The following is a 57,671-nucleotide window of genomic DNA, read 5'->3' on the forward strand; positions in this document are numbered from 1 at the left end:
TAAGTTACCAGGATTTCTATCTGTATTAAATATAACATGGTCAAATAAAAGAATCTTTACAAAATCCTCTTTGTTTTTCATCTTATTAATAATAGTAGGAAGTAGTTTTGTAACCTTTGGCATATATTCTGAAAAAAAAGCTTTTCCATAGTTATGTGATGTTGCAAGTTCTTTGTCTTGTATTTCTGACGAACTATCTAAAATACAAACACCGGATCTTGGCATTGGAATATCCAGTAGAATAGCTAAACGATAACACAAATACTCATTAAAGAGCACTAGATTACCTTCCGGTCCATTATATAATTTTGCAACAACCTGTGTCCCGTCTTCCAAAATTGCAAATTTGGGGTCTGTCGAACCAAGGTTCATATTGTAACACAATTGACTAATTTTTGGCTCGTTAATGAATATCACCTCCAATAACTATATATATTTATTTTATCAGAAACTATCTAAATTTACGAGCAAATTTTCACTTTAAATATACTTTATATCATCAGAAATAAAGGCTTCACTTGTTTGAACTGGGAAAGGGCAAGTGGACACCCTATTTTCAAAAAAGTTGAAAAAATTTTTTGCGCCAAAAAGCCGCCTGCTACGATTAAGGCACAAACAACGATAGAAAACTCCATTTCTATGTGGTATAATCTTATCCATCAGAATGACAAAATTGAATTTATGCGGTTGTCAGAGGTTTTTGGAACTTTCCTATAAAGGAAGCAAAAGGATCGGTAAATACAACACTCACTTACCAATCCCACATATTGTAATAAAAACATTTTACATTAATACACGTATTCTCTATAATCTGCTCCCTCTGTTTTTCAAAGAGAAGTATTATTTTATATTTACCTTACAGAAACAAAAATACGAATCTCTCACAGAATATTAGGTATTAAAAACACTAATTTCTATGAGAGATTCGTATTTTATTGAATAAAATTAATTACATTTCTTTTTTCTGTAAAAATAGGTGGTAGAAACACTTCCCATGGATACAAATAATAAACCAAACCACAATACCAAATTTGCAGAATCTCCGGTTTGTGGGCTTCCGATTTCTTGATTCGGCTCTTTGCTCTCCGATTTTTCTGGTTCAGTCGTATTTCCCGGTTTTTGTGGTGCAGGTGTTATATTTTTTTCAATTTTTATCTGTGTCTCCACATATCCTTTCTCTCCATAAATGGTGAGCATATGGTTTCCTTCTTTTAATTCTTCCAAAACATTTGGTTGCAGAACCACTGTTCCATCATTCACCACATAGTCTGTTCCTTCTACTAAAGGTTTCCCATTCAGAGTAACATCCGTAACTTTACCAATTTCTTCCGGTGTCTGGACAGAAAGTCCATTGTCATCTCCCTTGTTCCAACTGCTACCACTTCCGCCTCCAACTTCATGTTCTTGATAGTTTGGATCTTTCCATTCACATACTGTACATACTCCATGAACGTATTTGTGACCTGTTGCAGGGATTGCCATGCTGTCTTTGATTGCATCACAGTTTTTACAATGGATGGATTTGCTTCCTTCTTCTGTACAAGTTGCCTCTTTGTCTATCGTGTACTCTTCTTCCCAATTATGTCCAAGAGCTCCAATGTCTGTCACATCTTTTGTATCTGTATATACATTTCCTTCAAAGGTAAGTTTTGCCGTATAGGTAGTTGTACCTTCTTGGATACATGTTGCAGGCTCTTTTACTGTACTTGTTACATCTGCAGTTTTTGTCTCCACGTGACTATTGTCATTTTGACAGATAAACGTTCCTGTCGCAGTCTTTCCGTCTTCGCTCCAATTCCACCTTGGTTCTTCATATGCATGACCTGTTGCAGGGATGTTTGTACTGTCTTTGACTGCATCACAGTTTTTACAATGAATAGACTTACTTCCTTCTTCTGTACAAGTTGCTTCTTGATCTACTGTAAAATCTTCCTCCCAATCATGACCATTGGCATCTAAGTCCTTTGTTTCTGTAACGGAACATCTTTTACATGTTCTTTTTTCAGAACCCTTGTTTTCACAATCCGGCGAGGTTACCGTCTCCCATTCTCCCCAATCATGTCCAAGGGCAGACCCTTCATCTGCTACTGTCTTCGTTTGTGTACAGCCCTCATGATCACATTCTGCTGTTTTTGTACCGTCTGTAAGACATCCTGCATTGGAATCTGACGTATAGGTTGTAAAGCTATGCTCCTGTGCTTCTTTTACAACTGCACCACATACTGTACAGGTAACCGGTGTTGTACAATCACTATCATCCGCATTCGGTGTGTGTTCCGCATTGACTGTAACTGCAAGAACCGTCTCATTTCCCGCTTGATCCACTACTGTAATCTGATGTTTTCCGGCAGTAAGTGTATAAACATTTTTTTCATTTGGAGTCAATTCCTTTTCATTTGCTTTCACAACATCTAGATTTGTTTCTTCTACTGTAAATGTAATTTCTATACAATATACTTTGTCTTTCTCAAGACCATGTACTTCCGGTTTTGTCTTATCTAACTGATAGTTCTCTGTTATTCTGGTGGAAATAGCCCCTGTTTGCTCATTTTTCACATAGAATTCAATGCTGTTCGCACCTTCTTCACTGCCAGCCAATTCCTTACTCCAGTTTGTACTTCTTGAACCGTCCGCTTTATTACCAAGAGCAAGAAGATATCCTTCTTTTGCCTGTATCTTGAAGTCTTCCTTCACCCATCCATTGGCATTTGGCTGGGATGTTGTATATTCCACATCTTTCGTCGGAATCCATGCATTTGTAATGTTTGCAGTCACTCCTGTTGGCTGAATGAGTGTATAGTTATTCAGCACATCTTCTTCCGCATCTAACGTAAATTCCGTGAAATGGATTGCGATATTCTTTCCAGCATCTACACTGGCAAATGTAGGGGTTCCATTGATTAAAGTAATCTGATCACCTTCTGCAACTCCTACCAATGTTACAGTCTCGATTTCAGCAGTATTTAATCCATCATACTGTTTGTCTTTTACTTTAACCTCTACAGATAATTCTGCTTTTGTGATTTCAAAGTCATGCTTAACAGAAGAACCATTGTAATATGCATCCTCTGGAATCGATACGTTCAACTGATACTTACCAACTTTTGAAGGCGCTTTATCAAGAACTGTTCCATCTTCTGAATTCCAGTTCAAGGTAACTTCCGGTGCATTTTCTGTTTTATGGATATCTTTCTCCACATCTACTGTTACTGATTTTCCATTATACACTCTGCTCAGATTAAATGCTGTATCTTTAAAGGATACTGTCGTATCTTTCTTATGAAGCATGATTGAAATATCTTTTGCAGTATTGTTTAAGTTTTCGCTGCCGTTATATTTTACTGTGATTGTCAGCGCCTGGTCAGAAGGTTTCAATACCTTTCTTACGTTCTCATCTTTTGTATCAATTGTAAATTTCGCTTGGTTGTTTTTATCCAATTTTACTGAAGATGAAATTGCCGTACCACCGATATATGCAGTTACTGTGTTATCTTTCGCAAATAACCGTTCAAAGAAGAACTGTTTCTTTGCTAAATTTACCGATACATCCAATGTGATTTGATCTTCATACACATAGGTAGTCTTATCAGACGTAATTGTGATATCACTATCTGAGGAAGTAATTTTAAATTCTTTTGTTTCTTCACCTGCGGAATAATGATTCGTTGCTGGTGATGTGAGAATCACCTGATAAGCCCCTACATTCACAATCGGCGTCTGAATATCTTCATATTTATCGCCAATAAGTTGCTGATAGGTAACCTGAACTTCACTTTCCTTATGATTGATATCATAAGCCAATTCTGAAATCTCTTTACCATCATAGGTTTTGGACAAATCATTGATATTCGTAATTTCTGTAGCTTTCTTACAAATAGGTACTGTAATATCTTTACTTGAAACATCTAAGTTATGATTACCTTCATACTTAATTGTGAATGTGAAAGCCTTATCTAATTCACCCAATTTATCTGTCTTTGTTGTATCAAATGTAATAACTGCTTTCTTATCTTCGAGCTTTACATCATTAGATAATTTCTGCTCACCTAAGTATAAGGCAACTGTATCTTGCTGTAATAATTTTGTACTAAGATTGGACTCAGATTTCAAATCCACATCAATCTTGAATGTCAAAGTATCACCATATATATATTCCGATTTATCTAATGTCACTTGGATGTCTGAATCACTTTTTGTAATAACAAATTCTTTTTCAATACTTGCTTCATTGTAGTTCGTATCTTCTTCCACACTGGCAACGACTTTATATGTACCTACATTCACCGGTGCACTATCAAGTGGTTTCCAATCCGTTCCGTCGTAACTATACCATGTAAATACTACATCTTTACTACTTCCTGTTTTGTTACATTTGGTTCAGAGATTGCATGCTTATCATAAGTCTTATCAATGTTGTCTTTCTCAAATGTAAGTGTTGTATTAGCTTTTGTGATTTCAAATGGTACAGGATTTGATTCCAATCCCGTATAATCATTTGTTTCTTCTACTGTTGCTTTTACATAATGTGTTCCGACATTTGTAGGTACACCACTTGCATAAACACCATTTTCTTCACTGCTGTATGTATATGTAACTGTTCCAAACTTCGCTTTTGCACTTGGATGATTTGCATTTTCTCCATATTTCCAACCTTGAATAGTTAGTTCTTCTGTCCAACTATTTACTTGTTTAGCAGTTCCATCTTCTCCAATTCTAATAGTAAATTCATACGTTTTACCATCAAAATCTTCATGTGTCAGTTTATGTTCTCCCACCGGTAAATACACCCAAATCTTATCTGTTCCCAGTTGAGCAGGGAATGCGTAATCTTTTCCATCTACTTTTAGAGATTTCACATTACTATTTTCTAATGTTATGTTTGCTTTATAAACTGTATCGCCAGCAGAATTTTTAATTTCCGTATCATTAACTTTTCCTTGAACAAAACCACCATCAATCACAATTTCTCCAATAAGTTCATTTCTGATATTTCCGCCTTTGATAATTACACTACTATTTGAAACATTGCTTCCAATTTTACTTCCTGTAATCGTACCTCCATTGATGGTAATTTCACTAGGCTGTGTCGTAGAATAACTGCCAATTCCAATACCATTATCACTGGAAACGTCAATAATTCCACCGTTAATATAAATATTTTTAGTATATGCGGAGTTATATCCCGGTGAACCAATTCCCGGACCATTACGACCATGAAGTTTCAATTCTCCTTCCGGTTCCTCACTATCAATCACCAAACATCCACTATCTGTCACATTCATAAATTGAATAGCTGCTGCATCACCCGAATGTACACCCAACACATTTGTACCTCTTATCATAATCGTCAAATCAGCGCTACCCGCAACGTCAATACACGGAACATCATTTAAATTAATAGTTATATTATCTAACGTAAGCATCCCTTTAAAGTTTTCCGGTATTACAATTCGGTCACTTGTTTCAGTTATTCCTTCCGGATGTTTTACAACATATTTACCATTTGTATTGAAAGTTAAAATACCATTTCTATATGTATAATCTGTACCTTTTACCCCACCTTCCACAACAAAATGTTCTTTTCTTGCCGCCGGAAGTGTAACATTCACATTACTTGTTGGTGTACCAGAGATAGTAAACCCACCATCTGTTTCACTCACTTTCAATCCGTTCAACCGACTTTGAAGATTGCTGATATAAGCCTCTGGAAGATAATATCCGTCAACAACTTCTACGGTAATATCTGTAATTGCTGTATTGGGAGCAACTTCCTGCTTTGCATTATTTGAAGCGATACTTAGTCCTGTACCTGCAGTAATATTTACAATAGTTTCTTTTTCTTCTGTCGCCAATGTTGCGTATGTCATTCTGTTTGTTGTATTCGTTGTTTCCAACCATACTTTACAATTAACAAAAGTATCTAGCCCCATATCACTTGCAGAAACTTCTTTTTCATTTGTAATATGTTTTGCCTTTGCTCCATCACTATTTTGCACTATTAAATATGTACCATTTGGAACACCTGTTAATATAACTTTTCTCTTATCATAAGACACTAATACAGAGCCTAAATCTTTTCCACTATATCTCAATGTAAATGCGCCATTCGTTGTTAATGCTCCATCAGAGGATGCTGCTGACGCAGCAGATGCAAAGAGGACAGATGACAGATTGAGTTCAAAGGCAGGTACCAATGCGATTTGACTGTTAACAAATTGATAGTATACAATTATTTTATTATACATTGTTGGTTTTGTCTGTGCAATTCTCGCATATCTATGAGGATCACTTAAGTGCGGTGCACGGAGCCATAAATCACCTTTTCCCCAATAATTATTATCAATCCGAAGACCGTTATTCAAATCTTTGGAACTATTCTCCCCAACCGTAATATACTCATCCCATACGCTTTTATCCTCATAACCATAGGCAAGATATAATTTATTGGTTGTAGAATATACACTACTATTTTTTAAATCATCGGTATAAATAGTTGTTTCATTCATCAAGTTTTGTTCTGCACTTGTAAAATAAGAAATCTCCAAATCTTTTAATGTATTTCTTAATGGACTTGCTCCATAGTGGTTTGGACCAACTTCTATTGGCGATTCATTTAAATAAGTACAATCCTTCCACAAATCTTGATTTGTTTTATCATTTTCCCAAGTAGATTCAAACATTTGATTTATCGCAAGTGGACTTGCCGCAAATAAAGCCAGATTTCCATCTTGACTTCCAGCAATCCACCACTGCTGATCATTATTACCGAAATAGACCTTTGCAGGATTTTTTTCTCCATCATTGTCATTTGTGTTAAAAGTCTTTAGTTCATCAACAGTCGCAAACTTGGTACTGTCCGGTAATTCCGCCGCATGGACTTCTTTGACAAATTGCGGCACCGCTGTTACAACCATCACAGCCGAAAGTAGTGCTGCCATCCCCTTCTCAAAAAAAACGTCTCATATCCTCTTCTCCTTTTCTCTATATGCTATCTTCCCTATATATACGGAATGAATTTTTCATTACATTTCATTATAGCAAATTTTCCTCTACCCTCCCCCCTGCATTTCACACCCGAATACATACACTTTACGAATTAAATTCTCTTTTCCTCTCATTTCTGATATAATAATACATATTTTTACAAAGGAGTTTTCATTATGAAACTTAACATTGCAATCTGCGATGATGATAGAGATGATTGTCAAAAGCTGCACGATTTTCTTCAGACATACGCTCTCCATCATGATCTTCTGTTCCAGCTTACAGACTTTTCCAATGGCGAAGACTTTTTATCGACTCACACTCAACAGCCTTTTGACATTGTATTTATGGATATTTATCTAACGGGAATGAATGGAACAGACGTAATTGCCTCCTGCAATTCCAAATCTCTGCAAACAGTTTTTACGACTACAAGCCGGGAGTTTGCCATTGAAGCTTTCAACCTAAATGCTTCGCATTATCTCTTAAAACCAATCACTTACGAAGCCATTGACGAGGCGATGAAACGTTGTCTTGCCACAAAGGATGTACAGCATTTCCGGTGTCTGGAGATTAAGACAAACCAAGGGCTCATATCTCTTCCGGTTCATCAAATCATCTACATTGAAGTCTTCAATAAACTTTGTTCGATACACACAGAGAAAAATACATTCCACACCTATTCTTCTTTGGATTCCCTGTTTGAGCTTTTAGACAGCCACACATTTATGCGGGCTCAGAGAAGTTATATTGTAAATATGAATGATATTGAATCGTTCTACTTTGACCATATTGTGTTATCAAATGGCAAAGAGATTATGCTTTCAAGAAATACAAGATCGGAATTGAAAAAACAGTATCAGCAATTTCTATTCCGTCTGGCAAGGAGGAAACCCCATTGATATTCTTACGACTTTGTTTCGGTTATCTTTTGCAAACTGTTCCATTTGCACTTTTGTGCTTTTTGCCGTTTGTGAATCATTTTCGTTTTTCCAAAAGAAAAACTATTGTTTTGACTTCCTGTATCGTTCTGGGATGTTCTCTCGTGTTTTCTATATTCGGAACGTTTCTCGCCACCATTCTGCCGGGAAACCATTCCCTATTTCGGGCTGTCAATCTAGTTTTTATGTTTTGCCTCCTGCCATGCCTTTTTTGGTATATTTATGCGATTAAAACCATCTGGCAGAAAAAACTGTTTATTTTTTCCTTCACCCTCACCTATGCCCTGATCATTACTTCCATTGGAAACATGATCAGCACATGCATTTATTACGATGCCCCAACAGACGGACTTCCTTACAAAGGATATACAACGATCATCCTGCTTTTCGTTTCCGCACTTTTTCTTCCTGTCTGGAACTTTCTTTTAAAGAAATATTTTGTTCCGCTTGAAGAAGCCTTGGGGAAGAAAGAAAGCGGTCATCTGGCTGTATTATCCCTTCTGTTGTTTGCCGTACTTTCCAGTTGGCTTTCCTTCTTTCACTATGACAGTCTATTTCGTGAGCCGATGCTATTTTTCCTATATTTTGCATTACTTACCTCTGCCTATGTTATTTATCTTCTGTATTTTAAAATGTTTTCCTCTCTTCAGGAAAAACATGTTGCAGAAAAACGATATTTAGAAATGGAATACGGCATGCAGCTTCTTGACAAGCAATATACGCAACTCCAGGAGAATATTGAAAATAGCCGTCGCTTAAAGCATGATTTAAAACACCATATGCTTGCGATTCGTGAATATTTGAGTCAAAATGAAACAGAAAAAGCAACCGTTTATATTGAGAATTATCTTCACTCACTCCAGGAATTTGAACTCCTAAAGTTTTGTGATCACCAGCTTATCAATATGATCGTCAGCCATTATTATGCCCTTGCAAAAGAACATGATATTGATTTTCAAGTGCATATCACGCTTCCTAAAGAACTTCCAATCGCAAATTCGGATCTGACTGTCCTTTTGGGAAATCTTTTGGAAAATGCAGTAGATGCCGCTTCCAAGTCCGAGCCAACGACTCGTAACATTCAACTAAACATCATTCTGCATCGGAAAATGTTAGCCATTACTGTGGACAATAGCTTTGATGGAAAAATCAAATGTACTTCCACCGGAGAATACCTTTCAACCAAAGAAAATCATAACGGAATGGGATTAAAAAGTATTGCGGACATTTCCGATAAATATAACGGCGGGGTAGAATTCAATCATGATGACAGAGAATTCCATTCCTGCGTCATGGTAGGGCTTGATTCCAACTACACAGAACAGCCTTAATATAGGGTTAAAAACTAACTTTTATATCTAAATAGTATTCTTCTTATACGGCAAAGGGATTGGTAAATACAACACTCACTTACCAATCCCACATATTGTAATAAAAACATTTTACATTAATACACGTATTCTCTATAATCTGCTCCCTCTGGTTCAAGTTTTACTATACTTTTTATAGATTCAAACAGTATTCGCCCAAACTACTTTCTACCAAAATATTTAAAAATTCAACTGTCATGTAGTTTTCTCTGTTTTAAAGTCAGCACTTCTTAAATTTATATTTTCCTTTTCCGTGACCGGATACTGGTTCAATAATATCTGCCTGCGCCAGATTAGAAAGAAGTTTGGAAGCACCTGAACCTTTCAACGCAAGAAGTTCCATAACTGCACTTCTTCCAAATACTTCATCAAAACCAAACTTCTCTAAAAGTCTATGAATATGAGCTGTCGTTTTTACAGAGAAATCGCTGCCCTTTTCGGAAAGTACACTTTCAATATCCACTTTTTTATCTTGAATGTCCACTTTTCCATTCTCAATATCCACTTTTGTATCCCCAATGTCCACTTTTTTTATTCAAACATTCAAAAACCAATAATTAACTCTTCATCCGAAATTGCTTTTAATTCTCTTTTTTCTCTTTTCTGTAATGTATCAGCAAAGTAATATAAATCAAATCAAACACACAGCAAAATAATCCACAAATAAGCACAACTGGATTAAAAGTAATAATTCCCATCAAAATAGTCGGTGCAAGTGTCCCAATCCACTTAGCAAATGCCAAGATCAATGATGTTCCTTCCATACTGTTTCGCTTCAAAAACAAACCGATAAACAAAACAGACATTAAAAGATTTTGTAGAAACGCAGAATATTGGGCTGCCATTACAAAACCAAATTCCTGAATAAACACGAACTGCAATGCCATGCTACATACAAGGACAAGTAAACTATACGGAACAAAAAAGCAACTATTAACCTGTTTTGCCCATTCTTTTCTACCGTATTTAAAATATGTGTAAAGTATTACACAATCAAAAATAACCCAAAAAATATTGACAATCGTCTGTGCTAATAGCATTCCTCCCATTTCTCCGTGTGCACCAAGAAAAATATCCGAATAAGTATAAGTTATTTCCCAGGTTATGTTCAATGCTAAAGCCCAAAATGGCATAGCATAAGTTTTCTCTTTAAGTCCCAGACGAATACACTCTTCATATACAATAATCCATCCTATGCCAGACAATAACGTTAAAAATAGTTCCATGATAAGCGCCTCCTTGACACGTGTCAGTATTATAGGTATAGTAAAGAAAAACAGACTACTCGTCAATACTATTTCAATAAGACATACAGATATCCATTTCTGTCAGTCTTTTATGGAGACTTATTATATGTATCACGGAACGAACCCATCTGCACTGAGATCTAGGGCTTGTATCACAGAAGCGTTGCTCACACTCCTCAAAAAGGAAAAATATACAGATATAACAATAAAAAATATCTGCCGGGAAGCAGATTTGTCGAGGCAAACTTTTTATCAGATTTTCGAGTCGAAAGATGAAGTAATAAAATATCTGTTTAGCGATTTATTTTCAGAATTTGAGGAACAATGTAATTATTTTCTCGATATGACTCTCTCGAAATTATGTTGCTCCTTTTTTGAATTTTTTCAAGAACATGAAAATTTTATTTCGATTCTGATAGATAACAATATGGCTTATTTATTAGAACAGGAATTTGAACACTATTTACCCAAAATCGAATTATTTAAAAAAATCAATGACACTGAAGCATATCCTGACTACTCTGTATGCTATATGGCAGGTGCATTATCACAAATATTAATTCATTGGTATAAAAACGGTATGAATATTCCTGTTGAAGTCATAGGTAATATGACTGAAAATATGGCTTCTGGGAAAATATTTACACTTACAACAAGAGAGGAGGACTCTGACAATGTTTAATTATGAAACAGTTCAATCATTCAATGATTTAGAATTAATCGTTTATAAATACATATTAAGCCATAAAAATGAAGTCAAATACATGACAATTCGCGAATTAGCGGATGCTGTGCATGTATCTACTTCAACCATTGTTCGCTTTTGCAAAAAAAATGGCTGTGATGGATATTCAGAATTTAAGGCACAGCTTAAAATTTTTCTAAAAGAAGAAAAGGTTCATAGTAATGTAAAACTTAACGATGATGGCATTGATGAAATCATGCGTTTTTTCCATATGGTGACTTCCACCGAGTATGAACAGCTCATTCAAAAAACCGCTGAAGCAATTGCCAACGCAAAGCAGTTAATATTCATTGGAATCGGTACTTCCGGAATATTAGGCAAATATGGTGCCCGCTATTTTTCTAATCTCGGAAAATTCAGTCAATATATCGAAGACCCTTATTATCCGATTGGACATGACATGGAGTCCGCACTTGTAATTGCTCTGTCAGAATCCGGTGAAACTGAACAGATTATTAAGCAAGCAGAGCGATTTCGTCATCATAATTGCAAACTACTGAGCATTACGAATAAAGAATCTTGTACATTAGCTAAAATGTCCGATTTTCATTTAACATACTATATCAGCAGACGGCTTGTACAAAATGAATATAATATCACGACCCAGGTACCTGTAATATATTTATTGGAAACGCTTGGAAGACGAATCTACTAAGATACACCCTGTTTCTCTCATGGAACAAATTTCTATCGTATGTACATATTCCAGAAAGCTCCAAATCTATGGCTTTTTTTTAGATATACGATATAATCAGAATCAGATAGCAACCGGTGCTAAAAAGCGAAAGGAGCAATTATTATGGCGATAGATTATCGAATTACCGCAAAAGAACTTGTAAAAGAATTAGGCGGCGACGCAAACATTACTAAAGTTACTCATTGTGCAACAAGACTACGTTTTATTTTAAAAGATGAATCAATAGTAGACTCTTCCAAAGTGACTAAAATTCCGGGGGTGATTACTACTGTGCAGGCCGGTGGACAATATCAGGTTGTCATCGGAAATCATGTGAAAGATGCCTTCAATTTTGTTATGGAACTGATTACTGTAGATGAAACAAAAGATGATACTCCACAGCCAAAAACAGGGCTATTTAATCGCATCATTGATATTATTTCCAGCATTTTTGCACCATTTTTATATACTCTTGCTGCATGTGGTATTTTGCAGGGTATTCTTGGTATTTTTGTGGCACTTAATATGATCGATACTACTGGTGGTACTTATCAGGTTTTAAACTTTATTTCATGGACTGCCTTTACCTTTTTACCGGTACTGATTTCCATTACGGCATCAAAAAAATTTAATGTAAATACATTTGTTGCCGTAGTAATCGCATGTGCCTTAGTGTGTCCCGATTACATGAATATGGTATCTGCCGGAGAGCCTGTTTATTTTTTAGGAATGCGAATCCAATTATTAAGTTATACCTCTTCTGTAATTCCAATTATTCTCGCAATTTGGATTGCTTCATACGTACAGAAATTTTTTGATAAATATCTTCCAATCGTAGTGAGAAATCTGTTCTCTCCTATGCTCACAATCACAATCATGGTGCCTCTGACACTTCTTGCATTTGGTCCTGTCGGAAATACCATTGGCGGTGCAATTGGTGACATATACAATTATTTATATAATCTGAGCCCTATTATCGCTGGTCTGATTGTTGGAGGACTTTGGGAAGTACTTGTGATCTTCGGTGTTCATTGGGGAATCACTCCGGTAACAGTAGGAAATTACGCTTCTCTCGGATATGATACTTTTACCGGGCTTCAGGCATCCGCTGTCTTTTCACAGGCTGGTGCAGCTCTCGGTGTATTCTTAAAAACAAAAGACAAAGATATGAAAGGTGTTTCCCTTTCTGCTGCCATTACCGGATTATTCGGCATCACGGAACCGGCCATTTACGGTGTCAACCTTCGTTTAAAGAAACCAATGATTTGCGGTTGTATTGCAGGTGCTATCGGTGGTGCTGTTGGCGGTGCTTTCCATGCAGTATCCTGGGGATATAATATGCCCGGAATCGCAACAATACCAGCTTACTTTAAAACAGGACATATGTCACAGTTATTGGTTTTCTTATTTCAATTGCTGTTTCTTTTGTACTTGGTATTCTTCTTACATGTTTGACTAAATTTGAAAATGCGGATACAAAAGAAGTAAAAAATGAATCAACTGAAAACCCTAAAGTAACAGAAGCATGTACACCTGATCTTAATCTCGAAATTGCATGTCCAGTAAAAGGAACTATTATTCCTGTAACAGAAGTAAAGGATGAAGCTTTCGCATCCCAGGGAATGGGTGATGGAATCGGAATCATCCCTCAGGATGGAAATATTTATGCCCCATTTGACGGAACTATTGAAGCTGTATTTCCTACTGGTCATGCCATAGGACTTTCCTCAAACGGTGTCTCTCTGCTAATTCATATCGGAATTGATACAGTCAAGCTAAATGGAGAAGGTTTCCATCTCATGGTAAATCAAGACGATTGTGTAAAAAAAGGAGATTTACTTGTTTCCTTCGATCAGAAATTACTTGAAGAAAAAGGCTATGATCCAACTGTCATCTGTATTGTTACAGAAATGGATGAACAAGCTCACTTGAATATTGAATCTCATTGTGAGAAAAATGCGATGGAACAGGTTATGGTTGTTAAAAACAGTCAGGAGGAATAATTATGGATTATCAATTACCAGATACATTTCTTTGGGGTGGAGCTGTAGCAGCTCATCAAGTAGAAGGCGGATGGAATGAAGGCGGAAAAGGAATCAGTATCGTAGATGTATTGACTGCAGGTTCTCATGGTGTAGACCGCATTATTACAGACGGAATTCAGGATGGATACTATTATCCAAATCATGATGCTGTTGATTTCTATCATACATATAAAGAAGACATCAAATTATTTGCAGAGATGGGCTTTAAATGTTTTCGTACCTCCATTGCCTGGACACGGATCTTTCCAAAAGGAGATGAGGAGACTCCGAATGAAGAAGGACTTCAATTTTACGATGACTTATTTGACGAGTTATTAAAATATGGAATCCAACCTGTTGTTACACTATCTCATTTTGAAATGCCTTATTATCTTGTCAAAAAGTACGGCGGCTGGAAAAATCGAAAACTCATTGATTTTTTTGTAAAATATGCACTCACAGTCATGGATCGTTACAAACATAAAGTCAAATACTGGATGACATTTAATGAAATCAATAACCAGAAAAATTATAAATATCCTTTATTTGGTTATACTTGTTCCGGCGTAATTTTTACAGAAGATGAAAATCCAGAGGAATGTATGTATCAGGTTGTTCATCATGAGCTGATTGCCAGTGCAATAATCGTAAAAGAAGGTCATAAAATAAATCCAGATTTCCAGATTGGCTGTATGATTGCTTGTGTACCTCTCTATCCTTATTCCTGTCATCCCGAAGATATGATGTATTCTGCATTAGCTATGCATGATCGTTATCTGTTTGGTGATGTACATGTAAGAGGCGAATATCCATCTTATATTTTGAAAGAGTGGGAACGCAAAGGCTTTTCCATTAAACAGGAAAAAGATGACGCAGAAATATTACGTCAGGGAAAAGTCGATTTTGTTGGATTAAGCTATTATATGACGAATGCAGTAAAAGCCAACAATGTCGTAGAAGGAAACGGATTAGACGGATTCCCGGGCAGCGTTAGCAACCCTTATGTGCAGAAAAGCGACTGGGGATGGCAGATTGATCCAATTGGTCTGAGATATGCACTGAATCTTCTCTATGAAAGATATCAAAAACCTCTTTTTATCGTAGAAAACGGTTTCGGAGCTATTGATCATATAGATTCTGATGGAAATATCAACGATGACTATAGAATTGCCTATCTAAAAGCCCATATCGAAGAAATGAAAAAAGCAGTTGTTTTAGATGGCGTTGATCTCATGGGTTATACACCGTGGGGATGTATTGATTGTGTTTCTTTTACAACTGGTGAGATGGAAAAAAGATATGGTATGATTTACGTTGATCGAGATAATCAAGGAAATGGAACTTTAGAAAGGAAACGAAAAAAATCATTTTATTGGTATAAAAAAGTCATTGCCAGCAATGGGGAAGAACTTTGATCTCCATATTGGAAAATAGAAATCTAAGCACGAAGGTTTGACCTTTTATCCTATTATTGCTTATTATTATATGAAAAAAGCACTGTAATCTCACTTCTAAGTGAATCAGTGCTTTTTTTCATATTGTCATTAAGCTAGTAATTTGTAATAAAAAATCAACTAACTACAAGTTCTTCTTTAATCTTATTCATAGCTTCCATGAGTAAGTGCCCTCAACAATCCATATTGTTGGAGTAGTTTTACTTTCTTAATACAGTTTTGCTCCTGCCGGAATCTTGTCATCCAGGATCAGAACATTCAGTCCTTCTCTTCCTTCTACAAGGTGTGTAGCGGAGATGATCATACCGCAGGAATCAATTCCCATCATCTTACGCGGTGGAAGGTTTGTGATTGCAAGTAATGTCTTTCCAACTAATTCTTCCGGCTCGTAGTAATCGTGAATACCGCTTAAAATCACACGGTCTGTGCCTGAACCATCGTCGAGAAGGAACTTCAGAAGTTTCTTACTCTTCGGAACTGCTTCACATTCTTTTACTTTTACAGCGCGGAAATCTGATTTGCTGAATGTATCGAAATCAACCATATCTTCAAATAATGGTTCTACTTCTACATTAGAGAAATCAATCTCTACGTTTGCCGGAGCTGCCTCTTCTGCAGCTGCTGCTTTTGTTTCTTCTGCCTTTACAGCTGTCTCTGCTGAAGCCTTCTGTGCAGCGTTGTTTGCTTCGTTCTTTGCAGCGCCCTGTGACTTCATTGTCGGGAAGAGTAATACATCTCTGATTGCTGCGCTGTCTGTCAGAAGCATACACATTCTATCAATACCGAATCCGATACCTCCTGTTGGCGGCATACCGATTTCAAGTGCGTTCATGAAATCTTCGTCCGTTGTATTTGCTTCATCGTCTCCCTGAGCCAGTAATTCTTCCTGTGCTTTGAAACGTGCTCTCTGATCAATCGGGTCATTTAACTCTGAATAAGCATTTGCCATTTCCCAACCATTCATAAAGAATTCGAAACGCTCTGTATATTCCGGATTCTCCGGTTTTTTCTTTGTAAGCGGAGAAATCTCAATCGGATGATCTGTTACAAATGTCGGCTGAATCAGATGTTCTTCTGCAAATTCTTCAAAGAACAGAGCAAGAATATCACCTTTTTTGTGACGCTCTTCATATTCAACATGATGTTCTTTTGCAAGTGCTCTTGCCTCTTTCAATGTGTGGACTTCATTCCAGTCAACACCTGCATATTTCTTAACCGCATCTACCATTGTGATTCTCTCAAATGGTTTGCCAAGATCCATCTCAATACCATTATATGTGATCTTTGTTGTACCAAGAACTTCCTGTGCTACATAGCGGTACAGATTTTCTGTCAGATCCATCATACCGTTATAATCTGTATATGCCTGGTATAATTCCATCAATGTAAATTCCGGATTATGTCTTGTATCAAGACCTTCATTACGGAATACACGTCCAATCTCGTAAACTCGTTCCATTCCACCAACGATCAGTCTCTTTAAATAAAGCTCAAGAGAAATGCGAAGCTCAGATCTTCATTCAATGCATTGAAATGTGTCTCAAACGGTCTTGCCGCAGCGCCGCCTGCGTTTGCTACAAGCATCGGTGTCTCAACTTCCATGAATCCCTGTCCGTCCAGATATTTTCTGATTGCGCTTAAAATCTTAGAACGTTTGATAAATGTCTCTTTTACATCCGGATTCATAATCAAATCCACATATCTCTGACGATAGCGAATATCTGTATTAGTCAGCCCGTGGAATTTCTCAGGAAGAATCTGAAGACTCTTAGATAATAAAGTCACCTCTGTAGCATGAATGGAAATCTCTCCCATCTTTGTGCGGAACACTTCGCCTTTGATACCGATAATATCTCCGATATCCATCTTCTTAAAGTCTTTATAAACCTCTTCTCCCACGTTATCTCTTGCAACATAAGACTGAATATTACCCTGTAAGTCCTGTACATTACAGAAAGAAGCTTTTCCCATAACACGTTTAGACATCATACGTCCTGCAATAGATACAACCTTACCTTCCATCTCATCAAAATGATCTTTGATCTCTGTACTGTGGTTTGTCACATCGTATTTTGTAATTACAAATGGATCTTTGCCGTTGTTCTGCAATTCTGTAAGTTTCTCACGGCGCACCTTTCTTAACTGGTTTAAATCAGTTTCCTGTACGTTCTTCTGTTCTCCCACGTTTTTCACTCCTTCGCTTGCTTTACGCTGTTCTTTCAATTCTTAACACTTTGTATTCCATTACGCCTGCCTGTGTCTCTACTGTTACAGTATCTCCGACAACATGGCCAAGAAGCGCTTTTCCTACCGGTGATTCATTGGAAATCTTTCCCTGAAGCTGTTCGCCTCTGTAGATCCAACAATTTTAAATTCCAATTCTTCTTCAAATTCACAATCGTATACATGAACTGTGCAGCCGATGTTAATCTTTTCAAGATCAACTTCATCTTCTACAACAACTTCTGCGTTCTTTAAGATTTTTTCAAGTTCTTCGATACGGGCTTCGATATCTCTCTGTTCATCTTTCGCAGCATCGTACTCTGCATTCTCAGATAAATCTCCCTGCTCTCTTGCTTCTTTAATCTTTCCTGCTACTTCTTTTCTCTTGACAACTTTTAAGTTCTCCAGTTCATCTTCCAATTTCTTTAATCCTGTGTAAGTAAGCAGTGTTTTCTTTTCTTCCATAATTGATTCTTCCTCCTACCATGCTACCTGTCTATCTTTGATTGCTTCTATAAATAAGCATGTTTATGATCATTTTTATACCGGAGTACATTTTATAAAAAAAGTTGGACTCCCGCAGTCTTGGTATTATACCGCATCACATTACTGTTGTCAAGCGATTCAAACAGTCTTTTCCGGCGGCTGTTCAAAATATATTTTTTTACGCACCACTTTCCTGATTTCTCTCCGGATATCTGTCAGGAATCCTCTCTGTCAGCAGTCTTTCTAATTCTTCATAGCTTTCTGTCTGATTGATCTCATTTCGGAGTTTCGCTGCATTTGGAAGACCTGTCGTATACCACGCAACATGTTTTCTCATCTCCAGAATTCCGAGATGATCTCCCTTCTCTTCCATCTGCATACGCGCATGCCGAAGCATCATATTCCGTATTTCTCCTGCAGTCGGGCGTTTAGGAATCACTCCCGTTTCTTCATACTGCACAAATTCACGGAAAATCCACGGATTCCCCTGCACTCCACGGCCAACCATGATGCCGTCACACCCCGTCTGACGCCGCATTTCTTCTGCTTTCTGAGGCGATGTAACATCTCCGTTCCCAATCACCGGAATACTCACTGCTTCTTTTACTTTGCGGATAATATCCCAATCAGCCTGACCGGAATAATACTGCTCTCTTGTTCTTCCGTGAACTGCCACAGCCGCTCCTCCGGATGCCTCGACAATCTTAGCAATTTCTACCGCATTAATATGCTCGTCATCAAATCCCTTCCGAATCTTAACCGTAACCGGTTTCCGGATTGCTTTTACTGTCTTTGTTACAATTTCTTCCACTAACTTTGGCTGAAGCATAAGCGCAGAGCCTTCTCCATTCTTAACAATCTTCGGCACCGGACATCCCATATTAATATCCAATATGGAAAATGGAAGTTCCTCCAAACGTTTTGCCACTTCACTGATCGTATCCGGCTCTGAACCAAATAACTGCAGTGATACCGGCATCTCATCCGGATGGATTTTCAAAAGTGCATATGTATTGCGGTTCTCATACTGTACCGCTTTGGCGCTGACCATTTCCATACAGAGCAGTCCTGCTCCCTGTTCTTTACAGAGCAAGCGGAATGGCAGGTCTGTTACTCCTGCCATTGGCGCCAGTATATATGAATTTTCCAGTGTTACATTTCCTATTGTTAGTTGTCTCATCAAATTCCTATTCCTTTACATTCTATTCATCCAACTCCGGAATGTCCTCTCCCAAAAAGAAAATCCGATAATACATCTGCAGTCCTTCCAGGAGTTCGCGTTTTGTCCGCTGCAATTCTTTAATCTTCAACCGACTTCCGATCTCATCAAACATTGGATCAAATTCTTCGCTTGTCACCTCAAAGCACAGTTCTCCATCCTCTTCAAATACAAGTGTCAGAATTCCTCCCACATCTTCTGTGTAAAGCACACACATAATTTTCAATTCATTCTGTATCTGCTCCGGAAGTCTGTCAAAATCCGGGTTCAGATAATATTTCTGCTCATAAGCATTCGCTCCGCAAAGCACCACTTTCTCATCATACATGGATCATATTCCCTTTCCGCTTTTTTAATTTATCTTCAACAGATTTTTATTTTCTACAATGTTGCCGCCATAACAGCTTTAATCGTATGCATACGGTTCTCTGCCTCATCAAATACAAGTGAATAATCCGCTTCAAACACTTCATCTGTCACTTCCATCTCTGTCAGGCCAAACTTTGCCCCGATTTCACGTCCGATTTGTGTGTCCAGATCGTGGAATGCCGGAAGGCAATGCAAGAAAACAGCTCCCTCTCCCGCATTTTTCATAATATCTGCCGTCACTTTATACGGTGTCAGATCATTGATTCGCTCTTTCCATACGCGATCCGGTTCTCCCATAGATACCCATACATCCGTGGCAATGACATTCGCGCCTTTTGTGCCTTCCCACACATCGTCTGTCAACGTAATACTTCCACCGCTTTCAGCTGCGTACGCTTCACATTCTTTTACAAGCTCTTCATTTGGAAAATATTTCTTCGGCGCACATGCTACAAAATGCATTCCCATTTTACTGCATGCAATCATAAGCGAATTCCCCATATTATAGCGGGCGTCTCCAAGATATGCGAACTTAATTCCTTCTAATGTTCCAAAATGTTCCCGGATTGTCAGAAGATCTGCCAGCATCTGTGTCGGATGATATTCATTTGTCAGGCCATTCCACACCGGGATTCCTGCATATTTTGCAAGCTCTTCCACAATCTCCTGTCCATATCCCCGATATTCAATTCCGTCATACATCCTTCCAAGAACGCGGGCTGTATCTTTAATGCTCTCTTTCTTGCCAATCTGAGAAACTGTTGGATCCAGATAAGTACTTCCCATGCCTAAGTCACTGGCAGCAATCTCAAAAGAACATCTTGTTCTTGTACTTGTTTTTTCAAAGATTAATGCAACATTCTTTCCCCGGAAATAATCTACCGGAATACCATTATGTTTCTTCTCTTTCAAATCTGCTGCCAGATCCAGCAAATAAATAATCTCTTCTTTTGTAAAATCTTTTAGTGTCAGGAAATTTCTTCCTTTCAGACAGATATCATTCTGTCTGCCTGCAACCTGCTCTACAAATTCCGGAAACTCTTGCTTCTCTCTCTCCTGCATATATGCTTTTTTTACCAACTCTAACAACTCCTCTACTGTATACACTGCATACTTCGGAATCCGCAGAAGCTTTGCACTTGCTTCCAGCATTCCCATATACAATTCCTGATCCCCCCATCCGAACGGCAGTTTTAAGATAAAAGCAATCTCTCGCTTCTTAGCTTCCGTCATATGATGGAGTTTTTCCTTATAATAACATTCATTTTCTGATTGTTCAATATAGTAAATCTTTCCCTGAAGTCCATACAGCATCCTCAGTGTGTCGTAATAACCGATTTTCAGATTCTGACGGCTTCTTTGCTTCTCAAATTCAATGATGCTTCCAAGACGTACTCTCGGTGCGACTTCATGTACAAGAGCGTCCTCCGGAAGTTTTATCTTCGGTTCCCTTCCCGGCCCGTAAATACGCACTTCAATAATATTATGGTATCCTCTATCGATCAGTGAGCCAAGAGGCACATTATTAATTACCCCTCCGTCAATGTATTTCTTGCCGTGAAGCTTTTCATTCTTAAACCCAAGAAGATACGCGCTTGCCAGAAGAAAATCTTCCAGCTGGCCCTCCGGAATATCGCGAATACTCAGATCCAGCTCTTTCATATCTGTCAGTGAAAATGTCAGCAGACAAAATTCCATCCCGGATTCTCTAATTTTCTTTTCATCGACAATATCATGAATCAGATGCTTCAGCGGAGTAATATCTACTCCGCCTTCTTTCAGTGTCTTTTTCATTTCCGAAATAAATTCCGCAAAATTGATCTCTCCGTCAAACAATCTCTGCATCCATTCGTCATCCACATCCATTACCTGAGAAAAACGGATTTCCTTCCAGATATTTTCTGCCAGTTCAAGGTCTCCCATACAGACCATAGCTCCATTCAGCGCTCCTACCGATGTTCCTGCGACAGCACAAATCTTTACTCCCGCTTCCCGCAGCGCTTTCCATGCACCAATCTGATACGCTCCTCTTGCACCGCCGCCATCAAATACAAGCCCATATTCTTTCGTAAGATCAATCACTGGTTTCATATATAATCTCCTCCTCGAACTGCTTCGATATAATTACAGAAGGAAGAGCACACCTTCGGCATGTTCTTCCCTCTCATCTTCCTAATTAGTCTTCTTCTCTTGCAATCTCTGCGATGGACTGTACAAGTCCTGCAATGCCTTGGATCTCGGACGGAATGATAATCTTCGTTGCCTTTCCGTCTGCCGCCTTTGCAAATGCCTCCAGGCTCTTCATCGTCAATACAGCTTCATCTGCTCCTGCTTCTTTCAGGAAACGGATACCGTCTGCATTCGCCTGCTGCACTTTCAAGATTGCTTCCGCCTCACCTTCTGCTTCCTTAATCATCTTCTCTTTCTCAGCTTCAGCTCTTAAAATAGCAGCCTGTTTCTCAGCCTCAGCGTCCAGAATCGCAGATCCTTATGTCCCTCTGCCACAAGATGGTAGACTTCTTCTCACCTTCCGCACGGAGAATCGCTTCTCTTCGTTCACGTTCTGCTTTCATCTGTTTCTCCATCGCGTCACGGATTGCAGACGGCGGAATAATATTCTTCAGCTCAACACGGTTTACCTTAATGCCCCACGGATCTGTTGCAACATCCAGTGATGCCCGCATCTTCGTGTTGATCGTCTCTCTCGAAGTCAGTGTCTGATCCAGTTCCAGATCACCGATAATATTACGAAGTGTCGTTGCCGTCAGATTCTCAATCGCCATGATCGGATTCGCAACTCCATAGCAGAACAGCTTCGGATCCGTAATCTGATAAAATACAACCGTATCGATCTGCATTGTAACATTATCTTTCGTAATAACCGGCTGCGGTGGAAAATCAACGACCTGTTCCTTCAGGTCTACTTTTCGTGCCACTCGTTCCAGAATCGGGATTTTAAAATGAACTCCCACATTCCATGTCGCCTGATAAGCACCCAGTCTCTCTATAACCAGAGCCTGCGCCTGCTGAACGATCTTCACACAGGAAACAAGCAGCAGCACAATTAACACTAAAAACATAATTCCAATTATTTTCATAAAGATACCCATATACTACCTCACTTTCTCTTTGACAACCAATTTTACACCCTCTACTCTTAGAACTTCTACAGCAGCTCCCTCTGAAATGATCTTATCATCTGTCTCTGTTTTTGCAGACCATTCCATTCCGTTCAATTCTACTCTTCCCTTTGCATAGAGTGAATTAATGGCTTCTGTCACTATCCCTTCCTGACCAACAACGCTATCCACATTCGTCTTTGTCCTATCGCCGTTAAAGTGCTTCAACGCGATCGGTCTCGTCAGTACAAGAAGTATGATCGATACTGCAAAAAAGAGGATTACCTGACCGACCAGTCCCACTCCAAAAAATGATGCAAGACACGCCACAAGAGCTCCGCCGGCAAACCAGATCGTTGTAAGTCCGAGAGTCACAATCTCAATTATTAACAATACAATAATAAGCGCCAGCCAAATCATCGGATTCATATGCATCCTCCTCTCCCTTGAATCTTTTCTTCATCTTACTATATTCTCAATAAACTTACAACAGTGTTTAAAAATTTAAGAATTCTGTAAAATCATTTCTTTTTTATAATAATTTTTAATATTCTCTGCACATATGTCTTCGACAGAAAAGTCTTCGGCAATCCCGAATAACCATATATATCATCGAGAATATCAGAAAACCTGCAATACCGCCAAGCGCATTATTAAAAATGTCATCAAGCTCAAATAAGCCTCTTGTCGTATAATACTGCATCCCCTCAATAAACACTGTAAATGCAAGATCGCAGAGAAAAAACACTGCGAAATTCCTTGCCCACCTAAACAAGATTGGAACTAATATGCCAAACGGAACAAGCATCACAATATTACATACATCCTCTACAATCCTAATCTTACTTCCAGTCTCAAAATATGCACGGTAAGACCAGAAAAGATCCAGATTCGCCCGATGCACTCCGGTTGGTGTCCGATTATAGAGCGTTACTCCTGCTACACATCCCATATAAACACCAAGAAGCATACAGACACAGATTCCCTGAAAACTCAAATACTTCCATTGCGTAATTGTATATATCAATAAAAAGAAAATCGCGGATGCAATCATGATCAGACATACTTTCGTCCAGTCAAATTGAAACATCCGCGCCAGATAATTTTTATAATCTCCTGCTGTGATAAAATCCAAATCAGATACTCCCTTTCTGTTTATCAGCTCTGCTCTCCGGCAGACATTTCATTTCCCGAAGATAGTCTCCCCATTTCTCCGGAAATTAACCCTAATTATAAAGTAGGAGTATCGTTTTGACAAATTATTTTTTTCTTAAGTTTAATGGAACCAGTGTCCCCCGATCTGTATTCCGTAGTTACCGTATCCAAAATACAATGCATCGCCAACCGGGTTTACCCCCGCAAGCGCATCTGCCGCCGCCTGTCGGCAGCTCTCTGTTGTCTTTCCGCTTGCCAGTACCCGATCAAGTTTCCCGGTAATCGCCGGTCCAAACTGTCCGCTGTCATAAATAACATCTGTAATAGAGTTTGGAAATGTTCCGCTGGCTACCCGGTTTAAAACGACTGCACCTACAGCAATCTGCCCTTCATACGGTTCTCCGCCTGCCTCACAATAGATCAGTGCTGCCAGAAGTTCTTTCTCACTTTCTGCCACTGCTGCCGCCTTTGCAGCCGCTGCCTCTTCTGCCGCTTTTCTAGCTGCTTCCTCTGCTTCCAGACGCGCCTTTTCTGCCGCAGCTTTTTCTGCCTCAAGCCTCGCCTTTTCTTTTGCCGCTCTCTCTGCCTCCAGGCGCGCTTCCTCTGCCCGCTTTTCTTCCTGCAAATGTTCGCTCGTTTCCGTCGCCCATACCTCAAATGAAAGCGCTTCCAACGGACTCTCCTGCTGCAATACTCTTTTCTCCTGAGTTTCCGCTGCTGCTCCGGAGAATCCTGCCAGAACAAGACTAAATGCCACCGCTGCTCCACAGGAAATTATTTTTACTTTTTCAAATTTCATTTTGATATCCTCCAATATGTTTTGAAACAAATTTCGAATTGTTAATAAGATTATACACACTTATTTTAATTTTATTACATTTATTACAAATTTGTTACATTTTATTGCCCGGATATCTTAACACTATTTTATTTCTTTGTCAAATCTCTTCTTCTCTGCCGACAAGCCTCATACATTAAGACAGACGCCGCCACAGCGGCATTAAGGGACTCTACCTTTCCATACATTGGTATTTTTATTTTCTTTTCTGCGGCCTGTGCTACCTCTTCACGCAGTCCATTTCCTTCATTTCCGATAAGAAATGCCGCTGCTTCACAGAAATCTTCCTCATCATAAAAATGCTGTCCTTCCAAATGAGCCGCATAAGTTACAATTCCGCATTTTTTTAATTCCGCCAATACAGCCGGAAGATCTTCTACATATACGAAAGGCATCCGATAAATCGCTCCCATTGTTGAGCGGATTACTTTCGGGTTATACATATCCACACAATCTTTGCTGAGAATAATTCCTGTCGCACCGGCTCCCTCTGCAGTTCGCATAATCGTCCCAAGATTTCCCGGATCTTGAAGATTATCAAGCACCATCAAAAGCGGAGTCTTTTCCTGTTTCAAAATATCTTCCAATGTTGTCTCACTTCTCTTCACAAGATAAAGAGCTCCCTGGGGCGTCTGCGTATCTGAGACATGGCGAAAAACCTGATCAGATAAAATTTCCATTGGAACTCCGGCAAGATCCAGTTCATTCTTTCTCTTCTCATAAAAACTTTCTGACAGATACAACTTCTCTAAACGCTCTTTTGGTGTTTCCTTGAGCATCCGTATCCCCTCTGCCAGAAATATCCCTCTCTCTTCTCTGGCTTTTGCCTTCTTCTGCAGCTGAATCAACTGTTTCACTTGTGCATTTCCTGTACTTGTTATCATATTTTCAAATCTCCCTAGCTCTCACGGAATTTTTCTAATACCTCTTCTGCGCCTACCATAATCAATTCACAATCTTTCGGCAATGGCTTACAAGGATCAACCGTAATGCTGACTGTCTGATCAATCCGGTAACCAATTACATTGACTCCGTATTTTTCCCGGATTTTCAGTTCTACAAGACTTTTTCCGATCCACTCATCCGGAATAGCCAGCTCTACCATGCTATATTCATCCGAAAGATTAATCCAGTCACGAACCTTTGTAGAAACAAGACGTCTCGCCACCCGGATTCCCATTTCCTTTTCCGGAAAGATTACCGCATCCGCACCAACTTTTTTCAAAATATTTTCATGCAGACGGCTGTTGACTTTTGCCAATACATAAGGAACACCAATCTCCTTTAAAATGATTGTTGCAAGAATGCTCGCCTCAAGCTGCTCCGCTGCCGCAATCACAGCGCCATCCAGATTCCTTGCTCCGAGAGAGCGAAGTGTTTCTTCCTCCTCAATATCAGCACACATCGCATAGCTGACTTTATCTGCAATTGCCTCGACTTTCTCTTCTGATTTATCTACTACAATTACATTACATCCCATTTCCTCCAGTGTCAGCGCGACACTGACTCCAAAACTTCCAAGTCCTAATACAAGATATTCTCTCATAGCATAACTCCTCTCTGCTGTCTGTCCTCATTTACCGTTTCAAAAACTTTTCTCTAGCCTACCATAATCCGCCGTTCCGGAAGCTTTCTCGCTTTCTTTCCGATATCCTGACGTGATACAAAGGCAAGCACTACTGTTACCGGTCCAAGTCTTCCAATATACATCAAAAACATAATAACGCATTTGCTAAAATCAGAAAGCATCGGCGTAATCCCTGTACTCAGTCCGACTGTACCAATCGCAGACGTTGTTTCATAAATCACATCTCCAAGAGCCATTGCCGGTTCTGCTGCCGCTACAAGAATGGTACCGCCCAGAAGCGCAAGCACCGCCACCATCACAATTGATGCCCCTGTACGGACATTTTCGGCAGCAATCTTTCGTCCGAAGCACTCCGTATCTTTTCCTCCCCGCAGTACAGCAACACAGGAAAAGAGAAGCATCCCGGCAGTCGTTGTTTTAATACCGCCCGCTGTTCCTCCCGGAGAGCCTCCGATAAACATCAAAATACAGGAAAATAAAATCGTTGCATCACGAAGCCCACCCTGTGCAACTGTCGCAAATCCAGCTGTTCTAGTAGACACCGCATGAAAAAAAGATGCCAGCAGCTTATCTCCGTTTGACATTGCGCCAATGGTATCCGCATTGGAATACTCAAGACAAAAAATTCCGATTCCTCCTGCTGCAATAAGAATTCCGGTAATCACAAGTGTCATTTTCGTCTGCAGAGACATTTGCCTGAAAATCCTTCCCGGCGTTCTCTGATATGTCTCCCGGATCTTCAGCACATGAAGGATATCACTCCAGACAGTAAATCCCAATCCTCCGCTGATAATCAGCGCCATTGTAACAAGATTGATAACAGGATCCGTCACATATCCAGCCAGGCTGCTGTCTCCAAGAATATCAATTCCCGCATTACAAAACGCCGAGATCGAATGAAAGATGGAATACCAGATTCCTTTCCCAATTCCATATAGCGGAACAAAGCGAATTGCATAGCCAATTGCTCCCATCGCCTCTACTACCAAAGTAACTTTCAATACCCAACGAATCAGACGCACCATTCCTGAAAGTGTATCCATATTATAAGTTTGCTGTATATAAATGCGCTGACGCAATGTAATCCGTTTCCCAAGCAGCATAAAAAACACTGTCATACATACAATAATTCCAAGACCGCCTACCTGAATTAAAATCAGCAGAATCACTTTCCCAAATAATGTAAACTGAGCTGCCGGAACAATCGTTACAAGCCCTGTCACACATACCGCTGATACGGATGTGAAAAAAGCATCAATAAATGCAATCGGTTGCTGATTGCTGACCGGAAGCCATAGCAAAACTGCCCCTGCCAGGATAATTCCTAAAAATCCAGATACAAGCAGCTGCATCGTAGAAATATGAGATTGTCTTAATTTTTTATAATGAAATTTCATTGCATGTCCTCTATTCTGCACTTTTATTTACAATAATAATACCAACACTTACCATAATTAATGCAATTACTGTCTGCCAGGATAAAATATTTTCCCCAAGAAATAATGCTGAAAGCGCTACTCCAAATACCGGTATTGAAAATCCATAAATCGTTACTTTGCCGACAGAATTATATTTTAAAAGCAGACTCCATATACTGAATGCAACTGTAGATAACAGCGCCATATATCCAAGCAACAATGACGATTTCCATGTAAATCCGGTTACACTTCCGCCGGATACCATACCGGAGATCACAAGAATCGCTCCCCCGATCAAAAGCTGATATGCTGTAATCGTTACCGGAGATTCTCTGTCAGAAATCATTTTCAACGTGACAGAACTGATTCCATAGCATAACGCACTCATAAAAATCATTCCTTCTCCAAGAAGATGAAAACCATCTCCCCACGCTCCCGGTGACAGATTAATCACTATCACACCTGCAAACCCGATCGCACAGCCCACAGCCTTTTTCCATGTAATCTTTTCAGTCCGGATTAACACTGCTGCCGCAATAATAGAAATAAACGCATTTGACGCATTGATAACAGATCCCTTCGCTCCTGTTGTATTTGCCAGTCCAACGTAAAAGAAAAAATATTGCATTGCAGTCTGAAGAACTCCCTGTGCCGCAACATATTTTACGGAAGCACGTTTTACCGTTAATAATTTTCTCTCCATTACACTTCCTATTACAAATGTAAATATCCCTGCCAGAAAAAATCTATATCCTGCAAATAGAATCTGACTTCCAACATCTTGAATATGCAGTAATTCATATCCGATTTTCACGCATGGGAATGCACTTCCCCACAGCGCGCAACATAATAACGCCAAAAGGCATACCATCATTGGTTTTTGTAATTTTTCTTCCATAATTTTTCTCCCTGTTCTTCCTTTGACTCATTAGTATAGCACTTTTCTATGTGTGAAGATAGTAGTAATTTGTACATAAAAAAGTCTGGCAACCCCTACAGGGATTTACCAGACTTTTTATGCTAAAAGCAGTTTCTTCTTTATTTCACTTCAAAAACATATTTGTCCAGACGCTCAAACGCTTCTTTTACTCTGCTCAACGGTAATGCGAGGTTCATACGGATTGCATTTGCACCGTGGAATGCTCTTCCATCCTGCCATGCAACTCCTACATCCCATCCAGCTTTCAGAAGATCATCTACTGTCTTTCCTGTCTTCTGACACCATTTTGTACAATCCAGGAATAACATATAAGTACCTTGTGGTTTTGTCAGCTTCACACCTTCATAATTCTCTACGATATGATTGTATGCATAGTTACATTTTCACTTAATGTCTGACAAAGTTCATTTACCCATACCTCGCCTTCTTCACTGTAAGCTCCTACAAGTGCATGCATAGACACAACATTCATAGAATTATAATGGCATTTGCTGCTGCTTGCTCTTACAAGATCACGAAGATATTCATTATAAATAATATGATAACTTCCAACTAATCCTGCAAGGCTGAATGTCTTACTTGGTGCATACAGAGAAATGGTGCGGTTCTTTGCATCTTCGCTGATAGAAGAAAGCGGAGTATGATGATTGTCGTCTAAAATGATATCAGACCAGATCTCATCAGAAATCACAACACAGTTATTGTTCTTATAAACTTCCATTGCTTTTTCAAGTTCTTCACGCTCCCAAACTCTTCCACATGGATTGTGAGGATTGCAGAATACAGCCACATGAATATGGTTCTCTTTTAACTTGCGGTCCATATCTTCATAATCCATTCTCCATACGCCATCCGCATCCTGAACTAATGGGCTGTGAACAATCTTATAACCTCCACTAATAATACTGCTTGTAAATCCAACATAAGTAGGGCTGTGGAGCAATACACTGTCTCCTGGCTGTAAGAATGCTCTCAGCGCGGACATCAGACCTCCTAAAACACCATTTTCATAACCAATGCATTCTGCTGTAAGTCCTTCTGCATGGTTACGTTTTGTCTGCCAGTTGATAATTGCGTTGTTATACGCGTCTGATGTCATAAAATAACCAAAAGACGGGTGCTGGATTCGTTCTGTCATAGCTTTGATAATCGGTGGTGCTGTTGGGAAGTTCATATCTGCAATCCACATCGGAATAACATCAAATCCCTCTTTTGGACGCTCTGGAGCAAATCCAGGCATTTTTCCAAGTCCATCAACAGCAATTGCATCTTTTCCTTCTCGGTCTAAAATAGTAGTAAAATCGTATTTCATTGTTATTCTCCTGCTTTTTTATTAAATGATTTTGTAGCAATAATTCTGGATAAAAATTGTTTTGTTCGTTCTTCTTTTGGATGATTAAATATTTCATTCGGTGTTCCTTCTTCTACAACAACTCCTCCATCCATAAATACCACTTTATCTGCAATATCCTGTGCAAAACTAAGTTCATGCGTAACAACTAACATTGTAATTCCTCGCTTTGCAACACTCTTCATTACCTCTAATGTTTCATTAATTAATTCCGGATCTAATGCTGAAGTAGGTTCATCAAAAAGAATTACTTCCGGCTCCATCGCAATTGCTCTTGCTATTCCTACACGCTGCTGCTGTCCACCAGAAAGTTGAGATGGATAGTTATTTAAACGATCTTCCATTTTTACCCATGCAAGGGCTTCTTCTGCCTTCGCTCTTGCATCTTTTTTAGACATTTTCTTTACAACCACAAGTCCGTGCATTACATTTTCCAAAGCTGTTTTATTCGCAAACAAATTATAGTTTTGAAATACAAATCCTACTTTTTTACGAATTTCTCTAATTTCTTTTTTAGATACCTTCGAAAAGTCTACAGTTGTATCCCCAACAGTTAAAGTACCGCTGTCAGCATGCTCGAGAAAATTAATACACCTTAACATGGTTGTTTTTCCAGAACCACTTGGACCAAGTACCACGACAACTTCATGCGGCTGAACTGAAAGTGAAACATCTTTCAATATTTCTAAATCATCAAAACTTTTTTTAATATTTTTTATCTCAATCATTTTATATTGCTTCCTTCCATCAAATTCACCACATAATTTACAGTAGCTTTTACTCCCATATCTAAAACGTTTTCATCTACATCAAAACGTTCATTATGGTGTTCTGCACCACTTCCATAATCTGAATTTCTAATCCCTAAAAGAGCAAGCACTCCAGGATATTCTTGTAAATATTTTCCAAAACTCTCCGATGCATACCAACGTTGGAAAACATCTGGTACCGCTTCGCCTCCATAAATCTCTTTAACTGCTTTTTTAGCTAATTTTGCACATGCAATATCATTAATAACAGGGATTCCGACTTCTCCCGCCATTTTACTATAATCAACTTGACAATTATGCATTGCCGCAGTATGTTCAGCTACTTTAATAACAATATCTCTTGCTTTCATTCCTTCTTCACGATCAAAAAAACGCATAGAACCACTAATATAAGCTTCTTCTGGGAAAATATTAAATGATTCTCCACCTCTAATAGAAGTTAATCCAAATGTTACTGTTTTTTCAACATTTAGTTGATTCACAAACGCTCCTGGAATATTAGCTGCAATTGCTGCCGCTGCAAATACAGGATTAATCGAAAGATCCGGTCTGGAACCGTGTCCGCCTTTTCCTTTTACCGTTAATTCTAATGGTGCAAAACCAGCCATGCAAGGTCCTTCACAAATACCTATTTTTCCTGACTCTAAAGCTGAATATACATGAATTGCCCATGCTGTATCAACTCTTTTTTTACTCAGCACTTCTAAAATTTGTCGGTGGCTTGTCCCAACCTCTTCTCCTGCTTCAAAACAAAAATAAATCACTCCATTAAGTTCTTCTTTCATAGAACACAAGACTTCCATGCTGCCAAGAAGCATCGCACAATGAGCATCATGACCACAAGCATGACATGTATTTTCCTGCTCAGATATACATGTACGCGTTTGACAAAGATTTTGCAGGTTCTCCTTTATTGGAAGCGCATCTATATCTGCCCGAAGAACTATGTGAGGTCCTTGTTTTCCTGTATCTAAGGTGGCTATAAGCGCCGTTTCTGTTACTTCTTCAAACGGTAAGTGTAACCTCTTTACTATTTTTAAAATATATTCCTTTGTTTTGAATTCTTTTCCACCTAGTTCGGCAAATGTATGGATTTTTCTGCGATGCTCTATTACGGATTGTTTCACATCATCTGCATGATTGATAAGATTTATTAATTCCATTTCATTATCCTTTCTACTATCTCATTGCCATCTGCTTAACACTCTTTGAAAAAGACTTTTCCAATGATTTTCCAATTTTTTCAATAATAATACCAAGTACCCAGAATACAATTGCCGCAGCAAGATACGCTTCTAAAAAACAATATGCGTCTGTTGCAGCATCTGTCGCACCTTTTAAAATATCACTAACTCCCATAACATTTACTAATGCAGTTGTTTTCATTAATGATAATGTACTATTTGTTAACATCGGAATAATAACTCTAAACATCTGCGGGAGGATGATATCACGAAATGTTTGAAAGGATGTCATTCCTATCGCATATCCCGCCTCAAATTGTCCGCGCGGAATTGCCATCAAACCGCTTCGTAAAACTTCGGAAATCCCCGGCAAGCAAACAATACAAAGCGCAACAATCGCAATATAGATTAAATTCACATCTCGGATTGTAATTTTTAAATGTAATGCTTTAATTACATCATTAAATGTATTTGTATAAACCATAATACAAATCAAAAGAATTAAGTTTGCAGGAAATGCCTTACAAAGTGCAATTACCACATCCAAAATAGGTGCAATAACAGGTACACGATATGTTCTGATTAACGCAATCCCCATTCCTATAATCAGACAAATAAATAGTGTTGCAAAACACATTAATAAGTTTTGCGGAACCTTAGAAATTGCAGCCTGCAAACAAAGAATAAAATATTTTCCTTGAATCATCTCGCACCCTGCCTCCGTCTTTTTCCATATACTTCTCGTTGTCCAAAGGCTAATCGTTTATTCACATATCTAAAAATCGCTTCTAGTGCAAGGCTGATAATTGCAAATACGATTGCACAACATATATATCCTTCTAGCATATGTCCTCTTGATACGCTAATATTTCTTGCCTTTCCTACCATATCAATTACGTTCACCATATATGCAAGTGCTGTTGCCTGGAATAATCCAATAAACATATTTCCTAACATTGGCAATGAAATCTTCAAAGCCTGCGGGACAATAATATCCCGCATTGTCTGAAATTCTGACATTCCAACCGCATAACCTGCTTCCATCTGTCCAGATGGTACCGCTAAAATAGATGAACGGATTGTTTCTGATAAGAAAGCCGAAATATTGATACTATACGCAATAAATACGAATATAACCGGATTCCACTCATATGCATCAATTCCGAATTTGGCCATAAGTAGCGGAATACCAAAATAAACAACAAACATCTGTGTAATGACTGGCGTACAACGTACATATGATACATAGACTGTAAGAAACTGCTCTAAAACCGGAATTTTCTTTAATCTCGCAATTGCAATCAGAAAACCAAATATAAAACTAATTACAAATGGTACAAGCACCAGTTCCAATGTCACTGGAAATTTTTCTATAATATCCGGAAAATATTCAACTACATATTTCCATGAAAACATCTCCGTCTCCTCGTCTTTCTAAACAATGACTTTATCTTCTATTCCGGTTTCACTGAATAATCTCCATTAAACCATTTCATGCAGAGTTCTTTGATTACCCCTTCTTCTCGAAGCTCTTTAATCGCAGCATCAAAGTCAGCCTGAAGATCATCATTTCCCTTTTTCAGAAGTGCATATGTACCACAATCTGCATCATCACCTAATAAACTCACAGTACTCATTTCTATTTCTGCCTCTGGATATCTGTCAAAAAATCTTGTCTGGCAATCAAACACTGTATGCGTATATGCATCATAAAGACCATTTTCAATACCAGAAAGAATACTTTCATCATTTGGCATTGTCTCTTGCAAAACAATCGGATTATCTGGATGCTCTTCATTGAATGCAACTAATGCTTTACCAATATTATCATTTCCGGAATTTGCCAATGTTTTGCCAGCAAGACTTTCCATATCTGAAATATCTGTACGTCCTTTTTTAAACACAAGTCGATATTCTCCGAAATACATTAAGGACTCTGCAGACACATTGTATTTTTCTGCTCGCTCTGCATTATACCCTAAATGATGAGAAACAATGTCATATTTTCCTGTTTCAAGCCCACCAAACAAGTTATCCCATGAATCACATACTACTTTAACATCGTATTTATCAGACATTTTTTCTGCAACTTTTGTAAATAGTTCATATTCATATCCATCCGGTTTTTCTTCTTCATTCAAATAGCAGAATGGTTTGTAACCATTTCCAATTGCAATTTTAATTTTTTTCTTATCACCGCTTTCTGCCCCTTTATCCTGCTCCTCTGTTTTACTCGCATTTCCTTCATTGGCATCCTTAGAGCCACCACATCCTGCAAGTGCTGATACTGCCATAACGCTACACATTAATAATGCTAATACTTTCTTTTTCATTTTATTCTTTTTATCCTCCTAAAATATAATTGATGTAATTTTACCCCCCCCAGTATTTTGTCTAATTTGTATTTTTTTATATATATTGCTATTTATAGCTTTCCTCTATTTCCATTAATAAATTGTAATAAACAAGCAAAAAACCAACAGTTTTACAGGCATTTTAGCCTATTTTACTGTTGGTTTTTCCTATCCTAATCTCATTTCAAAATTCTCTATTATATTTTTTCATAATGATAAATTGCTTTATTATACCTTGAAGCGATATCCCACACCCCAGATTGTTTCAATGTATTGCGGATTTGAGGTGTCAAATTCAATTTTCTCTCGAATCTTCTTGATATGAACTGTTACTGTCGCAATATCTCCGATAGATTCCATATCCCAGATTTCGCTGAACAGTTCGTCTTTCTTGTATACATGGTTTGGGTGACTTGCAAGAAATGCCAGCAGATCGAATTCTTTTGTGGTAAATGTCTTCTCTTCACCATTCACCCATACTCTTCTTGCTGTTGTATCAATCTTAAGCCCACGGATTTCAATGATTTTATTTTCCTGAGCATTACTTCCAATCAACCGTTCATAACGAGCTAAATGTGCTTTTACACGCGCTACAAGCTCACTCGGGCTAAATGGCTTTGTCATATAGTCATCTGCTCCAAGCCCAAGTCCACGAATCTTATCAATATCATCTTTCTTGGCTGATACCATAATGATTGGAGTATTCTTCTTATTTCGAATCTCTTTACAGATTTCAAATCCATCCACACCCGGAAGCATCAAGTCAAGAATGAACAGATCATAGTCTTTATTTAACGCCTGATGTAATCCTGCGCTTCCGTCATTCATCACTTCAACTTCAAAACCGCTCAACTCCAGATAGTCTTTCTCCAGCTCTGCAATTGCTTCTTCATCTTCAATTATTAATATCCTACTCATTTGCAGGTACCTCCTGATATTTTCTTATTACGAAGTACATTGTCGTTCCGGTTCCTTCCTTACTTGTCGCCCAGATCTTTCCACCGTGCTCTTCCACAATCTTCTTCACAATCGACAGTCCGATTCCGCTGCCGCCTTTTGACGAATTCCGTGATGCATCCGTTCGGTAAAAACGATCAAAAATATTCGGAAGTTCCTTTGCTCCGATGCCTTTTCCATTATCTTCAAGCTCAACCTGAATGAAATCTCCCACGTCTTTGATCCTCAGATTGATAATTGCCTGTTCTTTATCCATATATTTCAGTGAATTTGAAATAATGTTATTGATTACTCGCTTTAACTGCTCTGCATCTGCAATGATCTTAACACTGCTGTCCACATAATTAAAATAAGTAAAACCAACTCCCTTTGCACTCAGTTCTAATTGAAGATCCTCTGCACAGTCATCAAAATAATCTGCTACAAGGAGCGTTGCAAAATTATATGGGATTCGATTCGTATCAATCTTTGAATACAATGTCAGCTCATTAATCAGCCTCTCCATTTCTGTTGCTTTATTGTAGATTGTCCGAACATATTTATTCATCTTTTCAGGTGTATCGGCAACTCCATCAATAATTCCTTCTGCATAACCTTTGATTGCTGTAATCGGAGTTTTCAGGTCGTGAGAAATATTACTGATCAGTTCTTTATTCTCCTGGTCAAATTTCAGCTTCTCTTCCGCATTATCCTGAAGCCTTTTTCTCATTTCTTCAAAGTTCTGGCACAAACTTCCAAGCTCATCATCTGTCTCCGGTTCCAATTCAAAATCCAGATTACCTTCTTTGATATTATTTGCAGCATCCTGCATCTTTGCAATCGGCTGTGAAATTCCCCGGTAGATCCATATAATCATCAGTGACGCCGTCAGCACAAGTGTAAGAATCACTGCCAGCAGAATATCAATCAGGAATTCCTTTACTTCCGGCATAACTTCTCCCACATCTGTCACAATAAAGGCGCTGCCCTTAGATCCATCACTGTATTTAAAGTCTACCTGCTTTAATAATACCGGAAGCTCCCCTCCAAGATAAACCCCATTTTCAGAACCTGATGTATCTGAATTGTACGCCGGAAGTTCTGCTATTACTCTTGTGGTTCCTTCCAGTTCTTCTCCAAGAAATACAATTGTATCTGCCTTTCTTACAAGAAGATATGAATTTTTCTTTAAAAGCTGTCTGTTAAATGTTTCCAGATATGTGGCGTCTTCAAGTTGTGTCGGTTTACACCTTGCTACGTCTGTCAGTTCATGATAAGAGGCTTCTGTCAGCCTGTTAAATATCTGAGTTGGATTAGAAAATGTCTCGTAGGTTGTCCCTGTAATTCCATATGTTTTCTCAATTGCTTTAATCTGATACTGTCCAAATCCTACAATTGCCAGTGATGTCAAAAAAACCGGAAGTGTGATGACTGTAATAAATGCTATGATCAGCCTCATTTTCAGCTTCATACATCTACATCCTTTCACTTTGTTTCTCTTTCTTATCATACCATAAGTCTGCCGGCAATTCACGAAAGCACACATAAACATTTATAAATTTTTTGTAAAATAGCTTGTGTATCTGTACATTAAAAGACGCCGTTTTTACAAAACGGCGCCTGGATAAGCAAATATTTTTTACCAGAATATTTCGTTTTCTTTTCTTTCCCGGAAAAGCGGTTCCATCTTTTCTGCAACTGCGTTCAGCATCATTTCATCCAAATGTTTTGCATTCTCTGGACAAACCTGAATACATCTCATACAGGAAATACATTTTTCCTCATCGACGGTTCCCGGCGCTTCCGATGAAAGCGCATCTGCGGACATGCTTTGACACATGCACCGCACTGATTACATGTCTCGGATGTGATTGGCTTAAACGGAACTCCATTGTACTCTTTATAAGGTCTGTTTCCTTTCACGTTCAATTCTCCGCTGACCGACTGTGACAATTTATCTTTCAGCTGCTGTGCAAATTCCTTTAACTGCGCTTCATCTTTTGCATCAGGTCTTCCTGCTGCATACTGCCGCATCAATGAATGTTCTGCAATTGCAGTAATACCGCTTGCACAGATAAAATTCTGCTGCTTTGCCACATCATATAGTTCCAGAAGTGTATCATCGTAATCTCTGTTTCCATACACAACTACCAAAACAGCTTTTGCTCCATTTCCACTGAGCTTTTGAAGACGTTCCACTGCAAGTGCCGGCACACGTCCGCCATAGGACGGAACGCTGATAAAACAGATATCTTCTGCTGTCAGCTGAACCTTCTCATAATCTGTCGTTCTATCACACAAATCAATCTCCGTATAGTTTTCTGCAAATTCTTTTGCAAGAATATCTGCGACTTTCTTTGTTCCATTCGTTGGACTAAAAACAATAGAATATGTACTCATTTCTTATCTCTCCCTTAATTTTCTTCTGCTAAAATCGCTGCTCCGATCGCGCCGGCATAACGCGCTAACGGTTTACTTGTTACCGGAGCATTTAATGCTTTTGACAACCGTTCAAGTACATACTCATCCTCACAAAGTCCTCCTGTAAGAAAATACTTATCAGCAGGCACTTGTGATACAAGCTGAACAACTTTTGTCACAACGGATTCAATAACTCCATTGGCAATATCTTCCCTCGGCGTTCCCTTACCAATCAAAGAAATAACTTCTGATTCCGCAAATACTGTACACATAGAGCTGATGGTGATCGGATTTCCTTTTCTCGCAAGCTGAGAAAGCTCATCCTGTGTCAATCCAAGCCGGTTCGTCATGACTTCAATGAACTTTCCTGTTCCTGCTGAACATTTATCATTCATGATAAATTTCATAATTCTTCCTTTTTTTAAAGAAATCCCTTTCGTATCCTGACCACCGATATCAATGACTGTTCCATCTTCTTCAAATAAAAACTGTGCACCTTTTCCGTGACAGGTAATTTCTGTTACAACATCATCCGCATATGGAACAGAAATACGACCGTATCCTGTTGCTACATACTTGCTGTTCTCTTTTGTAATTCCCTCTGCTTCCAGCATCGTATAGATTTTCTCTGCGACTTTTCTACTGCTGAAGCCTGTATCTAAAAGCAGTGTTTTTACTACTTTATGATCCTTAACTACTGCTACTTTTGTTGCGCTGGATCCAATGTCTATCCCTACCTGATACATGATATTCTTTTTCTCCTTCAACAACCTGATTATAAAATCTCAAGAAATGCTCCAATTCTTGTTTCAAGCTGTCCACTGTCTGTCGGAGAATAGTCTGTCTCTAATTTCATATATGGAATTCCCATATCTTCCACTGCTCTTCTCATTGCTGTAGATTCTACGTTAAATGTATGACATGCCTGAAGTACCACTTCTACAACACCGTCTACTTTATATTTCTCGATCATGGCTTTTGTATTTTCAATTCTTGCATCATTTCTTGTCATAACTGAACAATGAATTTCAAGATAACGGTCTGCAATTGCCTGGATGATATCGTCTGCTTCTTCATCTACTAGCATTCTCTGCGTTCTCTCACCGCCGCAGTCATCGATACATACAATTACCCCACCATTATCCTCAATCACATTCGCTACCTTCTGAATAACTCCAAAGGATGGACAGCCTGTCAGAAGAATTCTCTTAGCGCTCTTCGGAATCGGATGTTCTCCTGCCTCATAAGCAGCTTTGGATTTCTCAAGCAATCTCTCAATTCCGGCAATCTGATCTTCAATTCTAAAGGCAAATGTCCCTTGCTGAAGTGTGATCAGCATTTCTGTTCCTTTCATTGGCGGCGGACACTGTCCCTGTAATTCAAACATTTCACACATGAGTTTTCTCAAGCGGTTTCTATCATGGGCTGCTTTTCTCAGCTGCTCGTCTGTAATCTCGATATTATATTTCTCTTCCAGACGTTTCTTCAAAAGCCGAAGTTCTTCTGCCCAAATCTGTTTCGCATATGCACGTTCCTGACTTTGTGGAAGATGAAGTACATACATCTCTTTCAGATCATTCAACAGCTCATACATCTTTTTCTTTCCATCACATGTTGTTTCTCCAATGATCATATCTGCAAAATATGTAAATGGACACTTATCTGTATATGCAAATCCATAAGTTGCTTTAATCAATGGACAGAGATTTTTCGGAAGATCTAACTCTGCATCTGACACCGTCTCATTACTTGTACCACACAATGCCACGGAAGAGATTCCACCTGCATCCATAATCTCCAGTGGTGTGTAAGAGCATAAAAATCCTACTAATTTTCCGCCATTTTCTTTAAATTCTTTTACCTTTAAGAATGCTGCTTTTCTCGCATCTACAAATTCATCAAAGGTTTTTGGTAATTCCAGTTCTAATCCTTCTGTTCCCATATTTATTTTCTCCTTCACTTGTTTTTAATATTATTGTATCTAGCTTAGAAATGAGCGTCAAATAGGTATTGCGTATAAATTGTACTATTCATTGTCTTTATCTATAGCTTTCACAAAAAAACGGAGACACTGCTGCTGCAATATCTCCGCTTAATTGTTCCGCTATTTTCTTTTATAAATAACTCTTCAGTGTTTCCACTTTATCTAATTTCTCCCACGGAAGATCCAGATCGTTGCGTCCGAAATGTCCGTAAGCTGCTGTCTGTTTGTAGATCGGACGGCGCAGATCTAACATTTTGATAATTCCTGCCGGACGAAGGTCAAAGTTCTCTCTGACAATCTCAACTAATTTAGATTCTGCAATCTTACCTGTACCAAAGGTATCGATCATAATTGATGTCGGATGTGCAACACCGATCGCATAAGAAAGCTGAATCTCACATTTCTTTGCAATACCTGCTGCCACGATATTTTTGGCAACATAACGCGCTGCATAAGCTGCTGAACGGTCTACCTTTGTACAGTCTTTTCCGGAGAAAGCACCACCACCGTGACGAGCTGTTCCACCGTAAGTATCAACAATAATCTTGCGTCCTGTCAGTCCGCTGTCACCGTGAGGTCCACCGATTACGAAACGTCCTGTCGGGTTGATGAAGAATTTTGTCTTCTCATCAATCATCTCTGCCGGAAGGATCGGCTCAAATACATGTTTCTTAATATCGGCATGAATCTGCTCCTGTGTAATATCCGGATCGTGCTGTGTAGAAAGTACAACAGCATCCAGACGGCACGGAACACCTTCTTCATCATATTCTACTGTAACCTGTGATTTTCCATCTGGTCTCAGATATGGAAGTGTACCGTTCTTTCTTACTTCTGTCAGTCTTCTTGATAACTTATGTGCAAGAGAGATCGGATATGGCATATATTCCTCTGTCTCGTCACATGCGTAACCAAACATCATTCCCTGGTCTCCGGCTCCGATTGCGTCCAGCTCTTCATCTGTCATTGTATGCTCTTTTGCTTCGAGCGCCTTATCTACTCCAAGAGCGATATCTTCTGACTGCTCATCGATCATTGTGATGACACCACAGTTATCTGCATCAAATCCGAATTTTCCTCGTGTATATCCGATTTCGCGAACTGTTTCACGCACAATTTTCTGGATATCTACGTAAGCATTCGTTGTAATCTCTCCCATAACCATAACCATACCTGTTGTTGTGGCTGTCTCACATGCAACACGGCTCATTGGATCCTGTTCCATTAACGCATCCAGGATCGCATCTGAGATTGCGTCACACATTTTATCCGGATGTCCTTCTGTTACTGATTCTGATGTAAATAATCTTCTTTCCATCTTAAAGTCCTTTCTTAACTATCATACATTGAAAAAACAGCCCGAATAATCGGACTGTTTCTCTATCTTAAACAATCCTCTTATTGTTCGATCACTCGCTCAGGCTGGCACCTTCCTCAATATTTGAGAGGTTGCCGTGGCTTCACAGATCCTTTGTATCTCCACCACTCTGAATAAAAGGCTATTTCTTCTCTTTTCATTTGCTGCACGATATACATTATACCGTTTTTCCGGAAATGTCAAGCAATTTTTTCGCTTTCCTCCGGTGTTATTCCTAATGCTTTTTTCTTAGCTGACTTTCAGCTTAAATTTCTTAATATCTTTCTCTGTCTCTACTTTCTCAATCAAACCGCCAAGACGTCTGAGCTTCTCTTCAAAGCACTCATATCCTCTCTGGATATAAACGATATCGTCCACGATCGTAATTCCATCTGCCACAAGTCCGGCAATACAAAGCGCTGCACCGGCTCTCAGGTCCGGAGCGCTCACTCTCGCACCGGAGAATCTCTCCACGCCTTCGATCGTTGCAGAATTCCCCTCTACTTTAGAAACGCCGCCCATACGAGCCAGCTCATCCAAATATTTGAAACGATTTTCAAAAATACTTTCTGTAATCGTACTTGTCCCTTCTGACAGAGATAACAGTACTCCCATCTGCGGCTGCATATCTGTCGGGAAGCCCGGATATGGAAGTGTCTTTACCTGTGTATGTCCCAGACGCTTCTTCGCCACAACTCTTACTGCATCATCAAATTCTTCTACTTCGCATCCAATCTCTACAAGCTTCGCTGTCGTTGCCTCAAGATGCTTTGGAATCACATTCATTACCGTTACATCTCCGCGGGTAGCTGCTGCTGCAAACATAAATGTACCGGCTTCGATCTGATCCGGAATAATAGAGTAAGATGTTTTATTTAACTTGGAAACCCCTTTGATACGAATTACATCTGTTCCTGCTCCCTTAATATTAGCGCCCATGCTGTTCAGGAAATTGGCAACATCTACAACATGCGGTTCTTTTGCAACATTCTCCAGAATGGTATTCCCCTCTGCCATCGCTGCTGCCATCATGACATTGATCGTCGCTCCGACACTAACAACATCAAAATACAGATGTGTTCCCTTCAGTCTCTCTGCCTCTGCAAGAATTGAACCATGCTCAATCTCAACCTCTGCCCCAAGAGCGCGGAATCCTTTCAGATGCTGATCAATCGGACGGCTTCCGATATTGCATCCGCCCGGCAATGCAACTTCTGCTCTTTTGTATTTTCCTAACAAAGCACCCAGCAGATAGTAAGATGCACGAATCTTCTTGATATAGTCATATTCAATCGCAAGATCACTAATCGTGCTTCCATTAATCTTGACAGTATGTCTGTCAATTCTCTGTACAGTTGCTCCAATTCCACTGATTGCCTCAAGCAATACATTAATATCATTCACATCCGGAAGGTTATCGATTGTTACTGTCTCATCCGTCATGATCGCTGCCGCGAGAATTGCAAGCGCTGCATTCTTTGCACCGGCAATCTCAACTTCGCCAACGAGCGGATTACCACCTTTAATTATATACTGTTCCATATCGCACCTCGATTATCGATTTCTATTTACAGATCCAATTTATTTTTCTAAAAATCTTATTTCCAAAAATAAAAAAAGAAAGCCTCTAAAAGCTTATAATCTTTACCATTATAGCATAAAATACGGATTTGTAAAATATTTTTTATTTTCCAACGTTTCGCAGACCGCTGAGCGTTCGATTCTATTTACTTATTGTGTCAAAAGACGCTTTCAAGTATACGATGATGTTTCTGTTTTTCATCTGTACTTCTCCCCGGTTTCGCACATGTTCTGCTTTTATTTTATCACAGCGTATTTCTTCCGTAAAGTTGATATTTTCTACAAAAATGCTATGTTTTCCTTTATTTTCCATTAATTATTTAATTTATTTCAAAAGTTCAAACAATATCTAATAAAATTTTCTCCGGCAGTGTCTTTTATCGCACCGTCTTTTATATAATTCCTGAAAAAGAAGTACCTGAACCAGCTCCCGCACTAACTGTTCTCTCTCTCTTGCTCCCCCATAATACTGCATCTGAAGTTCTGCTTCTTCTTTTCTATCACTGGTTTGCATTACCTGATTATAAATCCTGCTGCACATCATGCGGAGCTGAAGCTGATCCGGATATTCATCATAGATCATACTTCCTTCATATTCCATCCGTTCACATTCTGCCTCCACATGAGGGAGGATCTTCTTTGCCAGATCCGGATACATACTTTTCATGTACTCAAAATCTCTTCGATCGATTTTTTCATCATCATATGCAAGGGGCATTGGATAAGTCATATAATATGGTAGACGATATTCCATGTTCTGCACTCCATTTCAGTTTAATATAGTTTACCATATGAAAAATTCTCTAAAATGTGAAAAAAGCTGCCGCTCACAATCTGTATTGCAAGCAACAGCTTTCTTTACTTCTATTTAATTGTTATTCAGATTCCAGGTCTCTATGCCTTTTCACTGTAATGATGAGCCTCTTCCAGCATCATATCTTTTACTTTCATCAACCGGATCTGAGAGCTTCGCTCATTCTCATCCAGTTTCATTGTAATGTATTTGATATTTTCCTGTGCCTCCGGAATGATTACATGCTCAAGCGCATTTACACGCCGTCTTGTTTTCTCAATCTCAGATGCCATGAGCTGGCAGGCTTTCTCTACCTCTGCAAGTCTTAACATATCCGGCAGAATATCCGCAAGTGACTTCACCGCTCCGTCAAGATCGCTGGATGTAAATGCAAAACCATATGAATAGATATCATTTGCATCTGCAGTTCTTGTGTGGTATTCCATAACCGGAATATCAACACTCATAACGTTTTTATCACTTACTTCCAGATTTACTTCCTGTTTCGGTATCATGAGCGCAGTATTCAGCGTTGCCGCTGACATACCTGCCTTAGCGATTACAAAGTTCTTATTGGCAGAAAGAATCCCGGCTTCTACTTTTTTGCGAAGCTCCATATTCTCACGAACGAGATCAAGGAACTGCCGCATCAGTTCGTCACGTTTATCCTTCAGAAGCTTATGACCTCTTGTAGCTGTGACTAATTTCTTTTTTAATCTTGTCAACTCCATTCGAGTTGGAGTTACCTGGGTAGATGCCAACGATCGTCACCTTCTTTCTAAGTTTCCTTACGGATTATTTTCCGTAATACATATCCAGGAACTTATCATCGATACGTTTCAGCTCACTTCTCGGCAGGATAGAAAGCAATTTCCATCCGATTTCCAGTGTCTCCTCAATCGGACGATCTGTGAAATAACCCTGAGATACATATTCTTTCTCGAATTCGTCTGCAAACTTAGCATAGATCAGGTCGATCTCTGTAAGAGCAGCTTCACCGAGGATTACCATTAATTCCTTCGCTTCTTTACCACGCGCATATGCTGCGAACAGCTGGTTCATTGTATTGGCATGATCCGCACGAGTTTTTCCTTCTCCGATACCTTTGTCTTTCAGACGTGACAGAGACGGAAGAACGTCGATCGGCGGCTGGATACCTTTACGATAAAGATCACGGCTCAGGATTACCTGTCCCTCTGTAATATATCCTGTTAAGTCAGGGATTGGGTGTGTCTTATCATCTTCAGGCATTGTAAGAATCGGGATCATTGTGATACTTCCCTTCTTACCAACCTGACGGCCTGCACGTTCATACATTGTAGCAAGGTCCGTATACATATATCCCGGATATCCACGACGTCCCGGAACTTCTTTACGAGCTGCTGATACTTCACGGAGTGCATCTGCATAGTTTGTGATATCTGTCAGGATAACAAGTACATGCATATCTTTTTCAAATGCAAGGTATTCTGCTGCTGTTAATGCCATCTTCGGTGTAGCGATACGCTCTACCGCAGGGTCATTTGCCAGGTTCATGAAAAGAACTGTTCTATCGATCGCACCTGTTTCTTTAAAGCTTTCTACGAAGAAGTTAGATTCTTCGAATGTGATACCCATAGCAGCAAATACAACGGCGAACGGTTCGTCTGTTCCGCGTACTTTTGCCTGTCTTGCAATCTGAGCTGCCAGGTTAGCATGTGGAAGACCGGAAGCTGAGAAGATCGGAAGTTTCTGTCCACGAACAAGTGTGTTCAGACCATCAATTGCTGATACACCTGTCTGAATGAACTCTTCCGGATAGCTTCTTGCAGCCGGATTCATCGGAAGACCGTTTACGTCCATTCTTGCTTCCGGAAGAATCTCCGGACCATCATCGATCGGACGTCCCAGACCATCGAATACACGGCCAAGCATATCTGCTGATACACCAAGCTCCATGCTTCGTCCGAGGAAACGTACTTTACTGTCGGAAAGGTTGATACCTGTTGAGTTCTCAAATAACTGAACGAGTGCATCACTTCCGTTAATTTCAAGAACACGGCAACGACGTGTTTCGCCGTTGGACAGCTCAATCTCACCTAATTCATCAAATGCTACATCTTCTACGCCGCGTACCAGCATCAGAGGACCGGCAACTTCCTGTATGGTTCTATATTCTTTCGGCATTTAGAAGTCCTCCTTTCCAAGTGTGTTGGCGATTTCTTTGTGAAGCTCTTCGCTCACTTTCTTATATTCTTCTTCAATCTGATCTTCATGTGTATATTTGTAACGTCCGATACGTTCACGAACTGCCAGGTTGATCAAATCATTTAATGGTGCGCCATTTTTCAACGCCTCTACTGCATTGTCATAATATGCAAGCACAAGTTTCATCATCAGGTACTGTTTTCTCAGAGATGTATAAGTATCAATCTCATGGAAAGAGTTCTGGTGCAGGAAGTCCTCACGGATAGAGCGTGATGCTCCATCTTCAGACGGTCTGTCGGTGAAAGTGCATCCATACCTACCATCTTAACGATTTCTTCCAGTTCTGCTTCTTCCTGAAGAAGACTCATCATTCTCTGACGGTCTGCCATCCAGTCATCTGCAACTTCCTTATCGAACCATTTACCCATATCATCTACATACAGAGAGTAACTTGTCAGCCAGTTGATTGCCGGGAAGTGACGTTTGTAAGCAAGTGCGGAATCCAGTCCCCAGAACACTTTTACAATACGAAGTGTTGCCTGAGATACCGGCTCAGAAATATCTCCACCAGGAGGAGATACTGCACCGATTACAGAAAGTGCACCTTCTCTTGCATCTTTACCGAGAGATACTACATGACCTGCTCTCTCGTAGAACTGTGCCAGACGAGAACCGAGGTAAGCCGGATAGCCTTCTTCACCTGGCATCTCTTCCAGACGTCCTGACATCTCACGAAGCGCCTCTGCCCAACGTGATGTAGAGTCTGCCATAAGAGCTACTGAATATCCCATGTCACGGAAATATTCTGCAATTGTAATACCTGTATAGATAGATGCCTCACGGGCAGCAACAGGCATATCTGATGTGTTCGCGATCAGAACTGTTCTCTGCATCAGAGACTGACCTGTTTTCGGGTCTTTCAGTTCCGGGAACTCATTCAGAACGTCTGTCATTTCGTTTCCACGTTCTCCACATCCAATGTATACAACGATATCTGCTTCAGCCCATTTTGCAAGCTGATGCTGAATAACTGTTTTACCACTTCCGAATGGTCCAGGTACAGCTGCAACACCACCCTTAGCAATCGGGAAGAATGTATCAACAACTCGCTGTCCTGTTACAAGCGGCTGACGCGGCGGAAGCTTCTTCTGGTACGGACGTCCTTTACGAACCGGCCATTTCTGTACCATTGTAAGTTCTTTGTCTCCGTCTGCTGTCTCAAGTACTGCAATAACTTCATCTACAGTAAATGTACCCGCTTTGATTTCTTTTACTTTACCTTTCATAGAAGGAGGTACCATGATCTTCTGCTGTACAACGATTGTCTCCTGTACAGTACCAAGAACGTCTCCGCCTTCTACCTCATCGCCAACTTTTGCAACCGGAACGAACTCCCATTTTTTATCTCTTTTCAGAGAAGGAACTTCGACACCGCGCTTCAGGCTGTTTCCACCGGATACCTTCATGATATCATCAAGCGGACGCTGAATTCCGTCATAAATACTTGTGATCAGACCAGGTCCTAATTCTACTGACATAGGTTCGCCGATGGATTCTACCGGTTCTCCTGGTTTTAATCCTGATGTTTCCTCATAAACCTGTACTGAGGCCTCATCTCCATGAATTTCAATGATCTCACCGATCAGACGCTGATTACTTACACGCACAACGTCATACATATTAGCGTCACGCATTCCTTTGGCGATAACCAGCGGTCCTGCAACTTTTTTAATCGTTCCCTTACTCATTTGGACTAATCACCCACTTTCCTATTCATCACCAAATAGAATATCTGAACCAACTGCCTGCTCGACGAATTTCTTAACTGCGTCAACACCTGCACCTGTATTTCCTGATACACCCGGAATCTGAATAATTGCCGGAAGTTTCTCAAGACGATATTTATCTATTTCGTGTTCCAACACAGCTGCCAGAGCTTCTGTAATATAGATTACAGCGTATCCTCCTTTAGCAAGCTGCGTTAACTGTTCTGCTGCCTTCTCCGGGTCCGTAACCGGATATGTGTCAAGACCCAGTGTGGCAAAGCCGTAAATACTGTCATAATCGCCAATTACTGCAATCTTATACATACATTTCCCTTATCCTTTCCCGGATAGACTTCTCCGGAAGCCCATTGAGCTTACCGGAAAGAATAATTCTCACCGTTTTAATTTCATTTTCTCTTGCGATTACATATGCAACAAGAGGACCGATTGAAAATGGATTCCGAATCTGAGGCTTAATCGTCTCAATGATCCGGTTATCACACCAGCACTCAAATGCTGACGGAGATTCCTTCAGTGCTTCGGCTCCCTGTGCATACACAGTTCCGCCTAAATATTCCTGAATTGCTTCCATTCCATTCAGCGCCGCATGGGCAAGATGATCGACACTTAATGTGCCGCACTCTGCCATAGCCTTTTTCATAAATTCCAAAGATTTTGCGGTCTTCTGCGAACGAACTGCAATCTTAATATCTGCAACGGCCACTGTAGACTCTGCATATTCTCTGATCAGATCATCTTCGGCCTTCATACCGGCTGCATAAATAGCATCCAGTGCAGCTTTATCAATCATGATATCGCATAACTGTCCGTCTCTTGTATGCAGAAGTGTGTCATAAGCCTCTCTCGCTGCCTGTGCCATGAATTCCGGAAGTCTGTGAAATTCTTTGCTCTTTACAATATCCAGCATCTCTTCGCCGGAAATTGCTGTATCCTGTACAAAGATATCCAGATGTTCCAAACCGCTGACTGCTGCTTTTACTGCTGCCTTCAGGTTCTGGAACAAATCCGGATATGACAGTACGTCAAAGACTGACATATCGTCTGCCAACTCTTTCATCAGTTCCCATGTTTTTTCACGCTCGCGTGTCAGTATCGCCTCTGCCTCCATTGGAGTATCTGCATCTCCCCAGCCTTTCTCAGACAAAAACTGCAGACACTGCTGTTCTGTCTTACATGTGAGAAGCTGCTCAATCACAGACTTTGAAAATAATGACACTTCCTTCGCTCTGATTCGCGCAACCGCATAGGTGTATTCCTGTTTTGCCATAAGCCAAATCCTCCTTTCGCGGAATGCGCTTTATAAAAATAATATTTTCTGAACTTTGTCCTGTAATTCATCTTTCTGAGAATCAAACAGCGCTCTGAATGTGCAGTTTTCTTCGATGCCTCCATATACAAGCACAAAACCGCCTTCTATCTGTCTGCTCTCTTTTGAAAGGGCAAGTGTTCCGCCTTTTGCGGCGGCAATTTTCTGGATCTCTTCTGCGAATCCATCCGGCATTCTTTCAAGGTCTTTTGCTGAGAAAATAACCTCTCCGTTTTCTGCCAGCGCAAATTTATTCAGCATTGCTTTGATTGTTTCAAAATACTCTGCGTCAGATTTCTGACAGAAAGTTACATATGCCTTGTCGAGGACAGCAGCGATCATTTCCTGCTTCGTCTCCAGAATTTTTGTTCTTCTGGAAAGATCTGCGGAAGATTTTACTCTGTCTTCGTAATTCTTTACGTCAGCTGCAGCCTTTGCTGCAATCTTCTCAGTTTCCTTAGCTGATTCTTCTCTTGCTTTCTGCAGGATTTCTTCTGCTTCCTGCTTTGCATTCTGAATCTTTTCGCCTGCGGAGTTGTTCGCCTCTTCCAGAATCTGGTTTACAATTTTATCTAATCCAGCCATCCTTGAACTCTCCTTCTTTGATTTCTATATTTACATTCTTGATTCCGCTGCAAATTAAACCGGAATAGCACTTACTGCTAAGATAGAGATCAGAAGAGCAAGGATTGCGTATGTCTCAACCATTGCCGGGAACAGCATAGCTTTACCAAACTGTTCTGGTTTCTTTGCTACGATACCGATAGATGCTGCTGCTGTTTTTCCCTGATATTTTCCAGAGATAAGACCTACAATACCGATCGGAAGACATGCTGCAAGGATCAAAAGACCTGTTTTTGGATCGATTGATGCCGGTGTTCCGCCTAACAGACCAATCTTAGATAATGTGATGAATCCAACAAGCAGACCGTAGATACCCTGTGTACCAGGAAGCAGCTGCATGATAAGTACTTTTGCGAACTTACTTGGGTCTTCTGTTACAACTCCTGATGCAGCCTGACCTGCGATACCAACACCGATTGATGATCCTGCACCTGCTAAAAATACAGCTACTGCTGCTCCTAATAAAGCATAAACTAATCCTAATTCACTCATGATATTATTCCTCCTTAATATCAACATATTTTGTTTCTTGTTTAAATGGATTAAACGGGCGTCCGCCGCCTTCGTAAAATTTACCGAAGAACTCTACGAACTGTAAACGGTTCGTGTGCACATATGCACCTAATAAGTTGATTGCCATATTCAGTGTATGACCAACAACAAATACAACAAGGAATCCGATCATTCCGATGATTCCACTTCCAAACATACTTCCCATCTGGTTTACTACAGAAGCGATAACTCCTGTTGCAAGTCCTAATGCAAGTAAACGAGAATAAGAAAGCACATCACTCAGCCAACCTGTAATATTGTACAGATCATAAGCGCCAAGTGCGATACGAAGTCCAAAATTCTTATTGCTTCTTCCTGACATCAGTACGATACCGGCTGCACCAACAATAGCCAGTACTTTCGAGAGCATTGCGATTGCTGGCGGGAATACGATATTCATCTGAGTCATTGATACGAAAATCTGGCTTGGAAGCAGCATTAAGATCAGACCGATCAGCAGCATATACCAAAGAACAACATCACAGATAAAATCCATGTATTTTTTCTCTTTGATACACAGATAACCTTTGATTCCAAGTCCTGTAAAGAGGTGAATCACACCAAATGCCAGAGAGTAGATCAAAAGCTTCATTGGGTCTTTTAATGGTTCAAACCATAGGGGTGGTACGGTTACTTCATGACCGAAGAATACACGAGAGACAACAGATACTACGTCTCCGAATATACCTCCGAACATTAATCCCCAGAATAATGTGGAGAGTCCACAATATTTAAACATACGAATGGTTTTCTGCATTCCCTCACTCATTCTCGGGAATTTCTTTAATACAACTGCACATGCGATAAAAACAATAATTCCATATGCTGCATCAGAAAGCATAAGTCCAAAGAAGAAAATATAGAAGATCGACATAATTGCTGACGGATCTATCTCTCCCTTCTTCGGAAGTCCGTAAGATTCCAGAACGCCTTCTACAGATCCTGCAATCTTATTGTTCTCCAGGAGAACCGGCGCTTCCTCTTCATCCGGAATATCTTCGACATCAATTACAATATCATATTTCGATTCCAGTTTCTTACGAAGCGTATCCACTTTCTTTTGCGGAATATAACCGCTGATAAAGAATGTATCTCTTGACTGCGGAAGCTGTCCGAGTACTTCATATTTCTGAGCACGGACTCTGAAATAATCTGAGATTAATTTCAGATCATCTCTGGCAACTGCCATTTCTCTGATCTGCTTTTCAATCTGTTCATTCTCTTCTGCGATTTTTGCTGCACTTTCTTGTAATTCCTGCTTAAATTCACGCGGAATTTTTCGGATATTCTGAGCTGGTCTTGAAAAACCGATGCTTCGAAGAGCTTTTTCAAACTCTTTCACATCTTTCTTCAGGCAAACTGCCGCAATACATGTCTGATCGCTGTCGGATGAAATTACCTGAATATCCATCGCTTCCAGCTCCGGCTGCGCCTCAGCTATCTTTGTGTAGATATCATCAAGCGTTACCTGACTGTTAATACTTCCAATCAATACTGCAGCATCTTTTGTTCCCTGAATATCCATCGGAACATCCAGGTCAAGCCACGGAGTCAGCGCTTCAATCTGGTTCTCCACCTTCACGATTGCCGCCTTGTTCTCTGCAAGCTTTTTCTTCAGACCAAGTATCTCATTGGCTGTATGGATAATCTCGTCTTTTCGTTCTGCCGTCTCATCATAAACTGATTTATCAATGAGAGCTTTGCCTTCCAGTGAAGAAAACATTGACGTCTTCTCCGGTGCAAATTCCTGCAGAACTTCAAGTGCATTGTCTGCCAATACCGCATTCTTATCAAATGTCTGACGGGATTCTACCGTATCCATCTTCCGAAGAGAATGTTCCTCTTCTTCCGGAAAAGATACATTTACTTCCAATGCCCCAAAAGCCTGAAGTTCTTCCAATATTGCTTTTCGCTTTTTCTTCAATGCACAGATACTAAATCTCTGCATTTGCAATACTGCCATTACCAACTCCTCCTTTCTCTATTTTTTTAGTTTGAAACTGCATTTTCAGGATTGTATTTATTTTAGTACAAAATTTGTAGCTAAAAAAATACAGCGGTTAATAAAGACTTGAAATCACCATCTCAATGGCTTTATTCTCTTTTTCCGCTGCCCTCTGCTTTAACGCTGCAATTTCTTTTTCTGTTTCGGAATCAAAAATCTTCATCTCACTCTCAGCTTTGGCTTTTGCTGCCTCAAGCGCTTCTGCTGCGTGTTCACGAGCTTTTTTTGCTTCCTCTTCCTTTAGAGTTTTTGCATCCTGATTTGCCTGCTCTCTTAAGGAAATCACTTTTTCATCGGCCTCTTTAAGAATAGTTTCGGCCTTATTCTCGGCATCTTTGACTGCCTTGATTGTTTCCTGTAACACACAATCACCACCCTTCGTATTAACTAATAGTATCATACCGTTTTAATTTTATCAATCAATTTTAGTAATTTTCCACAATTTTAATATTTGACTTTTTTATTTAACAAATCTTTTAGACTGGAATGTTCCTACCACTCCAGTCTATGCAAATGTCCCTCCAGATTCATTCCTGCAAAACCATTCTGACGAAGCGCCTCATAGAGAACGACAGCAACTGAGTTGCCAAGATTCAGCGAACGTATCTCTCCAAGCATTGGAATCCTAATACAGTTTTCTTTATGCTGTACAAGAATCTCCTCCGGTATACCTGCACTTTCTTTTCCGAACATAATATAACAGTCTGGTTCAAAATTCACTTCTGTATACACATGAACTGCTTTTGTTGTTGCCATATACATTTTTTCCTTTGCTGCCGGGTTCTTTTCCAGAAAATCTTCATAGTCAATGTAGGTTGTCACATCAAGATCATCCCAATAGTCCATTCCCGCACGCTTAATCGCTTTTTCATTTAATCGGAATCCTAACGGTTCGATCAAATGAAGTCTTGTCCCGGTAGCCACACAAGTTCTTCCGATATTTCCCGTATTAGCCGGAATTTCCGGCTCAAACAAAACAATATTAATCATGATTTTTCTCCCTGCGTAATTTTATAATAAAACGTTCCAGTCTGGAAATTGCTTCCTTTAAGTCTTCCAGAGAATATGCGTAAGAAATTCTAAGGAACCCTTCTCCGCAATCGCCAAATGCTGTGCCAGGAACAACTGCGACTTTCTCTTCTTCCAAAAATTTCAGCGCAAATTCTTCTGATGTCATGCCAAATTCTTTGATACATGGAAATACATAAAATGCTCCGAACGGTTCAAAACACGGCAGCTCCATACGCTCAAATTCATGCATCAGAAACCGTCTTCTCTGATTATAGGCTTCACGCATTTCTTCTACTTCCTTCTGACAGTGACGCAGTCCTTCGATTGCCGCATATTGACTATTCGTAGGCGCGCACATAATTGCAAATTGATGGATTTTGATCATCTGCTCAATAATCTCTTTTGGCCCGCAGGAATATCCAAGACGCCAGCCTGTCATGGCAAATCCTTTCGAAAATCCATTGATCAGAATGGTTCTCTCCTTCATTCCCGGAAGCGACGCAATAGATACATGTTTATTCCCATAAGTAAGTTCCGAATAGATTTCATCAGAAATGACATAAAGATCATATTTTTCCACGAGCGCTGCAATTGGGCGGAGATCTTCTTCCGTCATGACAGAACCTGTCGGATTATTCGGAAATGGAAGTACAAGGATCTTTGTCTTTGGTGTAATATATGCCTCCAGCTCTTTCGCAGTTAATTTAAACTGATTTTCATTTTTCAGCGGAATTGTTACCGGAACACCGCCTGCCAGTTCAGTACATGGCAGATAAGAAACATAACTTGGCTGAGGAATCAGCACTTCGTCTCCCGGATCTAACATTGCGCGGAGAGCAATATCAATTCCCTCGCTTCCTCCGACCGTTACAACAACTTCATTAGCCGGATTATATTCTACATTCACTGTGCGTTTGAGATATTTCACAATTTCTTCTTTCAGTTCTTTAAGTCCTGCGTTGGATGTGTAAAATGTGCGCCCTCTTTCCAGAGAGTAAATTCCTTCTTCCCGAATTCGCCACGGAGTATCAAAATCCGGCTCTCCAACGCCAAGGGAGATCGCATCTTCCATTTCACTTACAATATCGAAAAATTTACGAATACCGGACGGTTTTATTTCTGTTACAACTTTTGATAATGGATTTCTCATTACAGACTCACCGGTATCCTTTCTTCTTTCTCTTTTACATTCATAATTGTTCCGTGATCTTTGTATTTTTTCAAGATAAAATGTGTCGCTGTGGAAATCACTTCATCAATCGGAGAGAGCTTATCAGAAACAAACTGTGATATTTCCATTAAAGTTCTTCCCTCAATCGTAACAAGAAGGTCGTATGCCCCGGAAATCAGATACACAGAATTTACTTCCGGATAATTATAAATGCGCTCCGCAATCCGCTCAAATCCTCTGTTGCGCTGCGGCGTTACCCGCACCTCGATCAGCGCAGTAACAGAATCTGTTCCGGCTTTTTCCCAATTGATCAGTGTATGATAACCGCAAATAATATTTTCCTTCTCCATCTTAGCGATCTCATTTACAACTGTTACTTCATTTGTTCCTAGCAGAACTGCCAGTTCACTTGGATCAACTTTACTGTTCTTTTCCATGTATTTTAAAATCTGTGTTCTCATATCCATTTCGCATTCCTCCTGTCTATGCTTCTTTCTCATCTGCAAACAGCTTCATAAGCTCATCTGCTGCCGGACGATCCAGATAGCTGACTTCTTCGCCTCGCATTAAAATTCTGTCATTGCCGTCTGTGAATCTTCCGATTACTGCTGCCGGAATATGCGCCCTGCGAAGTTCCTCCACAAGTCCCGCACCATCCTCTGCCGCAATCAGCAGACATCCCGCAGATGTTAGTTCATAAGGGTTCAAATGGCAGAATTCGCATATTTCTACAGTCTCCTGCCGGATCGGAAGTTCCCGCATCTCCACGCACATACCAAGTCCTGCAGAATCCGCCATCTCCCAGAGTGCGCCAAGTACCCCTTCTTCTGTGATTGTATGCATTGCTGATGCTTTGTACTTTCTTGCGATCTCAGCTTCTTTTTGTACAAACAGATACTTCTTCCAAAGTTCAGTCTGTTTCAAAAATGCCGGAACAAATCGCTCTTCCAGTTCTTCTTTTCGTTCTTCTAACGCCCGCAGCGTTCCTTCCATCCCGATCCACTTTGTCAGCACCAGCTCCTGACCTGCTTTCGTGTCAAAAACCCGACACATTTCTTCCTCTTTCACAAGCCCTGCCGCTGTAACGCTTACAATCGTTGTAGAGATAACCGGACAGATTTCCACTTTCACATCCGCAATCTGGAATCCCTGCTCTTCTGCCGCCTGCTCCATCTCAGCTACCATTGCTTTTAGCCTTGATTCATACGCATAGGCTGTCAGCATGATCCTTGCACTCACTCCGACCACGGATGCCCCGTGCGCTGCCAGATCATTTGCCGCCGCCGCTATCGCATAGACTCCCAAATCTTTCTGGTTTCCATATCTTGCTGCCTCCGCGAGAAGTATTGACTCCCCTTCTCCCGGTTTCAGCCCCCAGCACGTCTCTTCCACCGTCATCTCCGGGAAAATTTCCCGACGTTTTGATTTCAACTGTTTTACACAGATCTCTTTCTTACTGTCTGTGTCACTTTTCCTAGTTTCATCCTCGTCCCCCTTATATGGTCTGTCAATTACATCAAATACGGAATAATCATTGTCAATACCATTGCCACAATTACAATTAATGTAATGACAGCAATCATCTTACGCGTTTTTTTATTAAAAAAATTCATGGATTTTTCACCTCCGATTACTTATTTGCCATTTTATACTCTTTGCCGTCATTTTGCAAGAAATAACATGCCGCCTGATGGTCGAGCGGATTGCGATCCTGATAATCAAAAAGTACATAAACCGGCTCTTCTTTTCCGCAAATATTTTCAGAAGCTCTGGTAAATTTCTCCACATGAGTCATTTTTCTCATCTGACGCTTGTCATACCCTGCATATCCTCTCAGGCAAACCGGTTCTTTTGCCTCTCTGTCATAGAATTCTTGAAGCCATTCTTTCGTCACAAGTGATTCTCCTGCAAAATCCGGACGAGTCTTTGCATTTTCTCTCAAATATAGATCAAATGTCAGCAGTTCTTTGTAGAAGTCTTCCTTGTCAGGACAGATTTGTTTCACAAAATCCAGCAGTATCTCATATCTTGTCACTCTCGAATGACTCATCTGATGAAGCCTATGTTGTTCATAAAATACTGCCAGCGATTCATACATCTGAAACGCAGAAGAAAATTCTCTCTCCAAAGCTTTCAATGTATATTGGAACTGTCCGCTGTTATAATAGACTTCCACCATCTCCTCTATCCCTTTTAATTTAAGTACGTCTGCATATGGCAGCCACTTTGTATACAGTACTTCATATGGCGGCTCATTTTTATACACAAGTCCATACTTGTCTTTTGCTTCTTCCATATGAGAGCCTTTCAGTACCTTCAAAAACCCAAGCTGCAGCTGCTCCGGTTGGAGTGCATACACATCATCAAAGGATTTTCCAAAACTTTCATAATCCTCAAACGGAAGTCCTGCAATCAGATCAAGATGCTGGTGTACATTTTTGTTTTCATTTAACTCCCGCACAATTCTTGCAACTTCTTCAAACTTCATCGTCCGGCGGATTTCCCGGATTGTTTCCGGATTCGTAGACTGCACTCCTATCTCAAGCTGAATCAAACCCGGACGCATTGATCTGATCAATGCAATTTCTTCTTCATTCAGAAGATCTGCTGAAATTTCAAAATGAAAATTCGTCACACCATTATCATGTTCCTTAATATAAGACCACACTGCCATTGAATGTTCATGGCGGCAGTTAAACGTCCGATCTACGAATTTTACTTGCGGCACTTTCGCATCCAGAAAGAATTGCAGTTCTTTCCTGACAAGATCCAGCTTCCGGAAACGAAGACATTTATCTACAGAAGACAGACAGTAGCTGCACCGAAACGGACAGCCCCGGCTCGATTCATAATAAATAATCTTATTTTCAAATAATGTCATATCTTCATATACAAAAGGCACTTCACTCAGATCCATGATCTCCCGCCATTCATTCTCTGCGATCACACCGTCTGTCCGGCGAAATGTGATTCCGGTAATATCTCCCAGATCATCCTGTGTTTTTTCCTTGCAGTGATAGCAGTTCAGCAATTCAAGAAATGTTTTTTCTCCCTCACCTTTCATAACGCCCGTCAACTCCGGCAGTCGTTCCAATACGTTCCGGCTGTCATAGGACACTTCCGGACCGCCTGCCCACAGAATCGTCTCCGGCAAAATTTTGTGAATTTCTTTTATAAGTTCTTCTACATACCGCAGATTCCATATATAACAGGAAAAACACAGCATATCCGGCTGTCGCTTATAAAGATCCATTAGGATATCGTCTGTCTGCTGGTTAATCGTATATTCCGCAATCTCTATTTCTGATGCAAATGTCTTCGCATATGCTTTCAGACTGTACACAGCAAGATTGGAATGTATATATTTGGCATTCACTGCTGCTAACACTATCTTCATATCGTATCTCCTCCCGAAGTATTTTCTATATAGAAAAAAGCACCCATACCGGATGCCGATTCAAAACTCTTTTCTCTTTACGTGCGTTACACTTCGAACAGTCT

At 39.8% G+C, this 57,671-nt stretch carries 49 protein-coding genes, 1 other RNA gene, 6 pseudogenes and 1 riboswitch (1 of these 57 running past the window's edge); of the genes and pseudogenes, 7 read left to right on the forward strand and 49 right to left on the reverse strand.

Features of this window, described 5'->3' with window-relative positions; genetic code table 11:
• From DWX73_RS03910 to DWX73_RS03920, 4 genes and pseudogenes are all read right to left on the reverse strand, one after another.
• On the reverse strand, nucleotides 1-417 hold a 417-nt coding region (locus DWX73_RS03910), incomplete at its 3' end, for a HipA family kinase (RefSeq protein ID WP_330413452.1).
• A 528-nt stretch (nucleotides 418-945) separates the two neighbouring features.
• A complete protein-coding gene (locus tag DWX73_RS03915) occupies nucleotides 946-3,288 on the reverse strand; it encodes a YDG domain-containing protein (protein ID WP_278321069.1) in 2,343 nt (780 codons plus the stop codon).
• A 912-nt stretch (nucleotides 3,289-4,200) separates the two neighbouring features.
• Nucleotides 4,201-4,311 (reverse strand): annotated as a pseudogene (locus DWX73_RS14270) (hypothetical protein); the annotation flags it as partial.
• A gap of 29 nt (nucleotides 4,312-4,340) precedes the next feature.
• Nucleotides 4,341-6,938 (reverse strand): hypothetical protein, encoded by a 2,598-nt coding sequence (locus tag DWX73_RS03920; RefSeq protein WP_118347063.1) that lies wholly within the window; start codon nucleotides 6,936-6,938, stop codon nucleotides 4,341-4,343.
• A gap of 222 nt (nucleotides 6,939-7,160) precedes the next feature.
• On the opposite strand from DWX73_RS03920, the gene DWX73_RS03925 reads away from it, so the two are divergent.
• On the forward strand, nucleotides 7,161-7,886 hold the full coding sequence (locus DWX73_RS03925; RefSeq protein WP_118347065.1) for a LytR/AlgR family response regulator transcription factor: 726 nt from the start codon (nucleotides 7,161-7,163) through the stop codon (nucleotides 7,884-7,886).
• A 347-nt stretch (nucleotides 7,887-8,233) separates the two neighbouring features.
• Nucleotides 8,234-9,256 (forward strand): sensor histidine kinase, encoded by a 1,023-nt coding sequence (locus DWX73_RS03930; RefSeq protein ID WP_158556820.1) that lies wholly within the window; start codon nucleotides 8,234-8,236, stop codon nucleotides 9,254-9,256.
• Nucleotides 9,257-9,515: 259 nt separating this feature from the next.
• On the opposite strand, the gene DWX73_RS03935 is transcribed toward DWX73_RS03930, so the two are convergent.
• Together DWX73_RS03935 and DWX73_RS03940 are read right to left on the reverse strand one after the other, a co-directional pair.
• Nucleotides 9,516-9,800, reverse strand: a complete 285-nt coding sequence (locus DWX73_RS03935) for a hypothetical protein (protein ID WP_242996600.1) — start codon at nucleotides 9,798-9,800, stop codon at nucleotides 9,516-9,518.
• Nucleotides 9,801-9,876: 76 nt separating this feature from the next.
• A complete protein-coding gene (locus tag DWX73_RS03940; RefSeq protein ID WP_118347071.1) occupies nucleotides 9,877-10,521 on the reverse strand; it encodes a transmembrane-type terpene cyclase in 645 nt (214 codons plus the stop codon).
• 127 nt (nucleotides 10,522-10,648) lie between these two features.
• On the opposite strand from DWX73_RS03940, the gene DWX73_RS03945 reads away from it, so the two are divergent.
• The 5 genes from DWX73_RS03945 (at nucleotide 10,649) to DWX73_RS03960 (ending at nucleotide 15,402) form a co-directional block, all read left to right on the forward strand.
• Nucleotides 10,649-11,224: a TetR/AcrR family transcriptional regulator gene (locus DWX73_RS03945; RefSeq protein WP_158556821.1), complete on the forward strand. Its 576-nt coding sequence runs from the start codon at nucleotides 10,649-10,651 to the stop codon at nucleotides 11,222-11,224.
• The gene (locus DWX73_RS03950) at nucleotides 11,217-11,942 is read left to right on the forward strand and encodes a MurR/RpiR family transcriptional regulator (protein ID WP_118347075.1); all 726 of its coding nucleotides are present in this window, start codon (nucleotides 11,217-11,219) and stop codon (nucleotides 11,940-11,942) included. The genes DWX73_RS03945 and DWX73_RS03950 overlap by 8 nt, the downstream gene beginning before the upstream one ends.
• Before the next feature lie 144 nt (nucleotides 11,943-12,086).
• Nucleotides 12,087-13,418, forward strand: coding sequence for a PTS transporter subunit EIIC (locus DWX73_RS03955; protein ID WP_242996602.1), 1,332 nt, complete (start codon nucleotides 12,087-12,089; stop codon nucleotides 13,416-13,418).
• The gene (locus tag DWX73_RS13870) at nucleotides 13,415-13,966 is read left to right on the forward strand and encodes a PTS sugar transporter subunit IIA (RefSeq protein WP_242996604.1); all 552 of its coding nucleotides are present in this window, start codon (nucleotides 13,415-13,417) and stop codon (nucleotides 13,964-13,966) included. The genes DWX73_RS03955 and DWX73_RS13870 overlap by 4 nt, the downstream gene beginning before the upstream one ends.
• Before the next feature lie 2 nt (nucleotides 13,967-13,968).
• On the forward strand, nucleotides 13,969-15,402 hold the full coding sequence (locus DWX73_RS03960; RefSeq protein ID WP_199413530.1) for a 6-phospho-beta-glucosidase: 1,434 nt from the start codon (nucleotides 13,969-13,971) through the stop codon (nucleotides 15,400-15,402).
• Between the two features lie 247 nt (nucleotides 15,403-15,649).
• Here DWX73_RS03960 and lysS read toward each other — a convergent pair.
• The 43 genes and pseudogenes from lysS to ffs form a co-directional block, all read right to left on the reverse strand.
• A pseudogene (lysS, locus tag DWX73_RS03965) lies at nucleotides 15,650-17,625 on the reverse strand (lysine--tRNA ligase).
• Between the two features lie 22 nt (nucleotides 17,626-17,647).
• Nucleotides 17,648-18,129: pseudogene (gene greA, locus DWX73_RS03970) on the reverse strand (transcription elongation factor GreA).
• Between the two features lie 199 nt (nucleotides 18,130-18,328).
• Nucleotides 18,329-19,330, reverse strand: a complete 1,002-nt coding sequence (gene dusB / locus DWX73_RS03975; RefSeq protein ID WP_118347079.1) for a tRNA dihydrouridine synthase DusB — start codon at nucleotides 19,328-19,330, stop codon at nucleotides 18,329-18,331.
• Nucleotides 19,331-19,352: 22 nt separating this feature from the next.
• Nucleotides 19,353-19,697 (reverse strand): DUF6145 family protein, encoded by a 345-nt coding sequence (locus DWX73_RS03980; RefSeq protein ID WP_118347081.1) that lies wholly within the window; start codon nucleotides 19,695-19,697, stop codon nucleotides 19,353-19,355.
• 53 nt (nucleotides 19,698-19,750) lie between these two features.
• Nucleotides 19,751-21,829 (reverse strand): ornithine carbamoyltransferase, encoded by a 2,079-nt coding sequence (gene argF / locus DWX73_RS15465; protein WP_118347083.1) that lies wholly within the window; start codon nucleotides 21,827-21,829, stop codon nucleotides 19,751-19,753.
• 85 nt (nucleotides 21,830-21,914) lie between these two features.
• A pseudogene (locus tag DWX73_RS03990) lies at nucleotides 21,915-22,836 on the reverse strand (SPFH domain-containing protein).
• Nucleotides 22,837-22,851: 15 nt separating this feature from the next.
• Complete coding sequence (locus tag DWX73_RS03995; RefSeq protein WP_118347085.1) at nucleotides 22,852-23,286, reverse strand: NfeD family protein; 435 nt, start codon at nucleotides 23,284-23,286, stop codon at nucleotides 22,852-22,854.
• A 115-nt stretch (nucleotides 23,287-23,401) separates the two neighbouring features.
• Nucleotides 23,402-23,992 (reverse strand): VanZ family protein, encoded by a 591-nt coding sequence (locus DWX73_RS04000; RefSeq protein ID WP_118347087.1) that lies wholly within the window; start codon nucleotides 23,990-23,992, stop codon nucleotides 23,402-23,404.
• A gap of 141 nt (nucleotides 23,993-24,133) precedes the next feature.
• Nucleotides 24,134-24,811, reverse strand: coding sequence for a cell wall hydrolase (locus DWX73_RS04005; RefSeq protein WP_118347089.1), 678 nt, complete (start codon nucleotides 24,809-24,811; stop codon nucleotides 24,134-24,136).
• A gap of 128 nt (nucleotides 24,812-24,939) precedes the next feature.
• Nucleotides 24,940-25,734, reverse strand: a complete 795-nt coding sequence (rlmB, locus tag DWX73_RS04010) for a 23S rRNA (guanosine(2251)-2'-O)-methyltransferase RlmB (RefSeq protein ID WP_118347091.1) — start codon at nucleotides 25,732-25,734, stop codon at nucleotides 24,940-24,942.
• Nucleotides 25,735-25,748: 14 nt separating this feature from the next.
• Nucleotides 25,749-26,396: a potassium channel family protein gene (locus tag DWX73_RS04015; RefSeq protein WP_118347093.1), complete on the reverse strand. Its 648-nt coding sequence runs from the start codon at nucleotides 26,394-26,396 to the stop codon at nucleotides 25,749-25,751.
• A 53-nt stretch (nucleotides 26,397-26,449) separates the two neighbouring features.
• Nucleotides 26,450-27,835, reverse strand: a complete 1,386-nt coding sequence (locus tag DWX73_RS04020; RefSeq protein WP_242996606.1) for a TrkH family potassium uptake protein — start codon at nucleotides 27,833-27,835, stop codon at nucleotides 26,450-26,452.
• A gap of 10 nt (nucleotides 27,836-27,845) precedes the next feature.
• Nucleotides 27,846-28,754 (reverse strand): DMT family transporter, encoded by a 909-nt coding sequence (locus tag DWX73_RS04025; protein ID WP_118347095.1) that lies wholly within the window; start codon nucleotides 28,752-28,754, stop codon nucleotides 27,846-27,848.
• 140 nt (nucleotides 28,755-28,894) lie between these two features.
• A pseudogene (locus DWX73_RS04030) lies at nucleotides 28,895-30,108 on the reverse strand (MalY/PatB family protein).
• 2 nt (nucleotides 30,109-30,110) lie between these two features.
• Nucleotides 30,111-30,875: an amino acid ABC transporter ATP-binding protein gene (locus DWX73_RS04035; RefSeq protein WP_118347097.1), complete on the reverse strand. Its 765-nt coding sequence runs from the start codon at nucleotides 30,873-30,875 to the stop codon at nucleotides 30,111-30,113.
• A complete protein-coding gene (locus tag DWX73_RS04040; protein ID WP_118347099.1) occupies nucleotides 30,872-32,080 on the reverse strand; it encodes an amidohydrolase in 1,209 nt (402 codons plus the stop codon). The genes DWX73_RS04035 and DWX73_RS04040 overlap by 4 nt, the downstream gene beginning before the upstream one ends.
• A 16-nt stretch (nucleotides 32,081-32,096) precedes the next feature.
• A complete protein-coding gene (locus tag DWX73_RS04045) occupies nucleotides 32,097-32,807 on the reverse strand; it encodes an ABC transporter permease subunit (RefSeq protein ID WP_118347101.1) in 711 nt (236 codons plus the stop codon).
• Entirely contained in the window at nucleotides 32,804-33,517 is a 714-nt protein-coding gene (locus DWX73_RS04050) for an amino acid ABC transporter permease (RefSeq protein ID WP_118347103.1), read from the reverse strand. Before DWX73_RS04050 ends, DWX73_RS04045 begins: the two co-directional genes overlap by 4 nt.
• 38 nt (nucleotides 33,518-33,555) lie before the next feature.
• The gene (locus DWX73_RS04055) at nucleotides 33,556-34,434 is read right to left on the reverse strand and encodes a transporter substrate-binding domain-containing protein (RefSeq protein WP_118347105.1); all 879 of its coding nucleotides are present in this window, start codon (nucleotides 34,432-34,434) and stop codon (nucleotides 33,556-33,558) included.
• Between the two features lie 249 nt (nucleotides 34,435-34,683).
• Complete coding sequence (locus DWX73_RS04060; RefSeq protein WP_118347107.1) at nucleotides 34,684-35,373, reverse strand: response regulator transcription factor; 690 nt, start codon at nucleotides 35,371-35,373, stop codon at nucleotides 34,684-34,686.
• A complete protein-coding gene (locus DWX73_RS04065) occupies nucleotides 35,366-36,862 on the reverse strand; it encodes a sensor histidine kinase (RefSeq protein WP_118347109.1) in 1,497 nt (498 codons plus the stop codon). The genes DWX73_RS04060 and DWX73_RS04065 overlap by 8 nt, the downstream gene beginning before the upstream one ends.
• A 168-nt stretch (nucleotides 36,863-37,030) precedes the next feature.
• Entirely contained in the window at nucleotides 37,031-37,231 is a 201-nt protein-coding gene (locus DWX73_RS14725) for a 4Fe-4S binding protein (protein ID WP_330413458.1), read from the reverse strand.
• Nucleotides 37,150-37,791 (reverse strand): 4Fe-4S binding protein, encoded by a 642-nt coding sequence (locus DWX73_RS04070; RefSeq protein ID WP_242996610.1) that lies wholly within the window; start codon nucleotides 37,789-37,791, stop codon nucleotides 37,150-37,152. Before DWX73_RS04070 ends, DWX73_RS14725 begins: the two co-directional genes overlap by 82 nt.
• 14 nt (nucleotides 37,792-37,805) lie before the next feature.
• A complete protein-coding gene (locus DWX73_RS04075) occupies nucleotides 37,806-38,558 on the reverse strand; it encodes an acyl-CoA dehydratase activase (RefSeq protein WP_118347111.1) in 753 nt (250 codons plus the stop codon).
• A 29-nt stretch (nucleotides 38,559-38,587) separates the two neighbouring features.
• A complete protein-coding gene (locus DWX73_RS04080) occupies nucleotides 38,588-39,754 on the reverse strand; it encodes a double-cubane-cluster-containing anaerobic reductase (RefSeq protein WP_118347113.1) in 1,167 nt (388 codons plus the stop codon).
• Nucleotides 39,755-39,926: 172 nt separating this feature from the next.
• Nucleotides 39,927-41,114 carry a methionine adenosyltransferase gene (metK, locus tag DWX73_RS04085; RefSeq protein ID WP_118347115.1) on the reverse strand — a complete coding sequence of 396 codons (1,188 nt, stop codon included), beginning with the start codon at nucleotides 41,112-41,114 and terminating at the stop codon, nucleotides 39,927-39,929.
• 77 nt (nucleotides 41,115-41,191) lie between these two features.
• Nucleotides 41,192-41,294: riboswitch (SAM riboswitch) on the reverse strand.
• A 108-nt stretch (nucleotides 41,295-41,402) separates the two neighbouring features.
• Nucleotides 41,403-42,695 carry a UDP-N-acetylglucosamine 1-carboxyvinyltransferase gene (locus tag DWX73_RS04090; RefSeq protein ID WP_118347117.1) on the reverse strand — a complete coding sequence of 431 codons (1,293 nt, stop codon included), beginning with the start codon at nucleotides 42,693-42,695 and terminating at the stop codon, nucleotides 41,403-41,405.
• 388 nt (nucleotides 42,696-43,083) lie between these two features.
• Complete coding sequence (locus DWX73_RS04095; RefSeq protein WP_118347120.1) at nucleotides 43,084-43,488, reverse strand: hypothetical protein; 405 nt, start codon at nucleotides 43,486-43,488, stop codon at nucleotides 43,084-43,086.
• Nucleotides 43,489-43,628: 140 nt separating this feature from the next.
• Nucleotides 43,629-44,288: a V-type ATP synthase subunit D gene (locus DWX73_RS04100; protein ID WP_118347122.1), complete on the reverse strand. Its 660-nt coding sequence runs from the start codon at nucleotides 44,286-44,288 to the stop codon at nucleotides 43,629-43,631.
• A 34-nt stretch (nucleotides 44,289-44,322) separates the two neighbouring features.
• A complete protein-coding gene (locus tag DWX73_RS04105; protein WP_118347124.1) occupies nucleotides 44,323-45,693 on the reverse strand; it encodes a V-type ATP synthase subunit B in 1,371 nt (456 codons plus the stop codon).
• Nucleotides 45,694-47,462 (reverse strand): annotated as a pseudogene (locus DWX73_RS04110) (V-type ATP synthase subunit A).
• A 21-nt stretch (nucleotides 47,463-47,483) separates the two neighbouring features.
• Nucleotides 47,484-47,804, reverse strand: coding sequence for a V-type ATP synthase subunit F (locus DWX73_RS04115; protein ID WP_118347126.1), 321 nt, complete (start codon nucleotides 47,802-47,804; stop codon nucleotides 47,484-47,486).
• Nucleotides 47,797-48,768, reverse strand: coding sequence for a V0D/AC39 family V-type ATPase subunit (locus DWX73_RS04120; RefSeq protein ID WP_118347128.1), 972 nt, complete (start codon nucleotides 48,766-48,768; stop codon nucleotides 47,797-47,799). The genes DWX73_RS04115 and DWX73_RS04120 overlap by 8 nt, the downstream gene beginning before the upstream one ends.
• 30 nt (nucleotides 48,769-48,798) lie before the next feature.
• The gene (locus DWX73_RS04125; protein ID WP_118347130.1) at nucleotides 48,799-49,392 is read right to left on the reverse strand and encodes a V-type ATP synthase subunit E; all 594 of its coding nucleotides are present in this window, start codon (nucleotides 49,390-49,392) and stop codon (nucleotides 48,799-48,801) included.
• 54 nt (nucleotides 49,393-49,446) lie between these two features.
• A complete protein-coding gene (locus tag DWX73_RS04130) occupies nucleotides 49,447-49,923 on the reverse strand; it encodes a V-type ATP synthase subunit K (RefSeq protein ID WP_118347132.1) in 477 nt (158 codons plus the stop codon).
• Between the two features lie 4 nt (nucleotides 49,924-49,927).
• Nucleotides 49,928-51,946 carry a V-type ATP synthase subunit I gene (locus tag DWX73_RS04135; RefSeq protein ID WP_118347134.1) on the reverse strand — a complete coding sequence of 673 codons (2,019 nt, stop codon included), beginning with the start codon at nucleotides 51,944-51,946 and terminating at the stop codon, nucleotides 49,928-49,930.
• A 97-nt stretch (nucleotides 51,947-52,043) separates the two neighbouring features.
• Nucleotides 52,044-52,352 carry a hypothetical protein gene (locus DWX73_RS04140; RefSeq protein WP_118347136.1) on the reverse strand — a complete coding sequence of 103 codons (309 nt, stop codon included), beginning with the start codon at nucleotides 52,350-52,352 and terminating at the stop codon, nucleotides 52,044-52,046.
• 128 nt (nucleotides 52,353-52,480) lie between these two features.
• A complete protein-coding gene (locus DWX73_RS04145) occupies nucleotides 52,481-52,978 on the reverse strand; it encodes a tRNA (cytidine(34)-2'-O)-methyltransferase (protein WP_118347138.1) in 498 nt (165 codons plus the stop codon).
• On the reverse strand, nucleotides 52,971-54,149 hold the full coding sequence (locus DWX73_RS04150; protein WP_118347140.1) for an aminotransferase class I/II-fold pyridoxal phosphate-dependent enzyme: 1,179 nt from the start codon (nucleotides 54,147-54,149) through the stop codon (nucleotides 52,971-52,973). The genes DWX73_RS04145 and DWX73_RS04150 overlap by 8 nt, the downstream gene beginning before the upstream one ends.
• Entirely contained in the window at nucleotides 54,149-54,631 is a 483-nt protein-coding gene (locus DWX73_RS04155; RefSeq protein WP_118347163.1) for an Lrp/AsnC family transcriptional regulator, read from the reverse strand. Before DWX73_RS04155 ends, DWX73_RS04150 begins: the two co-directional genes overlap by 1 nt.
• Before the next feature lie 22 nt (nucleotides 54,632-54,653).
• Complete coding sequence (locus DWX73_RS04160; protein WP_118347143.1) at nucleotides 54,654-55,601, reverse strand: AIR synthase-related protein; 948 nt, start codon at nucleotides 55,599-55,601, stop codon at nucleotides 54,654-54,656.
• A gap of 199 nt (nucleotides 55,602-55,800) precedes the next feature.
• Nucleotides 55,801-57,567, reverse strand: a complete 1,767-nt coding sequence (locus tag DWX73_RS04165; protein WP_118347145.1) for a B12-binding domain-containing radical SAM protein — start codon at nucleotides 57,565-57,567, stop codon at nucleotides 55,801-55,803.
• Nucleotides 57,568-57,646: 79 nt separating this feature from the next.
• Nucleotides 57,647-57,671, reverse strand: an RNA gene (gene ffs, locus DWX73_RS04170) — signal recognition particle sRNA large type (it continues 237 nt past the right edge of the window).

The sequence above is a fragment of the Coprococcus sp. AF21-14LB genome, assembly GCF_003458885.1.
GTDB lineage: Bacteria > Bacillota > Clostridia > Lachnospirales > Lachnospiraceae > UBA9414.

Coding starts and splice junctions, on each gene's coding strand:
- DWX73_RS03920 (WP_118347063.1), bottom strand. CDS start 6,938: ATGGCAGCACTACTTTCGGCTGTGATGGTTGTAACAGCGGTGCCGCAA.
- DWX73_RS04095 (WP_118347120.1), bottom strand. CDS start 43,488: ATGGAATATCGTCTACCATATTATATGACTTATCCAATGCCCCTTGCA.
- DWX73_RS04020 (WP_242996606.1), bottom strand. CDS start 27,835: ATGAAATTTCATTATAAAAAATTAAGACAATCTCATATTTCTACGATG.
- DWX73_RS04025 (WP_118347095.1), bottom strand. CDS start 28,754: ATGGAAGAAAAATTACAAAAACCAATGATGGTATGCCTTTTGGCGTTA.
- DWX73_RS04155 (WP_118347163.1), bottom strand. CDS start 54,631: ATGAGAACACAGATTTTAAAATACATGGAAAAGAACAGTAAAGTTGAT.
- metK (WP_118347115.1), bottom strand. CDS start 41,114: ATGGAAAGAAGATTATTTACATCAGAATCAGTAACAGAAGGACATCCG.
- DWX73_RS03930 (WP_158556820.1), top strand. CDS start 8,234: ATGATCAGCACATGCATTTATTACGATGCCCCAACAGACGGACTTCCT.
- DWX73_RS03960 (WP_199413530.1), top strand. CDS start 13,969: ATGGATTATCAATTACCAGATACATTTCTTTGGGGTGGAGCTGTAGCA.
- rlmB (WP_118347091.1), bottom strand. CDS start 25,734: ATGATAACAAGTACAGGAAATGCACAAGTGAAACAGTTGATTCAGCTG.
- DWX73_RS04130 (WP_118347132.1), bottom strand. CDS start 49,923: ATGAGTGAATTAGGATTAGTTTATGCTTTATTAGGAGCAGCAGTAGCT.
- DWX73_RS04045 (WP_118347101.1), bottom strand. CDS start 32,807: ATGATTCAAGGAAAATATTTTATTCTTTGTTTGCAGGCTGCAATTTCT.
- DWX73_RS04125 (WP_118347130.1), bottom strand. CDS start 49,392: ATGGCTGGATTAGATAAAATTGTAAACCAGATTCTGGAAGAGGCGAAC.
- DWX73_RS04050 (WP_118347103.1), bottom strand. CDS start 33,517: ATGTTTTCATGGAAATATGTAGTTGAATATTTTCCGGATATTATAGAA.
- DWX73_RS03925 (WP_118347065.1), top strand. CDS start 7,161: ATGAAACTTAACATTGCAATCTGCGATGATGATAGAGATGATTGTCAA.
- DWX73_RS04040 (WP_118347099.1), bottom strand. CDS start 32,080: ATGGAATTAATAAATCTTATCAATCATGCAGATGATGTGAAACAATCC.
- DWX73_RS04165 (WP_118347145.1), bottom strand. CDS start 57,567: ATGAAGATAGTGTTAGCAGCAGTGAATGCCAAATATATACATTCCAAT.
- DWX73_RS04090 (WP_118347117.1), bottom strand. CDS start 42,695: ATGGAACAGTATATAATTAAAGGTGGTAATCCGCTCGTTGGCGAAGTT.
- DWX73_RS03980 (WP_118347081.1), bottom strand. CDS start 19,697: ATGTATGATGAGAAAGTGGTGCTTTGCGGAGCGAATGCTTATGAGCAG.
- DWX73_RS04105 (WP_118347124.1), bottom strand. CDS start 45,693: ATGCCGAAAGAATATAGAACCATACAGGAAGTTGCCGGTCCTCTGATG.
- DWX73_RS04055 (WP_118347105.1), bottom strand. CDS start 34,434: ATGAAAAAGAAAGTATTAGCATTATTAATGTGTAGCGTTATGGCAGTA.
- dusB (WP_118347079.1), bottom strand. CDS start 19,330: ATGAGACAACTAACAATAGGAAATGTAACACTGGAAAATTCATATATA.
- DWX73_RS03955 (WP_242996602.1), top strand. CDS start 12,087: ATGGCGATAGATTATCGAATTACCGCAAAAGAACTTGTAAAAGAATTA.
- DWX73_RS04115 (WP_118347126.1), bottom strand. CDS start 47,804: ATGTATAAGATTGCAGTAATTGGCGATTATGACAGTATTTACGGCTTT.
- DWX73_RS14725 (WP_330413458.1), bottom strand. CDS start 37,231: ATGTGTCAAAGCATGTCCGCAGATGCGCTTTCATCGGAAGCGCCGGGA.
- DWX73_RS03945 (WP_158556821.1), top strand. CDS start 10,649: ATGTATCACGGAACGAACCCATCTGCACTGAGATCTAGGGCTTGTATC.
- DWX73_RS04135 (WP_118347134.1), bottom strand. CDS start 51,946: ATGGCAGTATTGCAAATGCAGAGATTTAGTATCTGTGCATTGAAGAAA.
- DWX73_RS04080 (WP_118347113.1), bottom strand. CDS start 39,754: ATGGGAACAGAAGGATTAGAACTGGAATTACCAAAAACCTTTGATGAA.
- DWX73_RS04035 (WP_118347097.1), bottom strand. CDS start 30,875: ATGATTGAGATAAAAAATATTAAAAAAAGTTTTGATGATTTAGAAATA.
- DWX73_RS04065 (WP_118347109.1), bottom strand. CDS start 36,862: ATGAAGCTGAAAATGAGGCTGATCATAGCATTTATTACAGTCATCACA.
- argF (WP_118347083.1), bottom strand. CDS start 21,829: ATGAAACCAGTGATTGATCTTACGAAAGAATATGGGCTTGTATTTGAT.
- DWX73_RS04145 (WP_118347138.1), bottom strand. CDS start 52,978: ATGATTAATATTGTTTTGTTTGAGCCGGAAATTCCGGCTAATACGGGA.
- DWX73_RS04015 (WP_118347093.1), bottom strand. CDS start 26,396: ATGAGAGAATATCTTGTATTAGGACTTGGAAGTTTTGGAGTCAGTGTC.
- DWX73_RS03950 (WP_118347075.1), top strand. CDS start 11,217: ATGTTTAATTATGAAACAGTTCAATCATTCAATGATTTAGAATTAATC.
- DWX73_RS04070 (WP_242996610.1), bottom strand. CDS start 37,791: ATGAGTACATATTCTATTGTTTTTAGTCCAACGAATGGAACAAAGAAA.
- DWX73_RS03995 (WP_118347085.1), bottom strand. CDS start 23,286: ATGAATCCGATGATTTGGCTGGCGCTTATTATTGTATTGTTAATAATT.
- DWX73_RS04120 (WP_118347128.1), bottom strand. CDS start 48,768: ATGGCAAAACAGGAATACACCTATGCGGTTGCGCGAATCAGAGCGAAG.
- DWX73_RS04005 (WP_118347089.1), bottom strand. CDS start 24,811: ATGAAATTTGAAAAAGTAAAAATAATTTCCTGTGGAGCAGCGGTGGCA.
- DWX73_RS04150 (WP_118347140.1), bottom strand. CDS start 54,149: ATGAGAAATCCATTATCAAAAGTTGTAACAGAAATAAAACCGTCCGGT.
- DWX73_RS03915 (WP_278321069.1), bottom strand. CDS start 3,288: ATGCTTCATAAGAAAGATACGACAGTATCCTTTAAAGATACAGCATTT.
- DWX73_RS04075 (WP_118347111.1), bottom strand. CDS start 38,558: ATGTATCAGGTAGGGATAGACATTGGATCCAGCGCAACAAAAGTAGCA.
- DWX73_RS03940 (WP_118347071.1), bottom strand. CDS start 10,521: ATGGAACTATTTTTAACGTTATTGTCTGGCATAGGATGGATTATTGTA.
- DWX73_RS04060 (WP_118347107.1), bottom strand. CDS start 35,373: ATGAGTAGGATATTAATAATTGAAGATGAAGAAGCAATTGCAGAGCTG.